Source organism: Tropicimonas sp. (genome assembly GCF_047971885.1).
In the GTDB taxonomy this organism is placed as follows: Bacteria; Pseudomonadota; Alphaproteobacteria; order Rhodobacterales; family Rhodobacteraceae; genus Tropicimonas.
On the sequence record NZ_JBKEAE010000204.1, the window covers coordinates 1 to 46,548 of the forward strand.

The window sequence follows — 46,548 nt, forward strand, 5'->3', positions numbered from 1 at the left end:
CGGCCTGCGCGGCGAGGTGGACAACCCCGAAAGCCTGCGCCGCCGCTTCGCCTTCGATCTCTATTACATCGAGAACTGGTCGCTCTGGCTCGACCTGCTCATCCTGCTCAGAACCCCGCTCTGCCTGCTCGATACACGACGGGCCTATTGACTGCCGGCGCCCGACCGGCACCCGTTCACCTCAGCTTCCGGCAGCGAAATCGCCCAGCCAGGCATAGCTCCCCTCGGTCTCGGGGGTAATGTGCCTGACGTGATTCAGAAAAAGCCCGGCGTTGCGCCGCAGTTCGGTATCGACCCCGCCGACTGCCCGCGTGCCGGCGGCCGCGCCCAGAAGCTCCACGGTCGCGCTGTCCGGAACAAAGACCGCGGCGCGCGCAAGGATGCTCTGGTAATAGGCGCGGCTTTGGTCCAGCCGCCGCAGGATGGTCGCCCGGGATGCCTCGATCGCGGCGAAATCCTCTCGCGATTGCGCCAGAACCGGCATTGCTGCCGGATTGTCCGCGACAATCGCCTCGACCTCCGAAAGTGCCTCCCGGGCGATTACCATTGCCCGCTCGACGCTGCGCAACGCAACAATATCGGTACGTATCCGCTGCGCCGTCGCCGCGCCGAGGATCATCGCGGTTCTGGTAGCGTCGGCATAGAGCGTATCGATACTCGCAATCTCTCCGGGCGGCAATTCCGCCCCGTAACGGCTCAGAGCGGCGGTAAGCACGGCGTGATCGGGCAACTCACCGGGCATTTCATCGGGTACCACGCCGCGCGACAGCAAGCCCAGCATCGTCAATGCCGCTGCCACGCCATCGCGATCGGCCGACGCCAGCAGCACCTCGCCCGCGGTGGAATCCGGTGTCGATCCGGCCGCCAGTCGCCCGATGCGCTCCCGCGCGATGCCGGCAAAAACCCCGTCGGGGAAATCCCGCAGATAGGTTTCGAAATCGGCCGAACGCGCGCTTTCGGCAATCTGCCGCCAGCGGCGCACCTCTTCTTCCACCGCATCCCGCGGAGAGTCGGCCGGCGGATCGGCCGACAGGACGAATTCCCCCAGCAGAGCCTCTTCCACCCACGGCACCTGCAAGCCGGCGGTTTCCAGAACGACTTTCTGCCGCACGCGCCCGAACATGAGGCGCACGTCCAGTCCCGGCGTATCGATATTGTCGAGCAGCGCCCGGGTGAAAACGCTGTTCTCGCCCGCCCCGTCCAGCGCGACATTTCCGGGATCGGTCGCATAGGCGATCAGCAACCCTGCCCCGCCGCGCGCACGCACCAGCCCGGGCGCCGCAGCGCCGCTTTCGGCAAACGGCGTATTCCGGCAGGCGTCGATAACGATGACCGACGCCTCCGCCCCTGCCCGTTCAAGCGCCTGACGCACCTCGGTCATCGTCAGCGCCCGCTCCAGCGACGGGCCGGCGCCTTTCGCATCGAAATCGACGCCAAGGAAGAAATTGTCGCCCGACATCTGCACCCCGTGTCCGGCGTAGAAGAACAGGGCAATCCCGGCCCCCCGCGACCGGGCGGCGAATCCGTTCAATGCCGTCCGCATCTCGCTCAGGCTGCCGTCGAGCGTTTCGCTCACCTCGAAACCCTCTGCCCGCAGCGCCGCACCCAGTGCCCGCGCATCGTTACGCGGATTTTTCAGGCGAAGCTCGGGCTGCCGGTACGCCGAGTTGCCGATCAGCAGCGCAACCCGTCCCTCGGCATGCGCAATGGAAGGGAGCAGCAGGAAACAGAACACAAGGATATTCAGCCAGGGCATCAAATTCCTCTTAACGGACCCTGCCGCCCTCCGGGGCGCGACAGGCGCTGGACTGATCAGGGCCGTATGATCGCCATGCTACCCCGCGCGACCGGCCGATTGCAATTGACCCTAGGTCATTTCGACGCCATCCTGACAATCGGACGGACCGTCAGCCAATCGCCGATCCTGCCGGAATTGCTTGTTAATGCTGGGATGAAGGATGGAACCATGATTATCCGCCGCACTCGCCGGGCGCTCTCGATCGTATGTCTTTCCGCCGCGCTTGCCGCGTGCTCCACATCGGGCGGCCAGGTCACCCGCGCGAACTCCGGCGATGCCGAAAAGGACCTGCGCCGCATGTCGGCTGCCTTGCAGCGAACGGTGATCGAAGGCGCGCTGGCCGGCGCCGTCGTCGGGCCGGGCTTTTACTATCGTCGTACGGTCCGGCCCGCCAATGTCGCCGCCGCCGCCGCAACCGGTGCCACGCTCGGCGCGGCGGCCGGCTATTATGTCGGATGGGTGCAGCAGGAATACGCCACCGAGGAGGATCGTCTCGAACGCCTGAAGACCGATCTCGACAGGAACTCGGCCGAAATTCAGGGAACGATCAACGTGATGCGCGAGGTTCTGGCGCAACAGGATCGGGAACTCGCGGCGATCCGTGCCAGGGCCGCTTCCGGCGCGGCGGATTCGGGGGCCGTCGCCGCCGAGGTGGCCGAGGCGCAGGCAAATCTGGGCGAAATGCAAAAGGCGATCGACGGGGCCAGTCGGCGTCAGGAGGAGTTCGGCGCCGCGCGCGGGCTGGTGCCTGCCGGCGGCGGCTCGGCTATCGACCCCGAACTCAGGCAGCTTTCGAACCAGATCGCCGCGATGCGGTCCATCGCCACGGATCTGGCGGAGAACCTGTGATGCGCCCGTCCGGCGCGGTATCGCTGTTGGTCGCTGCCCTGTTCGGCGGCTGCGTCGACAGTTCCGACCCGGCGGCCGGGGGCTTTTATAACGGTATAGCCGGCATCGCGGGGGGCGGTTACGAGCGGCGCGAAGCCGAACGCGAAAGCGCCGTGGCCGAGGCGCAGGCGCGCAACCAGGCGCTGAGCGCCGAACAGCGCGCGCTGGCTGCACGAATCTCGGCAACGCAGGGCGAAGTCGCCCAGGCACGATTCACCCTGCTGCGGCAACGGGATTCGGCCCCCAATCTGGATGCGCGCACCAGGGCCCGGGTCAATGCGGTGCTGGCGGCAGAACCGCGCGGCGGAACCGACGCGGCGCGTCTGGCCGATTTGCAACGCATCCTGCGCGAGACCCGCGCGCTTTCCGCCGATCTCGCGCAACTGGCATCATGAGACGCCAGTTGCGGCAACTCAGGCTGGCGTCGCGCCGATCAGCCCATCTGATAGCCGGGGGTCGAAGCGGATATTTCTTCCTCCTCGGCACTCATCGTCGGCGGAAAGACCTCGAATAGCGGGGTCGAAAGATAGCGTTCGCCGGTGTCGGGCAGCATGGCGAGGATCACCGTGCCGGGTTCGGCCGCCCTGGCCTGCGCCAGCGCGGCAGCAAAGGTGGCCCCGGCGGAAATGCCGGTCAGGATCCCCTCCTTTGCCGCCAGTTCACGCGCCCAGATCATCCCGTCGGTTCCGGAAACGTCGACAAGCGCGTCATAATATCCGCCGTCTATCGCTTCCTGAAGCACCAGCGGAATGAAGTTCGGCGTCCAGCCCTGGATCGGATGCGGCACGAACGCCGGATGGCCGGTGGCCGGGCCGCCGTCGGCGGCGCGATCCTGCGGCACGCCCGAGGCGACAAGCGCGGCATTCGCCGGCTCGCAAAGCACGATCTTCAGATCGGGCCGCTCCTTGCGCAGCACCCTGCCCAGCCCCGATGCCGTTCCGCCGGTGCCGTACCCGGTAACGATCATGTCGAGCCGCCGCCCGTCGAAATCGGCAAGGATCTCGCGCGCCGTGGTGTTCGCGTGAATCCGCGCGTTCGCCTCGGTCTCGAACTGCCCTGCCCAGAACCAGCCATGGGTATCGGCCAGTTCGCGCGCCTTCATGTACATGCCGTGCCCGCCCTGCGCCTTTGGCGTCAGGACAACCCTGGCCCCCAGCATCCGCATGAGCTGCCGCCGCTCGACCGAAAAGGTCTCGGCCATGGTGACGACCAGCGGATAACCCTTGGCGGCGCAAACCATGGCCAGGCCGATGCCGGTGTTGCCCGAGGTCGCCTCGATCACTGTCTGACCCGGTTTCAGCGCGCCGCTGCGTTCGGCTTCCTCGACGATCGAGATCGCCAGCCTGTCCTTGACCGACCCGCCCGGGTTCATCGCCTCGAATTTGACGTAGATCTCGACCCCGTCGGGGGCGAGCCGATTGATACGGATAACCGGCGTGTTGCCGATCGTGTCGACGACGCTGTCGTAGGTACGGCCGCGACCGCTGGTCGTGCGGCTGGGGCTGTCGGGCGTGTTCATGGATATCCTCTCCGTTCCATTCCCAAAAGGTTGCGCAGGGCGGCAAACTGTACCGGCGCTCGCAGAGCATGCCACGACGACGATAGCAGCAGAAACCCCGGCGGTGAACATTCATGCAACGAAACCGCAGCCCTGCACCGGGCGAAAGGCGGGATTGCGTCAGCATATCTGTCCTTTCTGCACAGCAGAACCTAGCCTGTACGCATGGGAGGAACCGACTCGCCAGCGAACGAGGTTCCTTATGGCAACGCAGACAACCCAATTCGAACCGCCCTCGGGGGCGATTCAGCCGTGGTCCGGCCACATCTTCAGCATCCTTGGCAAGGCTCTCATCGAGGCCATCGAACGCCTGTCGCGCGCCGATCAGGTCAGACGGCTCGACGCCAAATCGGATGACGAGTTAGCCGAAATGGGGATCTCCCGCGACAAGATCGTTCAACACGTCTTCCGCGACCGCCTGTACCTCTGACCCTCCGGCACGATACCTGCCGCCCGCTGCGCATGTGCGGCGGGCGGTCAGGGTGCGTACCGCAGGTTATTTCCCGCCAATATAAGCGGCAAAAGCTTCGGCATGATCGGGATGCCAGCGCGACAGGGCGGGCCGGTTCTCGATGATATCGCCGATGGCCCATACCATGCGCTTTTCATCCAGTTCGCGCGGCACATCGTTGTCGGGACAAAGAATGTAGAAATCGCCGGCGGCGAGCCGTTCCATCATGAAATCCGCCGTCTGCGCCGGCGTCCAGGCGCCCGCCGGCTTTTCCTTCCGGTCCCCGGCCGTAAGGCCGGTGAAGACAAACCCCGGTATCAGCAGATGGGCCGAGATCCGACACCCTTCGATATTGCGCAACTCGTGCGCAAGCGCCTCGGTATAGGCCTTGAGACCCGCCTTGGACACGTTATAGGCCGGATCGCCGGGAGGCGTGGTGATCCCCTGTTTGGAGCCGGTGTTGATGACCATGCCCGGCCGTTCGCGTGCGATCATGTCCGGTACGAAGGCCCGGACACCGTTGATCGGACCCCAGAGGTTCACCGCAAGGATATCCTGCCAGTTCTTCACCGGTCCGAATATCGAACTGCCCGGCTGGATGCCGGCGTTGTTGACCAGAACGTCCACGCCGCCGAAACGCCGGCGAACCTCGGCCCCGAGCCGCGCCAGCGCCTCGAAATCGGCGACATCGGCGTTGCTGGTCAGCACCTTCGCCGCACCGTCGGCGCGCGCCGCCGACGCCGCATCGGCCAGCCTGTCACCCTCGCGGTCGACGATGACCACGGCCATCCCGCGCGCGGCAAAGGCGCGGACGATCGCCAGCCCGATCCCCGAGGCGCCGCCGGTAACCACGCCGACGGCGCCCGGTCTGAAAATCGCATCTGTCACGAGAGCCTCCTGTGTTTTCATACGGCAGCGGATTGTAACGGCGCCGCCCCATCCTGACGAGTGCCCGCCGTCAGGCGCCCAGCAGCGAGGCGACCGCGCGGGCGATCACCCGCTCCTCGTCAGTCCGGACCACCAGCACCTGAACCGGCCCGGTTCCGATGATCTCGGCATTGCTGCGGTTCGCATCCTCGTCGATGGAAATGCCGAGGAAACCCATGTCGCGGCACACCTGCCGGCGGATCTGCCACGCGTTCTCGCCAATCCCGCCGGTAAAGACCAGCGCGTCGATCCCGCCGTTTGCAACGGCAAGCGACCCGATCTCGGCTTTCACACGGGCGATGAAATACTCCACCGCCTCGGCCGCCTCGGCCGTTTGCGCCGCGTCGGTTTCGAGCAGCGTACGCATGTCGTTGCTGATCCCCGACATGCCCAGCAGCCCCGATTTCCTGAACAGCATGTCCGAGATTTCCTGCCGCGACAGCCCCTGCTCCATCAGGTAAAGCACCACCCCCGGATCAAGCTGGCCGCAGCGGGTGCCCATGGGCAGCCCGTCCACCGCCGAAAACCCCAGAGTGCAGGCAATCGACTGCCGCCCCCTGACCGCGCACATCGAGGCACCGTTGCCCAGATGCGCAATCACCAGCCGCGCGCCCTTCAGGTCCGGAAAGGCCTGTTCGACATGGCCGCTGACGTAATCATAGGACAGGCCGTGAAATCCGTAGCGGCGCACCCCTTGCAGATAATATTCGCGCGGCAGGCCATAGGTGTCGTGCACGAAGGGATGGCCGCGATGAAAGCCGGTGTCGAAGCACCCGACCTGAATGGCCAGCGGAAAGGCCTCCATCGCGGCGCGGATCGCGGCGATGTTGTGCGGCTGGTGCAGCGGCGCCAGCGGGCTGAGTTTCTCGAGGTTCCGAAGGATGCCATCGTCGAGCAGGATCGGCGCGGCATATTGCGTTCCGCCGTGCACGACGCGGTGGCCGACACCCGCCACCTTGCGATCGCCAAGAACCGGCTTCAGCGCGCCGAGCACCGCCCGAAGCCCGGCCCTGTGATCGGCCTCGCCCAGCGGTGTCACCGTCCTTTTTCCGTCGTGTCGGAGAATCAGAACCGCCTCGGGGCCGATACCGTCGATCTGGCCGACGGCGATCTCGCGCGGCTCACCCTCGCCTGTCAGATAGACGGAATACTTGATCGAGCTTGACCCGGCATTCAGGGTCAGGATGGCGGACATCGGGCCACTCCTTTGTGCAGATACAACAGCTTCGGCGCCGCGGCAGCCTAGCCGCAGTGCAGCATTGCCAACGGCTTATCGCGCCGGGCTGCCGGCCACAACGCCAGGCGCCGCATATTGCTGCGCTTGTTGGTCGCGCATCGGGCTGCGGGCGGCGCGAATTCGGGCGATTGCGGATTTGTGCACCGGATCGACAGATACTGTGCATCGCCACCCCTTTTGGGCCGGCCGATCTGCCGCTAGAAAGAAACCGGGCGAACAAGAGAGGCACCATGGCGCGACCCGTCGTCGGCATCATCGGCAACCACCACCTGATAAACGACAGCTACCCTTCGCATGCCGGCGGCACGATGAATTCCGAGGCGGTCGCCGAAGTATCCGGCGCACTGCCCCTGCTGATCCCCGCCGATCCGCGGCTTGTCTCGCTGGGCGATCTGCTCGATGTCTGCGACGGCTTCCTGCTGACCGGCGGCCAGCCGAACGTGCACCCCGAGGAATACGGCGAACCCGAGACCGAGGCGCACGGCGCCTTCGACCGCGCGCGCGACGCCATCACCCTGCCGCTGGTGCGGGCGCTGGTCGAGCGCGGCCAGCCGTTTCTTGGCATTTGCCGTGGCTTTCAGGAGGTCAACGTCGCCATGGGCGGCACGCTTTACCCCGAAATCCGCGACCTGCCGGGGAGGATGAACCACCGCATGCCGCCCGAAGGCACGCTTGACGAGAAATTCGCCCTGCGCCATGCAGTCAGCTTTGCCGAGAACGGCCCCTTCCATCGGCTGTTCGGCGCGCAACAGGTGATGACCAACACCCTGCACGGCCAGGGCATCAAGAAACCCGGCCGCCGCATCGTGATCGACGGCACGGCCGGCGACGGCACGCCCGAGGCGATATTCGTCGACGGGGCGCCCGGTTTTACCCTGTCGGTGCAATGGCACCCCGAATACCGCGCCGCGCGCGATCCGGTCTCGCGCCCGCTGTTCGAGGCTTTCGGCAAAGCGGTCGCCGCCTGGGCATCGGGCCGCCGGGCACCATCGCTGCGAACCGCCTGAGCGCGCGGGCCGCCTCAGAGCGACCAGATCAGCGGGATCAGCGCCGAGGCCAGAATGCCGATGGACAGGTTCAGCGGGATGCCGACCTTGAGAAAATCCGAAAAGCGATATCCGCCCGGACCGTAAACCATCATGTTGGTCTGATAGCCGATGGGGGTGGCGAAGCTGGCCGAAGCCGCGATCATGACCGCAATCGCGAATGGCCGGGGATCGTAGCCGAGCGCATGGGCCACTCCGATCGCGATCGGCGTCACCACTACCGCAACCGCGTTGTTCGATACCAGTTCGGTCAGCACCGAGGTCAGCAGATAGATCGCCCAGATGGCAAGGAACGGCGGCAGCGCCGTCAGGACCGGCGTCACCGCGTTGACGATAAGCTGCACCGCCCCCGAGGCATCGAGCGCCGCCCCCACCGCCAGCATCGAGAAGATCAGCGCCAGAAGCCGCCCCTCGACAAACGAAAACGCCTCGTCCGCGTCGATGCAGCGGGTTACCAGCACCAGCGCCACCGACAGAAAGGAGAGCAGCAGGATCGGCGCAACCCCGAAGGCGGCAAGCACCACGATGCCGATCAGCGCCGCAATGGCGATCGGTGCCTTTTCGCGCCGGAAGGCGCGGGCCGACGGGCGCGAGATATCGACCAGCCCCATATCGGCCGCCAGCCGCTGGATGTCTTCGGGCGCCCCTTCCAGCAGCAGCGTGTCGCCGACCCGGACCACCAGATCGTCGAGTTGCCGGCCGATGTTCTGGTTGCGGCGATGCACGGCCAGCGGATAGACACCGTAGCGCCGCCGCAGGCGCAGCGCGCCCAGCGTCTGCCCGACCATCCGCGCCCCGGGCGAGATCAGCACCTCGACCGTTTCGGTCCGCACCGAACTCAGCTTGTCGACCGAGCGCAGGTTCCGGTTCTCCTGAAGGCTCAGAAGCTCGGCCATCCGTGTACGCAGAACCACCCTGTCGCCGGCTTCGAGCACCACCCCCGAAAGATCGCGCCGCAGCGAGGCGTCGCCGCGCAGCACGTCTATCAGCCGAACGCCGTCGCGCCGGAACTGGTCGACCTCAAGCACCGGCTGGCCGATCAGGTTCGATTCCTCGGGGATGGCGAGCTCGGTGAAAAACTTCATTCCGGCCCGGTTCTGCAACAGGTCGGTCATCGAATCGCGCTCGGGCAGCAGGCGGGGGGCGACAAAGCGCAGATAGAGCATGCCCCAGGCGACGACAAAGATCGCCAGCGGCGTGACCTCGAAAATACTGAACGGCGCCAGCCCGTTGGCCCGCGCCACACCATCGACCAGCAGGTTGGTCGAGGTGCCGATCAGGGTCAGCGTGCCGCCGAGGATCGCCGCATAGCTGAGCGGGATCAGCATTTTCGAGGCAGGCTGCCCGATTGTCCGCGCGATCTGCACCACCACCGGGATCATCACCACCACAACCGGCGTGTTCGACACCACCGCCGAGGCCAGCACGACAAAGCCCATCATGGTGCCGATGGCGAGCCTGGGGTTGTGCTCGGCCTGCCGCTGCGCGACCGCGGTAAAGGAATCGAGCGCACCGGTGCGCACCAGCGCCCCCATGACGATGAACATCATCGCAATGGTCCACGGCGCCGGATTGGAAAGAACCCCCAGCGCCGTCTGGTAGGGCAGGATGCCGAGGATCAGCATGACGGCGGTGCCGAGGATGGCCACGACCTCGGCCGGAAAGGTCTCGCGCGCAAAAAGCGCGAACATCGCGCCGACGACGCCAAGCGCCAGAAACGCCTCCCCGGTCGGGCCGAGGTTCAGAAACTCCATCGAATGTCCTGCGTCTGTTGCGGTTCTTCAGAGTAGCGCCTGACGAAAACGGCGCAAGCCTTCGTTCGCGGCGTCACGGGGCCGAAAACTCCAGCCGCCCGCCCTGCCGTATCATCCGCACCCGCGTCGCCGCGCCGGTGCGGTCGTCGGTTTCGACGAACAGTCCCGAAACCGTCGCCTCGCCTGCGGCGGGGGTGAACCGCTCCTTCGGCATGCCGGTGACGAAGCGGCGCATGGGTTCGGTCTTTTCCATCCCGATCACGCTGTTGTAATCGCCGCACATGCCGGCATCGGTCTGATAGGCCGTACCCTTCGGCAATATCTGCGCGTCGGCGGTGGGAATGTGGGTATGGGTGCCGACCACGACGCTGGCGCGGCCGTCGCAGTAATGGCCCATGCCCATCTTCTCGCTCGTCGCCTCGCAATGCATGTCGATCAGGCTGGCCGCAACCATGCCGCCGCGCGGGTGGGCGCGCAGCACGGAATCGACGGCCGAAAACGGATCGGCGAAGGGGCGTTTCATGAAGACCTGCCCCAGCACCTGCGCCACCAGCACCTTGCGCCCGCCGGTCACGGTAAACACCGCCGCGCCCCGGCCCGGCGCCTCGCTGGCATAGTTGAGCGGGCGCAGGATGCGCGGCTCCTGTTCGATGAACTGCAGCATATCGCGCTGATCGAAGGCATGATCGCCCAGGGTCACGCAATCGGCGCCGGCCTCGAGCAGTGCCCTGGCATGCGCCGCCGAAAGACCCATGCCGTTCGAGGCGTTCTCTCCGTTGACCACGATGAAATCGAGCGCCCAGTCGCGGCGCATCTCGGGCAGGCGCGCCGTAACCGCCGCGCGGCCGGCCCGCCCCATCACATCCCCCAGGAACAGAAGCTTCATGCGATTGCCCTAGTCTCCCCGCGTCCGCTCGGCAAGCCCGCATCGCGCCGGGCGGAGCGGCCCGCGCTCCGTCACGATCTCGTCGAGCGGCTGGTCGGTGGGCTCGCGCGGCAGCTCGCCCGCCCGCTGTGCCGCATAGGCGAACCCCACCGCCCGCACAGGCCCCGCCGCACGCAGGCGTTCGAGTGTCCGGTCATAGAACCCGCCGCCATAGCCCAGCCGGCCGAGGGTGTCGTCGAATGCCACCATCGGGACGATCAGCACCTCGGGCCGAAGCTCCGCCCCGTCCTCCGGCACCATCACGCCAAAGGCCCCCGCGACCAGCGCACAGCCGGGGTGCCATTCGCGAAAGGCCAGCGGCAGGCCGGAACCGGCGATCACCGGAACACAGACCCGGTTGTGCCGCCGGAGCGCGCGCATCGCCGGCACCGGGTCGGCCTCGCTGCGGATGGGCAGGTAGCCCGCCACCACCTTGCCGCGCAGATCGGCAAGGTGCGCCGCCAGCGCAGCCGCAGCCTCAGCCCGGGTCCCGAGTTCCGCATTTGCCGCATCCCGCAGCGCCAGCATCCGTTTGCGGGTTGCCGCCTTTTGTTGCGCGACGCTCAAATCAGCACCACCGAAGCCAGCCCGAGAAAGGCGAAGAACCCGACGACATCGGTCACGGTGGTCACGAACGTTCCCGAGGCAAGCGCGGGATCGACACCCATCCTTTCCAGCGTGACCGGCACCAATATGCCCGCAAGCGCGGCCACGGCGAGGTTCACGATCATTGCCAGCGCGATGACAACCCCGATCATAGACGAGCCAAACCAGACCAGCGCGACCAGCCCCATGACCACGGCAAAGACCAGCCCGTTCAGAATGCCCACCACCAGTTCGCGCCCGACGACCCGCCAGACGTTGGACCCCGTCAGGTCCTTGGTGGCGATTGCCCGGACGGCGACGGTCAGCGACTGGGTGCCGGCATTGCCCCCCATCGAGGCGACGATCGGCATCAGGACGGCGAGCGCCACCACCTTTTCGATCACGCCCTCGAACTGCGCGATCACCAGCGATGCCAGAATGGCGGTGGCAAGGTTGACGGCCAGCCACGGCAGGCGGAGCTTGGCGGTCTCGGTCGCCGAGTCGCTCAGGCTCGATTCCTCGGCCACACCGGCCAGCAGCAGGATATCCTCCTCGTGCTCGTCATCCAGAACCGCCATCGCATCGTCGATGGTGATGACACCGACCAGCCGGTCGTCGGCGTCGACCACGGGCACCGAGATCAGGTGGTACTGGTTGAAAAGATAGGCGACCTCGGATTCCTCCAGATCGACCCGCACGGTGCGAAAGGAATGTTCGGTAATATCGCGTAACGGTGTCGACCGGCGCGACGCAAGCAGCTTGCCCAGCGTCACATAGCCGACCGGCGTCATCGTCGGATCGACCAGAATGATGTGATAGAACTGGTCGGGCAGTTCCTTGTCCTCGACACGCAGGAAATCGATCGCCTGCCCCACCGTCCAGTGTTCGGGGGCGGTGACCACCTCGCGCTGCATCAGCCGGCCGGCGGAATACTCCGGATAGCTCAGCGCCCGTTCGACGGCGAGCCGCTCGGCCGCCGGCAGCGCATCGAGCACCGCCTCCTTGCGGTCTTCCTCCAGATCCTCGACCAGATCGACGATATCGTCCGATTCGAGGTCGAGCACCGCCTCGCTCAGCACCGAATCGGGCAATGCGTCGATCACCTCGGCGCGGATCCCCTCGTCGAGTTCAGAAAGAACCTCGCCGTCGATGTCGCGGCCCCAGAAACGGAGCAGCTGCTGGCGTGTCCGGTCGCCTACCTGTTCCAGAACGTCGGCGATATCGGCCGGGTGCAACTGATCGAACAGATGGCCAAGCCGCGCCCCGTCGCCGGCATCGAGCGCCAGCAGGATCTCCTGCATACGCTCGCGCCGCAGGGCATCGCTGTCGTCTTCGCGACTTGCGGCTTCCGGCGTCTCGTCAGCCATTCGATGCCCTCCGGTCTGGTTCGGCGGCAGAATAGGCAACCGGCCGCCCGGCGCAACCGCCGATGGCTGTTGCCGCGAATCTTGCCGCCTCCTAGGCTGGCGGCATGACCGATACAGCGACGCTCATTCTGGGCCAGACCCTCGACATTCACACCAACCCCTTCGAGGTCGCCCCCGAAGACGCAACCGTCTTCCGCCGGCAAGGCGCTATTCTGGTCCGCGACGGCCGGATATCCGGGCACGGCGATGCCGAGACGCTGCGCAACGCCCATCCCGAAGCCCGCATCCAGGATCACGGCAAGTGTCTCATCCTGCCCGGCTTTGTCGATGCCCACGCGCATTACGCCCAGACGGCGATCATCGCCTCATGGGGCAAGCGGCTGATCGACTGGCTGAACGACTACACCTTTCCCGAAGAGATGCGCTTTGGCGATCCCGATTACGCAACGGCGATGGCCGGGCGCTATCTCGACCTGCTGATCGCCCATGGCACGACCTCGGTGGCGAGTTTCTGCACCATCCATCCGGTATCGGTCGACGCGATCTTTGCCGCCGCCGAAACGCGGGGCATGGCCATCGCTGCCGGCAAGACCTGCATGGACCGCAACGCGCCCGACGGTCTGCGCGACGATGCCCGCTCGGCCTATGACCAGAGCAAGGCATTGCTGGCGCACTGGCACGGGCGCCGCCGCGCCACCTATGCGATCACACCGCGGTTTTCGCCCACTTCCTCACCCGAACAACTCGAAGCGCTGGGGGCGCTGTGGGCGGAACATCCCGACTGTCTGATGCAGACCCATCTGAGCGAGCAGACCGAAGAGATTGCCTGGGTTCGCGAGCTTTTCCCCGGCGCGCACGACTATCTGGACACCTACGAGGCGCACGGCCTGCTGCAACCCGGCGCGTTGTTCGGCCATGCGATCTGGCTGACCGACAACGAACGCGCCCGCATTCGCGATCGCGGCGCGGCGCTGATTCACTGTCCGACATCGAACACCTTCATCGGCTCGGGGCTGTTCGATACCGCGCGCGCCATGGGCGAAGGTCAGATCGTCGGGCTGGCCACCGATACCGGGGGCGGATCGTCGTTCTCGATGCTGCGCACCATGGCCACCGCCTATGAGGTCGGGCAGTTGACCGGGCACGCGCTGCACCCGGCACAACTGCTGTGGCTGGCGACTGCCGGCTCGGCCCGCGCCATGCGCATGGAAGACAGGATCGGCGGCCTCGCGCCGGGTTCGGACGCCGATCTCGTGGTGCTCGATCTCGCATCGACACCGGCGATCGCGCAAAGGTACGCGCGCGCGGAGAGCATCTGGGAGAGCGTTTTCCCAACGATCATGATGGGGGATGACCGCGCCATCCGGTCGGTCTATATCGCCGGCCGCCGCTTCGATCCGCGCTGCGGCGAAGACGAACCCGGCCACAGCCGGCCGCTCAACCCGCTGATTGCGGAATCGCTGGGGCTGTGATGCGGATCGCCGCACAGGATGCGCACCCGGGCGCGGAACGGCCGAAGGCCGCCGCGCCAGCGCATGGCCATTCCCGCGGCCAGGCGCCGACGGGGTTCGTACTTCATCGAGACGGCAGTTTCGTTCGCAAAGCCGCCACCCATGGGTGGCAAGCGCATCGAAGGCGTATCCAGTGGAATGTGCCCGATATGCGCCCGGTTCAGGCGCTGTAAAGCAGGGCCAGTGCCTCGTCATGGATCGAGCGGTTTGCCGCCGCGATCACCCGGCCTCCGCCATGTGCCGGGTCCCCGGCCCAGTTGGTCACGATGCCGCCGGCCGCTTCGATCACCGCGATAGGGGCGCAGATGTCATAGGGGTGCAGCCCGGCTTCGATCACCAGATCGATCTGGCCGAGGGCCAGAAGGCCATAGGCATAGCAATCCAGGCCGTAGCGGGTAAGCTGCGCCCGCCTCGACACCCGCTCGAAGGCGGCTCTCTCCTCGGGCGTTCCGATCTCGGGGAATGTCGAGAACAGGATCGCGTCGTCGAGCGCGCGCGGCGCGCGCGTGGCGAGCGGCTGGCTTCCGTGCGGCCCCGAGAAACGCGAAAACCCGCGGCCGCCTTCCCAGCGCTCGCGCGTGTAGGGCTGGTCGATCACCCCGAGAATCGGCCCGTCGGAATCGGCGACCGCAATCAGCACACCCCAGGTCGGTGCGCCGGCCAGAAAGGCCCGGGTGCCGTCGACCGGATCGAGCACCCACGTATAGCCGCTGTTTCCGGCCGAGGCGCCCATCTCCTCGCCAAGTATCGCATCGCCGGGCCGCCGCTCGGCCAGTATCGCGCGCATCGCGCGCTCGGCCGTGCGGTCGGCTTCGGTGACGGGATCGAACCCGGTCTCGTGCTTGTTGTCAGCGGCAAGCCCGGGCGCGCGGAAAAACGGAAGCGTCGCCTTGCGCGCCCCATCAGCAAGCGCCACCGCCGTTGCCCGCAATTCGGCAAATTCGGACGGCGAAACGCGCGTCCCGCTTCGGGGGGCTATGGGCTCGGTCATGGCAGCCTCAGAGGGCAGGGTATCCGGCGGGTTGGCTCACCCTCGCGGTACCCTCCCCCGCCATGTCGGTCAAGCCGCGTCGCTGAGCACGCGCGCCAGTTCGAACAGCCGCCGCCGCTGATTTTCCGGAATGGCATAATAGGACCGGACGAGTTCGAGCGCCTCCTTGTCCGAAAGAAGGTCGCCGACCGATGCAGCTGTAACCGCATCATCGGACAGGCCCTCGAAAAAGAAACCGATCGAAACATCGAGCGCTTCGGCAATATCCCAAAGGCGCGATGCACTGATCCGGTTCATGCCGGTTTCGTATTTTTGAATCTGCTGAAACTTGATACCGACCTTGTCTGCCAGTTGCTGCTGGGTCATACCGATCAGCCAGCGGCGATGGCGGACTCGTTTCCCGACATGTACGTCAACGGGATGGGTCATAGGAACTCCTTGGGCTACGCTTTTGTGCCTTTTGCGGAGCATCGACACGCCGTCCAACAGACATGCGGGGCGGCAAATGCCCCGCTGCGCGTCTTGCTCCCTGGTTAAAAATTTCACTTCATAAAACGCCGTAAACGTTTGTTAACACTCCCCCCCAACGAAAGAAATAAAAATCTAACTCGCCTTTTGGATGTGTTGCCAGATTGAAAAACATGTGATAGCGCCGCGATTCGCAAAACCATGCAGGCCGGCGACGAATTTGCCCGGGCAAATCGCGCCGGACCTTGCGCACCAGAGGGGCAGAACCCAGATGCGCGCCTTCCAGATTCAGGCATTCGACAGGCCGGCCGGATTCTTTGACACCGAGTTGCCGCCACCCGCGGCGGGTGAGGTGCGGATTCGCGTCGCCGCCTGCGGCCTGAACTTCGCCGATCTGCTGATGGCGCGCGGGCAGTATCAGGAACGCCCGCCCCTGCCCGTGACCCTGGGCATGGAAATGGCCGGAACGGTAGCGGCTGTCGGCCCCGGGACAAGCGGCCCGGAACCCGGCAGCCGGGTTGCAGCGTTCAACGGCATGGGCGGCCTGGCGGAAGAGGCGAACGTTGCCGCCGAACGCTGCGTGATCCTGCCGCACGGCATGTCGTTCAGCGAGGGCGCGGCGTTTCAGGTCGCCTACGGCACCTCGCATCTCGCGCTCGATCACCGGGCACGCCTGCAACCGGGCGAGCGGCTGGTGGTGACGGGCGCGGCCGGCGGGGTCGGGCTGGCGGCGGTGGAAATCGGCGCGCTGATGGGCGCCGAGGTTGTGGCCATCGCGCGCGGCGGCGACAAGCTCGACATCGCGGCGCGGGCCGGTGCGACCCATCTGATCGACGCAGAATGCCCGGACATCCGCGAACGCATTCGTGCGCTCGGCGGGGCGGACGTTGTCTATGAAACCATCGGCGGTGACCTGTTCGATACCTGTTTCCGCGCCACCAACCCGGAGGGGCGCATCCTGACCATCGGATTCGCCAGCGGCAGGCTGCCGCAGATCGCGCCCAATCACCTGCTGGTAAAGAACCTGTCGGTGATCGGCCTCTACTGGGGCGGATATCTGAAATTCGCCCCCGGCGTGCTGACGGCATCGCTGCAAACGCTGTTCGCGTGGTACGCCGCCGGCAGGCTGCGCCCGCACATCAGCCACGAGGTGCCATTCGAGCGCACGGCCGAGGCGCTGGATCTGCTCAGGCTGCGGCGATCGGCGGGGAAGGTCGTGGTGACGATGCCGTAAGGGCGTCGTTGCGGTAGGCCTTGCGCACCAGATCGACCAATGCCAGTTCGGCACGCCCCTTTGCCAGATCGGAAACGTAGAGGTTGATCGAATAGCTCGGCAGATCGGGCAGCGCACCGTTGTGGTCGATCTGTTCGAGAAATGGCGGTTCTGTCCCCTCGAGCATTACCGAAACGGCCAGGTCGGCCCGCACGGCCGCCTCGATCGGGCGCTCGGATTCCGATTCGACAGCCATCTCCCAGCCGATGGCGCAGCGATCGAGTGCGCGCAGGCTGGCGGACCGGAAGATGCAATGCGCCCCGGAACCGAAGCGCAGCGGCCGCTGGCGCCAGCAGACCCCGCCGGGCGCCCCGATCCAGCGCAACGGCTTCTCGGAAAGCACCTCGGCGCCGTGGCCATGCCCCTGTTCGGTGGTCAGGATCATTGCGAACTGGCCGCGCGAAAACTGCTCCAGCAACATTTTCGAATAGGACGAGACAAGGTTCACCCTGACCCTGGGGAATGCGGCGTTGAACCGGCGCAGGATGTCGGGGACATGCGGGTAGATGATGTCGTGCGGCACGCCGAGCGTGATTTCGCCGCCGTAATCATGCGCGGTCAGCCGGTCTATGGCCGCATCGTTGATATCGAGCATCCGCCTGGCATAGGTGAGCAGTTGCTCCCCCTCCGGTGTCAACGCCACCCCCCGCCCTGCCCGGTCGAGCAAGGTCACATCGAGCGCTTCCTCCAGCCGTTTGATCTGCATCGAAACCGCCGATTGCGTCAGGTTCATGTAACCGGCTGCGCGTGTCACGCCGCCGCTGTCGGCAACGGCGACGAACGAGCGCAGAGCGGTCAGGTCCAGATTGCGCGGCATACATCACCCATCGTGATATCATTCTTCAAAAACATTCGATTTTAAAATGAATCATATCGCGGCATACTTATCAAGCAGATTGATGAACGGTCGGAGTCCGTTCACATCACGTTAAGGAAACCGAGATGAGCATCCACAGCACACACGCCGCCCCCCTGTTCGGTTCGTGGCACGGTGGCAGGGTTGTAAGTCGTATCAGGAACATGGTTGCCCTGCGCCGCCAGCGGCGCAATCTGGCGGAACTCGACGACCGCGCATTGCGGGACATCGGGGTATCGCGCTACGAGGCCGAGATCGAATCGGCCAGACCCTCGTGGGACGTGCCGCAGCACTGGCGCGCCTGAGGCGTTTCGGCGATACGCCGCACCATTGCACATCGGAAAATGCGTTCGGGCCAGGGGCCCGAGCAGGTGTTTTCCGGGTCGATGAAAAGCCGATTGTTTCGGTTTTCGGCCACCTCCACCGTGCCGGTTTCTCGCCGGAAGTACTTGAATATCTGCGCATGGCTGCCAATATCGACCGGTAAAGGCGTCCGTGCGGGATATGGGCGTTTGTCGGAACGAAACGGAGGTACTAATGGCTGAATACGACACGATCCGGACCGTAGGCGTCTCTGGCGCCCGCGCGGCCCAGATCGATCAGGGTCTTCGCGCCCACATGAACAAGGTCTACGGAACGATGTCCGTGGGCATGCTGATTACCGCGCTCGCCGCCTGGGCGATCGCTGGCCTGTCGACGACGACGGATGCCGCCGGCAACATGATGCTCACCCAGTTCGGCATGGCGATCTACGCCTCACCGCTGAAATGGCTCATCATGTTCTCGCCGCTGGTTTTCGTCTTCGGTCTGTCCGCGGGCATCAACCGGATTTCCGCTGCCGCCGCGCAGGTTGCCTTCTATGCCTTTGCCGCGGTGATGGGGCTTTCGCTCAGTTCGATCTTCCTCGTCTATACGACTACGTCGATCGCGCAGGTCTTCCTGATCACCGCCATCGCCTTCGCCGGTCTGTCGCTTTACGGCTACACGACCAAGAAGGACCTGTCGGCGATGGGCACGTTCCTGATGATGGGCCTGATCGGCCTGATCGTCGCGATGATCGTCAACCTGTTCGTCGCCTCTTCGGCGATGGCCTTCGCCATTTCGGTGATCGGCGTGCTGATCTTTGCCGGTCTCACCGCCTATGACACCCAGCAGATCAAGACCACCTATATCCAGATGGCCGTCACCGGCGATCAGGAGTGGCTGGGCAAGGCCGCCATCATGGGCGCGCTGAGCCTCTATCTGGACTTCATCAACATGTTCATGATGCTGCTCCAGCTTTTCGGCAGCCGCGAGTAACGCGCCGGACACATCGCTTGGGTAACGGGCCGCCTTCGGGCGGCCCTGCCTTTTCGCCCCCCCCGCATCCGTCAGTCCCTGCGCCCTGTCCACACGACATGGCCGCCAATGGTCCGGCTGATCTCCACCTCCGTCAGCCAGCCGCGTATCCGGGCAAGATCGTCCAGCTTGCAGGCGCCACGCAGCGGCGTACCGGGCGGAATCTTGTCCTTCTCGGCGTTGGTCGGTTCGTCGAGCTTCACATAGGGCGCATTGTCGGAAAAATAGGCCATCGCCCCCGGATAGGGGCGCCCGGTTCCGTCCCACCGGCAAAAGACCAGCGTCTCGCCGGGCAGGGCCGTATCCTTCAGCGCCGTCAGGGCCGCGTTGACCTCGGCCAGTTCGGAATCCGGATATAGACCAAGCTGTCCGGCGGGTTTCACCGGCCCGCCGGCGGTCCAGGAAACGCTTCCCACCACAAGCGCAAGCAGCCAGATCCGGCCGAACGACGCCACGACAACGGCCGAGGCAGCCACCAGCAAGGGCAGGAAAACAAGGGAATAGCGGCTGAAGACACCGCCACTGGCAAGGCCCATTGCCAGAACGCAGGCCCCGAACAGCAACGGAAGCGCCACCAGATTCATCCGCCCCAGGCGCCACGGCATCCAGCACAGCGCCGCAATCGCCAGAAGCCGCAGAGCCGGTTCGCCCACGATAACCACATCATAGAGCGCCGCCAGACCCCGCTCCTGCTCAGCCGGCCCAAGCGGAACGAAGCGCTCCAGCATCTGATTTACATAGAGCCTCTTGAGCGCCTCGTTTCCATGCAGGGCCGTCTGAAACAGCGGCCAGGCGAATATTCCCGCCAGCGCGATCCAGCAGGCGCGGCGAAAATGCGGCTCGGCCCTGAGTTGCTGCCAGCTGAAACCGTGCAGATGCCGCGTCCAGTGCAGGAAGGCGACAAGCAGCGCAACCAGCGCCAGCCCGACAGGCGCTTTCTGCAGCGCGCCAAGGGCGATGGCCGCCGCCGTGGCATACCACCACGCGGGGCGGCGAAGCGCGGCGATGGCGAAGGCAAGCGCAAGCGTGGCGAACAGCGTCGCGCCCGTGTCGAGCATCGCCGATTCCGCAAGGGTCCAGAACTGCGCCGAACTTGCGAGCAGGACAACCGACGCGGGTATCGCCCAGGGCAGGTTCGGCGCGATCACCGCCGCAAGCAGCGCCGTCGCGACCAGGCAGCCAAGCGCAAACACCATCGAGGGCAGGCGCAGCGCCGTCTCCAGACCGAGACCGGCCTCGAGCAGGCCGCCCGACATCCAGTATTGCAGCGGCGGTTTCTTGAAGTTCGGCTTGTTATCTGTGTAGATGGTCCACCAATCGCCGACCCGCGCGAAAGAGGTCGAGCGCGCCAGGGTATAATACTCGTCGAACTCGACAAGCGCGCCTTCCGAAATCAGACGGATATGTGCGCCCCAGAAGGTGACGATCAGAATCGCGGCAATCGCGACGGGCAACCACGATTGCCGCCAGTCGAATTGCGGCGTCTGCGGAGGGCGGCGCGCTGTCGGACATGTCTTGGCGCGGGACGACAGCGCAGCCACGGTACCTCCGGGGACATCTGAAAAACCAAACGGGCCTGAAACAGGCCCGTGAAGCAGATCGTTCGTTCTCCCGCCCCGGCCACGGCATTGCCGCAACCACACCCGGGGCCGGACCTGATCGAAGGCCTTACTTGATCTTGCCTTCCTTGTAGTCGACGTGCTTGCGCGCGACGGGGTCGTATTTGCGCACCACCATCTTCTCGGTCATGGTGCGCGCGTTCTTCTTGGTCACGTAGAAGTGGCCGGTGCCGGCCGTGGAATTGAGCCGGATCTTGATCGTGGTCGGTTTCGCCATGGTCGGTCTCCTGTTACGGACGGTCCCGCCCGTGAAATCTGAGGTTCGCCTTTTAAGCCGTGGCGGTGGGCTGTCAAGCCCATTCGCCCCGGCAGCAGGGCCACCCGACGGTTCCGGCGATCAGCCGGCGATCGGCGGCAGCCCCATGCGCGCATGAATCGCATCGCGTTGCGGCTGGGTCAGGCCCAGGGCAGTCGCCAGCCGGCGCAGATAGTCCTTCTCGGCCTCGCTGTCAGCCCTGATCGTGCCGAGCGAGGTCGAATAGACCTGCTCGCGCCATTTGCTTCCGGCATCGAAGGCAAGCCCGTTGATGTCGAGCGGCGCGCGCAACTGCTCTTCGACAAAGGCGCTTTCTTCTTCGTCAAGCTCACCGATCCGCCCGAGGATATGCGCCATCTCGACCTCGTCGATCTCGCCGTCCGCCTTGGCGGCCTGAATCATGGCCCGGATCATCAGCTTGGCCTGCTCCTCGGTCGCGTCCGAGATCGGCGTCTCGCCAACCAGCGCGCCGACCATTTCGGCGGCATGCCCGGTGCCTGCCTCGGCCGCGCCCCGCATCGAGGCCATCAGGCTTCCCAGCCCGGCCGCGCCGGCTTCGGTCGCGCTGGCGGTCGCCTTGCCCCAGCTGTCGAGCAGCGACTTCACCTTGTCCGCACCGCCCGGAATGCCGTACTGGTCGGCGATCTTTCCAAGCTGATCGGCGGCCGGGCCGGTACCTGCCCCCTTCAGCAGGTCCTGAAGCCCGCGCATGCCGCCGACGTCCTTGTATTTCTCGACGCCCTTCGCCGCCGCAAAACCCATTGCGACCGCTGCCAGTGCCTTGACGAAACTCATCTGTTTCTCTCCCGCGTTGCGATGCCCCAGCCTAGCAGCGCAACGCGGGCCGGCAAGGGACAAGTTCGAAGTCGCGCGCGGACGGCCTGTAAGCCGGATTCTGTCCCGGGGCTCGCGCCCCATGGATGACCATTCCTCTGCGCCCGCCGTTACCGGCGGGCTCAAGCTGCCTACCCGACCTGCCTGGGGCTGAAGCGGCCCCGGGGACATGCCCCGCGCAGGTCCTATCTGGCATTGCTCCCGGTGGGGCTTGCCGTGCCGGAGCCGTTGCCGGCCCCGCGGTGGGCCCTTACCCCACCGTTTCACCCTTGCCATGGCGCATGGCCATGGCGGTCTGTTCTCTGTGGCGCTTTCCGTCGGGTTGCCCCGCCCGGGCGTTACCCGGCACCGTCGCTTCAGGGAGTCCGGACTTTCCTCGAAGGTTGCCCCCCGCGGCCATCCGACCATCCGCGCGCGCGGCAGACCTAGTCAGTCGCGCGGGCGCGGTCAATGGGGAAGCGGCTGGCAAGGTCGCGCGCCAGACCCATGTCGGTGGCATCGAGCGGTCCGTCGGCCCAGGGGCGAAACCGACTGCGGAAGGTGGCAAGCATCACATCCGCCGCCACATCGTCCGGATAGCCAAAGGCCGTAAGATCGCGCAGGAAACCCGCTTCGTCCGGCACCGTGCCACCGATATCGGCGCGCGGCCAGCAGGCGAGCCCCCGCAGCGCCAGCCGTGCCCAGTCGAAGCGCGGCCCAGGGTCGGACTTGCGGGCGGGCGCCATGTCGGAATGGCCGATCACACCCTCGGGCGGGATGCGCCAGCGGGCCATCAGCGGCGGCAGCAACCCCTCGAGCGCCGCCATCAGCGGCTCCGGAAAGGGGCTGGCACCATCGTTGTCCAGTTCGATCCCGATCGAGCGGCTGTTCACATCGTCGTGCCCTGCCCATGCACCGCTGCCCGCGTGCCAGGCGCGCCGGTCGTCGTCGACAAGCTGCCAGCAGGCGCCGTCGCGCCCGATCAGGTAGTGGCTGGAAACCTCGGCCGCCGGATCGCACAGGCGGTCGAGCGCCGATTGCGCATCCGGCATGGCGGTATAGTGCAGGACGACAAGCACCGGCACCGCACCGCCCCGACGTTCGCCGAAGTTGGGCGAGCGGCGCCGGACGATTTCCATCGCCGGCTCAGTTGCCAACCAGCGGCATCGCCCCGTCTTCGATCAGCGGGCCCGGCGGCGCCTGCATGAGCGAACCCGCACCGGCCGCATCGCCATCGGTGAACTCGGACGGGGTTTCATCCATCATGTCGCGGGCATCGGCCTGCGAGATCGCCGCGCGCCGGGCCTCGGCCGATGCCTCGGCGGCCGCGCCCGGCACGCCTTCAGCCGCCGCTTCGGCAACCTCCGCCGGTTCGCTTGCGGTGTTTTCGCTGCATGCGACCAGCGCCAGCGGCAGGACAAGGCACGCCAGCAGCCTGCTGCGCCCCCCGTGCGGTGCGAACCCGGTCACCACCAGACCCCCGGCCTGGCGTCAAAGCCCGCCGCGCTTTCGAGCGATTGTGCGATGTTCAGCAAGGCTCCCTCCTCCCATGGTCTTCCGATCAGTTGCAGCCCGAGCGGCAAACCCTGCGCGTCGAGCCCGGCGGGCACCGAGATACCCGGCAATCCCGCAAGGTTCACAGTAACCGTGAACACGTCGTTAAGATACATCTGAACCGGATCGGCATCGGCCATTTCACCAAGACCGAATGCCGCAGAGGGCGTTGCCGGGGTAAGGATCGCGTCGACACCGGCGGCAAATGCCTCGTCGAAGTCGCGCTTGATCAGCGCGCGGACCTTGCGGGCGCGGTTGTAGTAGGCGTCGTAGAATCCGGCCGAGAGCACGTATGTGCCGATCATGATGCGGCGCTGCACCTCGGGGCCGAAACCTTCGGCACGGGTCTTTTCGTACATCTCGGTGATGCCATCGCCCTGCGCCAGCCCCGCCCGCAGACCGAAACGCACCCCGTCATAACGGGCGAGGTTCGACGACGCCTCGGCCGGGGCGATCACGTAATAGGTCGGCAGCGCGTACCGGGTGTGCGGCAGCGAGATATCGGCGATCTTGGCACCGGCGTCGCGCAGCATTTCGGCACCGTCGGCCCACAGCTTTTCGATCTCGGCGGGCATGCCGTCCATGCGGTATTCGCGCGGGATACCGATGGTCCTGCCACGAATGTCGCCGGTGATGGCGGCTTCGAAATCGGGTACGGGGATATCGGCGCAGGTCGAATCCCTCGGATCGTGCCCGGCCATCGCGCCCAGCATGATCGCCGCATCGCGCACCGTCTTGGTCATCGGCCCGGCCTGATCGAGCGACGAGGCGAAGGCGACGATACCCCAGCGCGACACCCGGCCATAGGTGGGCTTGAGCCCGGTAATGCCGGTAAAGGCGGCTGGCTGACGGATCGAGCCGCCGGTATCGGTGCCCGTTGCCGCGAGGCAGAGATCGGCCGCAACCGCCGCCGCCGAACCGCCCGAGGATCCGCCCGGCGTCAGCGCGGTATCGTCGTTGCCGCGCCGCCACGGGTTGACGGCATTGCCGTAACACGAGGTCTCGTTCGAGCTTCCCATGGCGAATTCATCCATGTTGAGCTTGCCCAGCATGATCGCACCGGCCTGCCACAGCCTTGTCGTGACGGTCGATTCATATTCGGGCCTGAACCCTTCGAGGATATGCGAGGCCGCCTGGCTCGGCACACCCTGGGTGCAGAAAAGGTCCTTGATGCCGAGCGGGATGCCGCACATCGGGTTCTCTGCTCCGCCCTGAATGCGCGCATCGGCGGCGGCGGCCTGATCGAGCGCGATTTCGGGCGTCTTGTGAACGAACGACCCCAGCGCATCGGCCCCGTCTATCGCGTCGAGACAAGCCCGCGTCAGCTCGGTCGCGGTGAAATCCCCGGCACGCAGCCTGTCGCGCGCCTCGGCAATCGTCAGTCTGGACAGTTCGGACATCACTCGACCACCTTCGGCACGGCAAAGAACCCCTCGCGCGCATCGGGCGCATTTGCCAGGATTTTCTCGGGATAACCGCCATCGGTCACCACATCGGCGCGGCGTCTGAGGCGCATCGGCGTGACCGAGGTCATCGGCTCAACCCCTTCCACGTTCACTTCGGCCAGTTGTTCGATGAAGCCGAGGATGGCGTTGAATTCGCCGGCGAGCGCGGGCAGCGCGTCTTCCTCGACCTTGATGCGCGCGAGCTTGGCGACGCGACGTGCGGTTTCGGTGTCGATCGACATGGGGCCTCCGGTGGACGGGCGGGTGTTGAGCCCGGGTTTAGCCGCGCCTCGCGCCGGTCGCAAGCGCGCGGCTGCCTGCGGCACGCGATTGCCGGATCTGCCGAAACCGGGTGCAGACCACAAGGCGAATGCGCCGGAAGCGTTCGTTCCCGGTTCATGTGCGCTTGCAGTGACACCTCGCCAAACCTAGGCTGCACGCGACTGACCCGGGTCTTTCAATGCTCACAATCCTCGCCAACCGAACCTACCGCCACCTTTTCGCAGCGCAGATCGTCGCACTGCTCGGGACAGGGCTTGCCACCGTCGCGCTGGGGCTGCTGGCCTACGATCTTGCCGGCGCGCAGGCGGCAATGGCGCTGGGAGCGGCGTTCACCATCAAGATGGTGGCCTATGTCACGATCGCGCCGGTCGCCGGGGCGCTGGCGGGGTATCTTCCCCGCCGGGCGATGCTGGTGGCGCTCGATCTCGTCCGGGCGGGCGCGGCGCTCTGCCTGCCCTTCGTCGGCGCGCTCTGGCAGGTCTACCTGCTGATCCTGCTGTTGCAATCGGCCTCGGCCGTCTTCACCCCGACCTTTCAGGCAACCATCCCCGACATCTTGCAGGATGAAGAGGATTACACCCGCGCCCTGTCGCTTTCGCGGCTGGCATACGACATGGAATCGCTGATTTCGCCCATGCTGGCAGCGCTGCTGCTGGCGGTGCTGAGCTTCGACGCGCTGTTTTTCGGAACCTGTGCCGGGTTCCTGGCATCGGCGCTGCTTGTGGTCTCGGTCGTCCTGCCCAGGGCGCCCGCGCCGGTCCGGCGGGGCATCTACCAGAACATGACCCGCGGCATCCGCATTTTCCTCAACACGCCACGCCTGCGCGGGCTGCTGGGGCTGAATCTTGCGGTCGCGGCGGCGGGTGCGATGGTCATCGTCAACACGGTTGTCCTGGTCCGCGCCGGACTGGGGCGCGACGATCACGCGGTCGCACTGGCGCTCGGCGCCTTTGGCGCGGGCTCGATGACGGCGGCCCTGCTCCTGCCCCGGCTGCTGCGGACGGTCCCCGACCGGCGGGCGATGCTTCTTGGCGCCACGCTCATGGGGGCCACGCTGCTTGCACTTGCCGCACTGGTCTCGGCGGGGTCGCTGCGCTGGCCCCTGCTGGTGGCGTCATGGGGTGCGATCGGGCTTGGCTATTCCACCGTGCTGACCCCTTCGGGGCGGCTCCTGCGGCGCTCATCGCACCCCGAGGACAGGCCTGCCGTCTTCGCCGCGCAATTCGCACTCTCGCATGCCTGCTGGTTGCTGACCTATCCGCTGGCCGGATGGCTCCAGACCGGCTTCGGCACGCTTGCCGCGCTCGTCATCCTCGGGGCGCTGGCGCTTGCCGGGGTGGCGGTTGCGGTGCGCCTCTGGCCGGCCCGGCTGCCGCGCGAGTTCGAGCATTCGCACGACGACCTGCCACCCGATCATCCCCACCTTGCCGGCGCGGGGCCGCACCGGCATGTCTATGTGATAGACGATTATCACCGGCACTGGCCGCAGGCCGGATAGCGCGGCCGGCGGCAGATCACTCGAAGGTCAGCCGGATCGATGTCGCCCCTTCGGGAATCGCGCCCGACAGCGCCGTACCACCGGCGGCACCATCGCCATCCACCTGGATCGGCGCCGGGCGGTTGACCATGCGCATGACCAGCGGCACGTGATCGGACACGTCGGCAGCGAAATCGCGCACGCTGCGGTCGAGCCGGATGATCGCCGCATCGTCGCCGCTGATGGGCGAGATCGTCACATCGTCGGAAACGATGATATGGTCGATCAGCGAACGATAGCGCGCACCGACATAGGACAGCGCGTTGTCGTCGGCATCGTCGCTGGTCAGCGTCAGAAGATCGGGGGCATCTGTCAGCGGCGACAGGATATCGGTATTCAGCGTTTCGTTCAGGTCGCCGCCCAGAACGATGGGCAGTTTTTCCGTCTCGCGGATATCGGCGATCACCTCGCGCAGGATCTGCGCGGCCAGCCTGCGCCGCGCCCGGCTTTCGGGGTCGCCGAACGCCTTCAGGTGCAGGCCGATCAGGATGAACTCGACCTCGCGCGCGCTGCCCGGGGTGCCGTCGGTGACCTGTGGCGCCACCTTCACCCGCGCGATCAGCGGCCGGCGCGGGAAGGCGGTGCGCCCGGTTGCGGTGGTCGCGGCCCAGGCATCGCGATGGCGGTTCAGGATACCCTGAGAGATCGTCACCCCGGTGGTGCGGCTGTCGTACAGAACCGCCAGATCCTGCCCGCCCGCCACATCGAAATACTTGTAGCTGTAGGCCAGCCCAAGCCGCTGAAGGGCGGCAACCAGCCGGTCCATCGCATCGCGCGCGACCTCGCACAGCCCGATGGCGTCGAGCGACAGGTGCCCCAGCACCTCGGCCACGCGATCCACCCGCTCGTCCGGGGCGGAGCCGTTGAAGTTCTCGATGTTCCAGAACCCAACATCGGCAAAATCGGCCGAGCCGCGGAATTCGGGCAGTTCGACCTCGCGGGTGTCGGAACCGACCACCCCGGCCACATCGAAAAAGCCCAGATGCGGCGAGCAGTCGGGGATTGTTCCGAGCAGTTCGCCGATCCCGACCGAACCGGTGGATTCGCGCGTCTGCCGTCCGATCAGGTGCGAGACGATGGCGGCAATCCGCACACCCTCGTTCGTCGTCACGCCGGCGCTGGTCCAGCCGGCGTGGTGCAGCGCCACCAGATCCCATGTGTTGTTGAAGACCGGCGATCCGGACGAGCCCGGTTCGGTATCGGTGCTGTAATGGATCACCACATCCTTGACGCGCATCACATCGTTGTTGTGCAGCGCCACCTCTTTCGGGCGGCCGCGCGGGTGCTGGACGATATTGACCTTTTCACCCCGGGTCACGGTCGAGGGGCTGCGCAGAAGCGGGATCGGCGCGACATCGGCCGGAACACCGCTGCTGTCACAGGCGACAATGGTGAAATCGAGCGTCTCGTCGGTGACGAAGAACCGCTTGGGCTGAAGCGCGACCCTGACCCCCGTCTCGTCGTGTTCGAGCCCGAATTCAGCCACCGATTCGGCGGCTTCAGCCTCGCTTGCAAGAACGTGATTGTTGGTCATGACAAAATCGCGCGTCGCGACCAGAAAGCCCGAGCCGTAGCTGGTGGGCGTGCTGATGCGGCAGACCGCGTCGGCGCGTTTCGCACCGTCGCGCAGGAAACCGGCGGGCAGGAAATCGGCTCCGCCCGAGATTTTCTCGAAATGCTGCGCGATCTCGGCCTCGATATGGCGGCGCTCGTCCTCGTCCTCGGTCGGCTCGATGGGTTCGGCAAGCAGTTCGCGGGCGCGGTGATCGACCAGTTCGCGGAAGGATAGCGGATCGAGGTCTTTCGCACCGGCGATGCGCTTGTCGTAGCCGGGCGAAAGCGGCGCGGGTTTCGCCCGTTCGGCCTCGACACGGCCGGCGACCGATTCGATCAGCGCATGGAAGCGGTTGGCGACCGCGGCATAGCCTTTCTTGTCGGGGTGCAGTTCATCGTGCCAGTCGTTCTTGCCAACCGCCCCGCGGCAATTGACCCGGAAGACCCGCCCGGGAAACTCCTGCGCCAGATCGGCCAGCGCCTGATTGAAGCGGTCGATCATCTCGGCGATGATCCCGGCCTGCAACATCCTGTCGGTTATCCCCTTGGCCGCCAGCGGCTTGCCCAGCCAGCGTCCGTTGTCGGGCAGTGCATAGTCGTAGCCATGGCAGATGATCCTGAGATCCGGAAACTCCTGCGTCAGGTCGCGGAATATCCTGCGATAATCGGCGATGACGTCGCGGATGCTCGCATCGAAATTCGCGTTCGGGTATTCGCTGGCGGGGCGCCCCGCGCGGTAGGTCTTGACCGCCAGCTTCAACCGCCCGTCGCCCAGCAGGTCGTTGCCGCCGCCGCTGATCAGGAACACGTCGGGCCGGTGCTGGCGGATCGCATCGCGCATCTCGTCCTGCAGCACCATGTCGGCGACCAGATCGCCGGCGGCGCCCAGGCTGTAGACGGCATAGGCCTCCATCAGCCAGTCGATGGTATCCTTCAGGATGAAGGGATACTGAAACCACGAATCCCCTTCCGAGACGATCCTGATCCCCTGATATCCGCCCGCGATCTTGCTGCGATAGCGCCGGTGGCGGCGCGCCCGGTCGGCACGGTTGAGAAAGGCGATGGCGACATCGGCCTCGAGCCCGCCGTCATCGACCAGATCGGTATTGACCTCGAGCGCGGGGGCGAAATTGGAACTGCCCTGCTTCGGATCGGGCTCGCGCAGGTAGACCGCGATCTCCTCGTCGCTGTATTTCTCCGGATCGCGCAACATCTCGTTGAGCTTCGAAAGCGTGATCTTATCCGGCGTTTCGGGGGCAGGCCTGCTGGGCGACATTGTTTGCACCTTCCGGGAAATGCTGAGAACCGACACCATTGTTTACGCATCGTAAACTGAGTAGCCAATCTAAGGCGATCAGGCAACAAACTTGCGTGAATACAGCGTGAAGCTTTGCTGATTTGCCTGCCCATGTGGTCGGCAGCGGGGCTGACCGTTCGAAATTTCCGGCGGTATCGACCTTGTCGACCTTCCTGCCCCACCCGCAGACGTTCCCCGCCCTCCGTTGCGCATATGCTCAGGGTCACAAGTGCCTGATGCCATCTTCCGGAAAGCGAATACGGGTCCCGCTGGCATCACTGCGCCATTCCCTGCGGCCGCATCATGTGGCGCCGGTACACCTCGATCATCCAGCCCAGCATGGTCGCGTTCAGGATATGCCACATGAAATGCGAGCCGAGCGGAAACGACGCGCAGACCGCCATGTCGACCGACCTGAACGTCAGCGAGACGACCAGCAGCGCACAGCCGGCCGCCAGCCCGCGCGCGGTTTCGGGCGCACGGCGGCGCAACCCGAAAGCATGCAGCGCGATCAGGAGCGGCACCGGCCAGTATTCGGCCGAGACATCGAAGAACGGCATGCCCTGAAACAGCGGAACGGTCAGGGCGGCAAAGGGAACGAACCCTGCGGTCAACAGCAGGGCCCACGGCGTCGACAGGCCCCAGTAGTCGCGACAGGCGGCAAAGATATAGAGCAGGATGAAAACGGCGATCGGGATCACATCGGCCAGGCTGGCCCAGACGGTTGCATGGGTGTGAAACAGCCACGAGCCGATGCCGATGACAAAAAGGTCCAGGCACATCAGTTTTGCCAGCACCAGCCCGGTGTCCCGCACCCGGCGCCACATGATCCAGGCGGCAATCAGGAAGGCGGCGTTGGTCAGCGCGTTCACCGGCTCGGACCAGTAGGTAAAGTCCGTCCGCTCGCAATAGCCGTCGATGTGGCGTTGCAACCCTTCCATTTTGTTCCTCCGAAGGTAGGCTCGGGATCGAATCGACCATAGCGTATCGGGGGAAGAAACACATGAAGATCACATGGCTTGGCCATTCGGGCTTTCGGATCGAAATCGCCGATCAGGTACTGCTGGTCGATCCCTGGCTGACCGGAAACCCGGTGTTCCCGCAGAGCCGCCGCGACGAGGCCATTGCCGGCGCCACCCGCATCCTGCTGACCCACGGCCATGGCGACCACGGCAGCGATGCGGTGGCCATCGCACGCGATCTTGGCATTCCCGTCTGCTGCAATCACGAGCTTTCGATCATTCTCGGCGGCGAAGGGATCGAGACCGTCGGCTTTGGCAAGGGCGGCACGATCACGCTGGGCAAGGTACGGGTGACGATGGTGCACGCCGTTCATTCATCCAGTATCGATTTCCGCGATGGCAGCCCGGAATATGCCGGCGGCGAGGCCGGCCTCATGATCGACGCCGAGGGCCATACGATCTATGTCTCGGGCGATACCGACGTGATGGCCGACATGGGACTGTTCGCCGAGCTTCACGCGCCCGATATCGGCATCCTGTGCTGCGGCGGCCATTACACGATGGATTGCGCGCGCGCCGCTTACGCGGCCAAGAAGTTCTTCGATTTCAGGGTAGTCATCCCCTGTCACTACAGGACCTTCCCGGTGCTCGCGCAGTCGGCCCAGCCGCTGATCGACGCATTGCCCGGCGTGTCGGTCAGAACGCCCGACGTGCTCGAAACCATCGTGATCTGAACGGGCGCCCCGCGGATCGCGCCAGTGGCGCCGCGCGGGTCACTCGATCAGGCCAAGCTCCCGGAAGGCCCTTTCCGCGCCGGGGTGGAGCGGCGCGGAATATCCCTCGCTCACCATGCCGTCTGCCCGCAGGGTCCAGAAGGCCGGGTGGAGGTCGCGGAATTCGTCCAGATTTCCCAGTACCGACAGCGCGGTCCGGTGGACCACCGCCTCGGGCGTATCGGCACGGGTGACCAGGGTCGCAACCGTGCCGAAGGTTTCCACATCCCTGTCATTGCCGGCATAGAGACCGCCCGGAATAACCGCGTGGCGGAAATAGGGGTTTTCAGCGACGAGCCGGTCGACCGGTTCGCCCGTCACCTCGACCAGCCGCACCGCGCAATCGCCGGCGGCATCCTTGATCGCGGCGGCGGGGTGCCCCACGGTATAAACCATGGCGTCGATCCGGTTGTCGCACAGTTCTTGCGACATTTCCGAACCGGTGAACTCGGTCGCCTCCAGCAGGTCGTCCGTCCCGATGCCAAAGGCGTCCATGACAAGCTCCATCGTCGCGCGCTGGCCGCTGCCGGGATTGCCGATGTTGACCCGCTTGCCGACGATATCGCCGAAGCCCCCGATCCCGCTGCCTTCGCGCACGACCAGCGTGAAGGGTTCGGGGTGAATGGCAAAGACCGTCCGCAGGTCCGCAACCGGATCGCCGGCGAAGGCACCGCGCCCGTTCAGCGCATCGTACTGAAGATCGGACTGCACGACGCCGAAATCCAGATCACCCGAACGGAGCGCCGCGATATTCTCGACCGAGCCGCCGGTGGATTCGACAAAACAGCGAATCCCGTGCTCCTTGCGGCCGACGTTCACCAGCCGGCATATCGCGCCACCCGCCGGATAATAGACGCCGGTGACATCGCCGGTACCGACCGACACGATTTCCTCGGCCATGGCGGCTCCGCCCATGCCAAGCGCGATGGCCGCAACCAGCCCTGCGGCGAATCCCTGCTTCACCTCCTGCCCCCTCTGCTTTCGGCCCACGGCCCGCTGTGCCGGAAGACTGGCCCATGTGGCCAAAAGCCGTCAAGCGCCCGCCGGTGAAATCCCCTTTCCGGCCGCCGCGCACCGCACTGCGGAAGCCTGCCATCGCCGTTGCATCGGGCAATCCGTTTGCCTTTCCCGGAGAAACCCATACAAATCCTTGGGAGTACCGGGAGACGGGCCGGTGCGGCGGCGGCCGCGTCCGGAGAGGGGTAGGTTCACGTGACGGAGCAGTCCGACATCACCTTGGCGCTGATCGCCGCGCTGCCATTCATCGGGGCGCTTTTTCCGGGGCTGATGATCCGGGTCGGACGGAACGCCTGCGCCCTTTCGGCCGGATGGGCGACCCTTTCGGCGCTGATCCTGCTGGTCATCCACTCCACCGCCGTCTGGCGCGGCGAGGTCGTTACCTTTCACCTGCCGTGGGTGCCGTCGCTGGGGCTCAACGTCAGCTTCATGCTCGACGGGCTGGGGTTGCTGTTCGCGGCGATGATTCTCGGGATCGGGTTGCTGATCATCCTCTACGCGCGCTTCTATCTGTCGCGCGAGGACCCGATGGGTCAGTTCTATGTCTATCTGATGCTGTTTCAGGGCGCGATGCTGGGGATCGTCCTGTCGGACAACATCCTGATGATGGCGATCTTCTGGGAACTGACATCGCTCAGTTCCTTCCTGCTGATCGGTTACTGGCGCCAGACCGCCGCCGGCCGGCAGGGCGCGCGCATGGCGCTGGCGGTTACCGGCATGGGCGGGCTGGCGCTGATCGGCGGGCTGCTGCTGCTGGGCAAGATGGCCGGCAGTTACGAGTTGAACGAGATCCTCGACCGGCGCGAACAGATCGTCGCCTCGCCCTATTTTACCCCCGCGCTGTTGCTGATCCTGCTCGGCGCCTTTACCAAGTCGGCGCAGTTTCCGTTTCACTTCTGGCTGCCGCACGCCATGGCCGCGCCGACGCCGGTTTCGGCCTATCTGCATTCGGCGACGATGGTCAAGGCCGGCCTGTTCCTGATGGCGCGCCTGTGGCCTGTCTTTGCCGGAACCGACATGTGGTTCTATATCGTCGGGACGACCGGCCTGATCACCATGGTGGTGGCGGCCAAGATCGCCATCTTCAAGGACGACCTGAAGGCGCTGCTCGCCTATTCGACGGTCAGCCACCTCGGCCTCATCACCATGCTGCTGGGCTTCGGCACGACGGCGGCGGCCACGGCGGCGGTCTTTCACATCATGAACCACTCGATCTTCAAGGCGGCGCTGTTCATGACGGCGGGCATTGTCGATCACGAGGCGCATACCCGCTCGATCCGCCGGCTGGGCGGACTGCGCCACCTGATGCCGATCACCGCGACCTTCGCCATTGTCACCGCGCTGTCGATGGCCGGCATTCCCTTCCTCAACGGTTTCCTGTCCAAGGAAATGATGCTGGAGAACGCCGCCCATACCTCGTGGATGGGCAACCCGTGGATTATCGGCCTGCTCGCCACGGTGGGGGCGATGTTCTCGGCCACCTATTCCTTCCGCTATATCGCGCAGGTCTTCCTCGGCCCGGTTCGCCACGACTATCCGGCCAAGCCGCACGATCCGCCCTTCGGCATGTGGGCGGCGCCGGGGCTGCTGGCGGCGATGGCGGTGGTGATCGGCATCTTCCCGCAGGCCACCGTCGGCAGTTTCGTGAACCTGATCGCCGATGCCACGACCCGGCAGCATTTGCACCTGCACGAGTTGAAGATATGGCACGGCTTCACGCCCGCCCTGGGGATGAGCGCCGTCGCGATCCTCGGCGGTCTGGCCCTGCTGACACAATTCGCCCCGCTGAGCAGGCTTTGGGAGGAAACACCCAAACCCGACGCCAAGCGGATGTTCGACCACCTGGTGAACTGGCTGCACCGTGCCAGCGGCGAGTTGTCGAACAACCTGCACGATTACCGGCTGACAAAATACGTCGCCGTCTTTTCCGTGGCGACCATCGCCGCCGGCCTCTATGCCTGGATGCACGGCACCCATGCGCCGGGGCTGCGCCCGATGCTGGAGCCCGGCGTGATCGACTATATCGGCGCGATTCTGGTTTGCGCCTCGACCATTGCCATCGTCACCTACCATCGCTCGCGCCTGCTGGTGCTGGTGCTGATCGGGATCAACGGCCTGGTGGTCTCGATCATCTTCGTCCGGCTTTCGGCACCCGATCTTGCCATGACCCAGGTTACGGTCGAGGTGGTGACCCTGATCCTGATGCTGCTGGCGCTGTTCTTCCTGCCCAAGCACACGCCGCGCGAATCGAACTGGAGCCGCCGGGGCCGCGACATGGCGATTTCGGCGGCGGCAGGTATCGCGGTGGCGGCGCTGTCAATGGCGCTGATGACCCGCGATTTCGAAACCATCTCGGGCTATTACATCGAAAACGCCAAGCCGGGCGGCGGCGGCACCAACGTCGTCAACGTGATCCTGGTGGATTTCCGCGGTTACGATACCTTTGGCGAGATCATCGTGCTCGGCATCGCGGCGCTGCTGATCTTCGCGCTCGGCAAGGCGCTGATGGAGGGCAAGGCCTCGCGCAAGCTCGCCAACTGGGTGCATGACACGCGCTATTCCAAGGATCGCCACCCGCTGATGATGGTGGTCTCGACCCGCGTCATGATGCCGATCTCGCTGATGGTCGGGATCTACATCTTCCTGCGCGGCCACAACATGCCCGGCGGCGGATTCATTGCCGGCCTTGTGGTCGCCATCGCGCTGCTGATGCAATACATGGCCTCGGGCTTTGCCTGGGCCTCCGAGCGGATTCAGATCCCCTATCACGCTTTCATCGGCTGGGGGGTGCTGATCGCCGCCATCACCGGCATCGGCGCCTGGTTCAACGGCCTGCCCTTCCTGACCAGCGCCTATGGCTATGTCCATATCGAACCGATCGAGGAGTTCGAGCTTGCCACCGCGATGTCCTTCGATCTCGGCGTGTTCCTGACGGTGGTGGGCGCGGTCATGCTGACGCTGTTCTCGCTCAGCCGGCTTGCCCGCCGGACCGGCGAATCGGTGAACGTCTCGCCAATGGATTACGACCCGTCGATGGTCTACATGCCCGAGCCGGAGGAGAAGTAGGATGGAAATCCTCCTCGCCCTGCTGATCGGGCTGCAAACGGCCTGCGGGCTCTACCTCGTCATGCGGCGGCGCACCTTCTCGGTCATCATCGGAACCGCGCTGCTGACCTATGCGGTGAACCTGTTCCTGTTCGCCAGCGGGCGGATCGCCATCGACCTGCCGCCGATCTATTCGAAATACGCCGAAGCCTATACCGACCCCCTGCCCCAGGCGCTGGTTCTGACCGCCATCGTCATCTCGTTCGGCATGACGGCGGTGGTGGTGCTGATCGCGCTTGGCGCCTTCCTCGAAACCGATACCGATCACGTCGACCTGCGCCGTTCACCCCAGGACATCGACCTCGACCCCGACGAAATCCCGTGGGAGCAGGATCAGAAGGAACCCGGGCTTGAAAAACCCAGGGGGGACTTCGGATGAACCACTGGATAATCATGCCCGTCGTCATGCCCGCCATCGTAGCGGCGATCATGGCCATGGCCATGCGCTACGACCTTGTGCTTCAGCGGGTCTTCTCGATCGCGACCGTCGCGGCACTGATCGCTATCTCGACAGGCCTGTTCGTCTCGACCCTCGATGGATCGGTCCAGATCTACGAACTGGGTGACTGGCTCCCGCCCTTCGGCATCGTTCTGGTGCTCGACCGCCTGTCGGCGATGATGCTGCTGCTGACATCGCTGCTGGCCACCGCCGTCGTGCTCTATTGCGCCGGCAGCGGCTGGGACGGGCGCGGCTGGCATTTCCACGCGCTGTTTTCCTTTCAGCTCATGGGGGTGAACGGCGCCTTCCTGACCGGCGACGCCTTCAACCTCTTCGTCTTCTTCGAGGTGCTGCTGATCGCCTCCTACGGGCTGACGATCCATGGCGGCGGCGGCATGCGGTTGCGCACCGGGCTGCAATACGTGGTGATGAACCTCGTCGGCTCCACGCTCTTCCTCTTTTCGATGGGCACGCTCTATGCGGTGACGGGCACGCTCAACATGGCGCACATGGCGCTGCGCGTGCGCGAGGTCGCCCCGGGCGATCAGGCGCTGCTGCTGGTCGGCGCGATGCTGCTGCTGATCGTCTTCGGCATCAAGGCGGCGGCCTTTCCGATGCAGTTCTGGCTTCCCGGCACCTACCGCAACGCGCCGGCGCCGGTGGCGGCCTTCTTCGCCATCATGACCAAGGTCGGCGCCTATGCGATCCTGCGGATGTTCACCCTGGTCTTCACCCCCGAGGCGCCGGCAATCGGTTCGATCTTTACCGATCTGCTACTGCCGGCCGGGATCATCACGCTGATCGTCGGCGCGACCGGCGTGCTTGGGGCATCGCAACTGCTGCGGCTCGCCTCGTTCTCGGTGCTGGCCTCGATGGGAACGCTGCTGATCGCGATTTCGCTGTTCACCACACCGGGAACGACCGCCGCGCTCTATTATCTGGTGCATTCCACCTTTGCCGCGGCGGCGCTCTTTCTGGTGCTCGATCTGGTACGCGACGCGCAGGGACCGACTGGGCGCGCACCCGGGGGCTTCGTCGCGGCGCTCTACTTCGCCGCCGCCATCGCGGTGGCCGGAATGCCACCGCTTTCAGGCTTCATCGGCAAGCTGCTGATCCTCGACGCCAGCCTCGACCGACCGTCGACGGCACTGATCTGGGCGACGATCCTGATCACCTCGCTCATGCTGATAATCGGCTTCTCGCAACGCGGCAGCCGCTATTTCTGGAAACCGCTCGACCCCACTTTCGCCAATCCGCGCAACCTCGACCTTGACGGCACCCCCATCCCGGCCCACCCGCTGCGGCCGATGGCGCTGGTGGCGGCCTGCATACCGCTGGCGTTCCTGGTGGTGCTTACCATTGCCGCCGGCCCGATACGGGGCGTGCTGTCAGACACCGCGACCCAGCTCCGCGATACCGGCATCTATATCGAGGCGGTCCTCGGGCCGCAGTCGGAGGAGGGCTGAGCCATGCTGAAGCGCATCCTCAACCGGGTCTTTCCCCACCCGCAACTCACCGCCTTCCTGCTGGTCATCTGGCTGCTGCTGGTCAACACGGTAACAGTGGGCAACGTGGTGCTGGGCACGGTGCTGGGCATCGCCATTCCCGGCATCACCCAGCCCTTCTGGCCCAACCGGCCGCGCATCGACCACCCGTTCAAGGCGCTGATCTATATCGTCATCGTGCTGTGGGACATCTGCGTCGCCAACGTGGTGGTCGCGGGGATCATCCTGTTCAAATCCAACCGGAACACGCACAGCCACTGGATCGTCGTGCCGCTCGACGTGCGCTCGCCCGAGGCGATCACCATCCTCGCCGGGACCATCACCATGACCCCGGGCACGGTGACCGCCATGCTGTCGGCCGATGCCCGGTACCTGCTGGTCCATTGCCTGCACACCGACGATCCGGACGGCGTGCGCGACGAGATCAAGCAGCGCTACGAACGCCGCCTGAAGGAGATTTTCGAATGATCGGATATGCTCTCTACTTCGCGATCGGGTGTTTCTCGCTCGGGCTTCTGCTCAACATCTGGAGGATACGCTTCGCCCCCGGGGTGGTCGACCGTATCCTTGCGCTCGACACGATGGTGGTGAACGCCATCGCACTGCTCAATATCTACGGCATCCTGCGCGGCACCCAAATCTACTTCGAGGTCTCGCTGCTGATCGCCATGTTCGGATTCGTGTCCACCGTCGCCTAGTGCCGCTTCATCCTGCGCGGCAACATCATCGAGTGAGGAGCCAATGGAACTCTACGCCGAGATTTTCGTTTCCGCGATGCTGGTGATGGGCGGCGTCTTTGCCCTGCTGGGCAGTTTCGGGCTGGTCAAGCTCGACGATACCATGCGCCGCCTCCATGCACCGACCAAGGCCACCACGCTTGGCGTTGGCGGGGTGCTGCTCGCCTCGATGACCTATTTTGCCGTGTTTCTCGGCCATGTCAGCCTGCACGAGATGCTGATCGCCGCTTTTCTGTTCCTCACCGCGCCGATCACGGCGAATTTCGTTGCCAAGGCGCACATGCACCGCGACGTCAAGGAACGCGACCTGCCGCCCACCGGCGGAAAATACGGCTGGGCAAGCTACGACGAGGTCGAGGACGACGCGCGGCCCATCGACACGAAGTAACGGCGGCACGGTTCATCGCCGGGCTGCCTGCGGCGACGGATATCATACCAACGTCCATGGGAATCAACCGGCGGCAATGCGGACGATGCTGCCGTTCGGACGGGAGCGCAAGCCGCGCCAGCGCATGGCCGTGGACAGGCGCTCCTGACGGTAGAACGACGCGCTTTATGCCAGCCACATCCGCCCGAAATATGAACGTTGTACGGTCGTCACCAACGCGCCTGGCCGCGGGAACGGCCAGGCGCTGGCGCGGCGGCCTGCGGCCTTGTTCCGCGCCCGGGTGTCTTGCTCTGCCAGAACAGGAAGGGCTCAGTGCGGTCCTTCGGAGGCAACATGACCGTTCTTCGAGGCCGAAGGTATCAGTCGAAAAGCTCGTGGCAAAGTTCGAGCGCCTCGACCAGTCGGTCGACCTCGTCGTGCGTGTTGTAAAGCCCGAACGAGGCGCGGCAGGTGGCCGTCAGACCAAGAAAATCCATCAGCGGCCCGGCGCAGTGATGCCCCGCCCTGACCGCTACCCCCTTCTTGTCGAGCACTGTGGAAATATCGTGCGCATGCGCCGCGCCCTGCAGCGTGAACGAGAATATCGCCCCCTTACCGGCAGAATTTCCCTGTACGTTCAGCCAGTTGAGGCCCCCGAGGCGCTCGCGCGCATAATCGCGCAGTGTGCGTTCGTGGGCGGCGACATTCTCCATCCCCAGGCCCATCAGATACTCGAGCGCGACGCCAAGTCCGATCTGCTGGACGATGGCGGGGGTACCGGCCTCGAATTTCATCGGCGGATCGGCATAGCTCACCGCGTCCTTGTGGACCTCGCGGATCATGTCGCCGCCACCCATGAAGGGGCGCATCTCGGCCATACGCTCGCGCCGGATATGGATCGCCCCCGACCCGGAGGGGCCATAGAGCTTGTGCCCGGTGATGGCGTAGAAATCGGCGCCGATATCGTCAAGGTTCACCGGCATGTGCACCGCCCCCTGGCTGCCGTCGACCAGAACCGGCACGCCGCGCGCATGCGCCCCCGCGACGATGCTCTTCACATCAACCAGCGTGCCCAGAACGTTGGACATATGCGTCACCGCGACCAGTTTCGTTCTGGAACCGATGGCATCGAGCACCGCCTGCGGGTCGAGATCGCCATTCACATCGGCATCGACCCATTTCAGCACCACGCCCTGCCGTTCGCGCAGAAAATGCCAGGGCACGATATTGGCGTGATGCTCCATCACCGACAGCACGATCTCGTCGCCCGGCGCGAAGCGCGGCATCGCCCAGGAATAGGCGACAAGGTTGATCCCCTCGGTGCTGCCCGAGGTCATGACGATCTCGCGTTCGTCGGCAACGCCGAGAAAGCGGGCGACGATCCCGCGCACCGCCTCGTATTTTTCGGTCGCGAGGTTCGACAGGAAATGCAGGCCGCGATGGACGTTGGCATATTCCGCGCCATAGGCGCGGGTCACCGCGTCGATCACCACCTGTGGCTTCTGTGCCGAGGCGCCGTTGTCGAGATAGACCAGCGGCGTGCCGTTTACCTCGCGCGAGAGGATGGGGAAATCCCGCCGGATAGCTGCCACGTCATACATCGGGGACCCCCACATAGCCGATTCCAAGGATGCCGAGCAATATCGACAGGATAAAGATCATGCCGACCAGCGTGGCGAGAATCCCGGCGAACACCATTCCGGGTCGGGTGAATCCGTGCAGTTCGCAGATGAAGATCGTCAGCAGGTAGAAGAACGCGACAACCCCGGCAAGGCCCAGCAGGGTCGACAGAAGCGGCGCAATCACCAGTGCCACACCCTGCAGCACCTGCAGGCACACCATCAGGAACTGCAACCATGTCACCAGCGCCAGCGCCCCGGCGAACTGCCCCTGCCCGCCAAAGGCGCGCCCGATCCCGTAGACGGCCGCCACCATGACGACAAGCAGCACCCCCTGCACCAGCGCCAGCAGGAACGGGCTGAAGAAGAACACCGGCAGCAGGCTCACCGAATCGGGGGTCAGCCCGCCGACGAGCATCGTCGCGACCTGCCCGGTCAGGACGCTGAGAACCACAACCAGCGCCAGCGCCTCCCACAGCGCCGCCAAAGGCAGGTGCGCGGCAAGGATGCGGCGCGCCGCGACGCGCGGGTCGCGCAGCGTTTCAAGGACAAGTTCGCGGATCGGGCTACGGGTCAAAGTCATCGGTTCGCTCTCAACTCGGCAACGGTCTTTCGGCCTCGACAAGCGATAGGGTCCAAAGCACAAGGAACACAACCGGTATCAGGACCCCGGGCCCCGGATGCTGCGGACTGCCGCCGATGACCTGCGCGATCATGCCGTTGAGCAGAAACAGCGGCGAAACCGCCAGCACCGTCCAGAACAGCGCCAGCCGCGCGCCCAGAAAGCTGCCCCTGCCACCGAACAGGCGCGCCACCAGATGCCCCAGTGCCGCCAGCAGATAGAAGACCGGCGGCGCGATGAACATCCAGGCGAAAAACGTGTTGGCCAGCCGCATCTGCACCGGCGCCCCTGCGGGCCACGGATCGCCGCCCTTCAGCGCAAAGGGGATCGCGCTGACGAAGATGACCAGACAGCCGCCCAGCAGGCAGGCGAGCGCGCGCGCGTCGGGCCGGTCGCCCGCCCCGACCGAGGCGAGCAGATCGCGCATCACCCTGCGCGGCGCAACATAGGTGCGCAGGATCTCGCGGGTCAGCGACACCGGGCGCCCCCCTAGCCCCGCCGCCGCGCCAGCCAGCCTTCGAGCCGCGCCAGCACATCGGCGGCGATCGCCGCATCCTCGATCTCGTCGAGCGCCTCGGCGACGAAGGCGATCACCATCAGGTCGGTCGCCTCGGCCATCGGAACGCCGCGCGAGCGCAGGTAGAACAACCCCTCCTCGTCGATGGCGCCCGAGGTCGAGCCGTGCGAACAGGCCACATCATCGGCATAGATCTCCAGCTCCGGCTTGGCGTAGAACTGGCTGTCGTCGTCCAGCAGCAGCGACTGGCTGATCTGGTAACCGTCGGTCTTCTGAGCGCCGGGCCTGACCAGAATCTTGCCCTGAAACACGCCAATGGCACCGTTGCGCAGCACCTTCTTGAACACCTGCCGGCTTTCGCAATTCCCGGCATCGTGGGTGACAAAGACCGTGTCGTCGTGATGGAACGGGCCGTAGCCGCCATCGCCAAGCGCCGCACCGGCCACATGGGCCACCGCATCGTCGCCGGCGAACTCGACCACCGCCTCGTTGCGGGTCAGCGCGCCGTTGACGGTCAGCGTGAACGATTTGAAGGTGCTCTGGCACCCCAGACGGGCGAAGATGTGGGTCGCGGCGCGGCGCTCGTGCGCCCGGCCCTGCGTGCGCACATGGTGGAAGGCGGCGCCATCGGCGACCTCCACTTCCAGCACCTTGTTCAGGCGCGATCCCGCCGGACCGTTCTCCAGCAGGGTCAGATCTCCGCCGGCCTCGACACGAACCACCGTGTGCAGCACGACATCGGTGTCGGGCGTATGCTGAAGATAGGTGAAGTTGACCGGCTTCGCCGCCCTGCCGGTGACGCGGATCACCATGCCCTGCGCGGCGGTCGCGGTATTCAGCGCCGCAAGCGGCCGTTCGACCGGCGACTGGCCGCGCGCTTCCAGAACGCCGTAAATCTCGCGCGCCCAGTGGATATCGGCCGCGCCGGCGCTGGCCAGTTGCTCGATCTCGATCCCGGCAAGGTCGAGCGGGTCGGAAAGCTCGGGCGCGAAGATGCCGTCGACAAAGACGATGTTCAGCCGGTCGATATCGCCGAAAACCGCTGATTCATAGGGCTCGAACACCGCCGCGCGCGGCGTTTCCGCCTGAACCAGCGTCTCGGGCCGGGTGTATTTCCAGTATTCGTCACGGGCATTGGGCAGGCCCATCTCCCGGACACGCTCAAGCGCGCTTTCGCGCGCCGCGCCGATCCACGCGCCGCCCGCCGGCAGCGTTATCCCCGACAACCGTGTCTGGGCGGCTTCAAGCTTCTGCTCCCTCGGCGCCGCCATCTCAGGCACCCTCCGGCAGCAGATGCGCATAGCCTTCGTGCTCGACCTCCAGCGCCAGTTCGGGTCCGCCGGTCTTGATGATCCGCCCGTCGGCCATGATGTGCACTACATCCGGCTGGATATGGTCGAGCAGCCGCTGGTAGTGGGTGATGACCAGAAAGGCGCGGTTTGCATCGCGCAGCGCGTTCACCCCGTCGGCGACCAGCTTCATCGCATCGACATCCAGCCCGGAATCGGTCTCGTCGAGAATGCACATCCGCGGTTCGAGCAGCGCCATCTGAAGGATCTCGTTGCGTTTCTTCTCGCCGCCGGAAAAACCGACATTGACCGGGCGTTTCAGCATGTCGGCATCGATTTTCAGTTCCTTCGCCCGGGCGCGCACCAGCTTGAGGAAATCGCTGCTGCTGATCTCGTCCTGGCCGCGCGCCTTGCGCTGCGCGTTGAGCGCCGTGCGCAGGAAGGTCATGTTGCCCACGCCGGGAATCTCGACCGGATACTGGAAGGCAAGAAACAGCCCCGCCGCCGCGCGCTCCTCGGGTTCCATCTCCAGCAGGTCGCGACCTTCCAGTGTGGCGCTGCCCTCGGTCACGTCGTAGCCGTCGCGCCCGGACAGGACGTAGGAAAGGGTGGATTTTCCCGAACCGTTCGGCCCCATGATCGCATGGACGCTTCCCGCCTCGACCGTCAGATCGACCCCCTTGAGGATCTGCTTGTCCTCTTCTTCAAGTTTTACGTGCAGGTTGTTGATTTCAAGCATGTTCATCGCATTTCTTCCTGCGCCGGAAATCGGCGCGTGTTTCCGTTTCCGGTGGTTTTCAGCCAAGCCGTACAGCAGTGCCCGAAGCCGAAACCATCAGCATGTTGTTGACCACCTCGTAATCGAGATCGACGCCGACCACCGCATTCGCGCCCAGTGCCGCAGCGCGTTCCTCAAGCTCGCGCAGCGCCGTGCTGCGCGCTTCGGCGAGGCTGTGTTCATATGCGCCCGACCGTCCGCCAATGATGTCGGTAATGCCGGCGAAAATATCGCGAAAGACATTCGCGCCGAGTATCGCCTCGCCGACAACGATGCCGAGGTATTCGCTGATCCGACGGCCTTCGATACCCGGGGTGGTGGTCACGATCATGTCTCTTCTCCCGTCCTCACATCCTGCGCCGCTCTGCAAGCCGGACGATGAGCGCCGCCGCGAACCGCCCCGCCATCGCGCCGAGTACTATCCCGATCAGCGGATTGCCCATCCGCGTGCCATAGGTCACGTACAACACGCCGACCGCCGCGCCGAGCACCGTCAGCCCGTAGGGAAGGAAGGTGCGCATCCCTTCCGCGAAACGCCCGTTTTCCGCCATCAGACCGCTCCTCAGCCCACCGAGCCTTCGAGCGAGATCGCCACCAGTTGCTGCGCCTCCAGCGCGAACTCCATCGGCAGCGCCTGAAGCACCTCACGGCAGAAGCCATTGACCACCAGCGCCACGGCCTCCTCCTCGTCCATGCCGCGCGAGCGGCAATAGAAAAGCTGATCGTCATCGACCTTCGATGTCGTCGCCTCGTGCTCGGCGCGGGCCGTGTTGTTCTTGATCTCGATATAGGGCACGGTGTGTGCCCCGCAATCGCCGCCGATCAGCAGGCTGTCGCACTGGGTATAGTTGCGCGCATCCCGGGCGCGCGGGTGCATCGAGACCAGCCCGCGATAGACGTTCTGCGACTTACCGGCGCTTATCCCCTTGGAAACGATGCGGCTTTTCGTATCCCGCCCGAGATGGATCATCTTGGTGCCGGTATCGGCCTGCTGGTAATTGTTGGTGATGGCGATGGAATAGAACTCGCCCTGGCTTTCGGCGCCGCGCAGCACGCAGGACGGGTATTTCCACGTGATGGCGGAGCCGGTTTCCACCTGCGTCCACATCACCTTGGAGCGGTCGCCCCGGCAATCGGCGCGCTTGGTGACGAAGTTGTAGATGCCGCCCCGGCCTTCCTCGTCGCCGGGAAACCAGTTCTGGACGGTCGAATATTTCACCTCGGCGTCTTCCAGCGCCACGATCTCGACCACCGCGGCATGAAGCTGCGCGGTGTCGCGTTTGGGCGCGGTGCATCCCTCCAGATAGCTCACATAGGCGCCCTTGTCGGCGATGATCAGCGTGCGTTCGAACTGGCCGGTGTTTTCGGCATTGATGCGGAAATAGGTCGAAAGCTCCATCGGACAACGCACACCCGGCGGCACATAGACGAAGGAGCCGTCCGAAAACACAGCAGAATTCAGCGTGGCGAAGAAATTGTCCGTGCTCGGCACCACCGTGCCGAGATATCTGCGCACCAGGTCGGGATGTTCGCGAATCGCCTCCGAGATCGGGCAGAAGATCACTCCGGCCTTGGCGAGTTCCGCCTTGAAGGTCGTCCCGACGGAGACCGAATCGAACACCGCGTCAACGGCGACCTTGCGGCCCTCCTGTGGCGTCGCGCCGGCATTCTCCACCCCGGCGAGGATCTCCTGTTCCTTGAGCGGAATACCCAGCTTGGCATAGGTCTCCAGGAGCTTGGGATCGACCTCGTCCAGCGATTTGGGCTTTTCCTTCATCGAGGCGGGGCGGGCATAATAATACTGGTCCTGATAGTCGATCGCCGGGATCTTCAGCATCGCCCAGTCCGGCATCTCCATCTTCTGCCAGCGGCGGAAGGCGTCGAGGCGCCACTCCAGCATCCATTCTGGCTCGCCGTTGCGCTCCGAGATCAGGCGCACGATATCCTCGTTGAGGCCTTTGGGGGCGCGATCCTCCTCGATCTCGGTTTCCCAGCCGTATTTGTAGGCGCCCATGTTGCGCACGGTCTCGACCGTTTCGCGATCGACACCTTCGCGAACCTCAAGCTCATCGTTGGCCACGTCTGTCATGTTACGGTCCATTCCGTCGTTTCCCGTTCAGGGGTCTGCCCGATTCCCGCCGGTCAGGCCACCCTTGCCCTGTGCTTGCGGTACTGCGCCATCCACGTATCGGCGAAGCGCAGCACATCGTCTTCCATTGTCCCCGGCCCGATGGAGACCCGGATCGCGCAACCCGCGGCCACTTCGTCAAACCCCATCGCACGCAATACCCGGCTGGACTTCACCTTGCCGGAGGAACAGGCCGAACCCGCCGAGACGGCATATCCCGCAAGGTCCATCTGCATCACCTGGGTTTCGCCCCTCCACCCCGGCACGGCAATGCACGAGGTGTTGGGGAGTCGCCTGGCCGATTTCCCGACAAAAATAATATCTTTTCCAGCAGACGCCAGTGCTTTTTCTAGAATGTTTCTAAATTCTTCAACCCGTTCCCACGCACCATCGGCAAGATCGCGCGCTGCGGCCTGCGCCGCGGCGGCGAATCCGGCAATGCCGACAAGGTTTTCCGTCCCCGCGCGCCGCCCCATTTCCTGCCCGCCGCCACGGATTCGCGCCTTTACGTCCAGTCCGCGTTTCAGCACGAGCGCGCCGATTCCCTTCGGTCCGCCGATCTTGTGGGCAGAAATCAGCGCCATCTCGCAACCCGACCAGTTGAAGCTGACCGGGATTTTGCCGAATCCCTGTGTCATGTCGCTGACAGCCAGCCCTTCGGGAAGGGTCTGGACAACACCGGTTTCCGAATTGGCCAGTTGCAGGGTTGCGCCGGCGGGGTCGGGAACGGCCACCAGCCCCTCGGGCGAAGCGGGCAGGCTTGGCCCGGTCCAGCTTCCAACCGCATCGTGCTCGATACCGGCACCGGCCAGTTCGCGCCCGGCCAGCGCAAGTGCCGCCGCCTCGGTTGCCCCCGAGGTAAAGACCACATCGGCCCCGTCCGCACCGAAGGCCGAGGCGACCTGCGCCCGCGACCGCTCCAGCAGACCCCTGGCCGCGCGGCCCTCGGCATGCACCGACGACGGGTTGCCGACCAGATCCATCGCCGCCAGCATCGCCGCGCGCGCCTCGGGGCGAAGCGGGGCTGTCGCGTTCCAGTCCAGATAGACCCGGTTCCGTGTCATTTCGCGCGTCGCTTTCGTCTCGGTGTTTGCCGGGCCGGCGCTTTGCGGTCACGCGCCTTCGGGCCTCCGGCTCAGTCCGTGTCGTCTTCCATATGCAGGATCGACGGTACCGCCGGACAGGGGGCCAGATCGTTCTGCACCACGTCCGACAGCCGCGTCTGGTGCAGGAACACGTAGACATGGGCCGAAAGCCCCTCCCACAGCCGGTTGCCGAGCGATTGCGCCCGGCTCCCCGAAACGCCGCCCTTGGCGCCGGCGCCGGTGTGCAGGGCATTCACCGTCTCGTCCACCGCCGC

47 protein-coding genes, 1 other RNA gene and 1 pseudogene are annotated in these 46,548 nt (G+C 65.3%); 17 read left to right on the forward strand and 32 right to left on the reverse strand.

The window, feature by feature from the left end:
• The first annotated feature begins 16 nt into the window (after window positions 1-16).
• Entirely contained in the window at window positions 17-151 is a 135-nt protein-coding gene (locus tag ACK5IR_RS16865; RefSeq protein ID WP_416930652.1) for a sugar transferase, read from the forward strand.
• A gap of 30 nt (window positions 152-181) precedes the next feature.
• Here ACK5IR_RS16865 and ACK5IR_RS16870 read toward each other — a convergent pair whose 3' ends face one another.
• Window positions 182-1,756, reverse strand: coding sequence for a caspase family protein (locus ACK5IR_RS16870; RefSeq protein ID WP_416930572.1), 1,575 nt, complete (start codon window positions 1,754-1,756; stop codon window positions 182-184).
• Between the two features lie 210 nt (window positions 1,757-1,966).
• On the opposite strand from ACK5IR_RS16870, the gene ACK5IR_RS16875 reads away from it, so the two are divergent.
• Both ACK5IR_RS16875 and ACK5IR_RS16880 read left to right on the forward strand, forming a co-directional pair.
• Window positions 1,967-2,647, forward strand: a complete 681-nt coding sequence (locus ACK5IR_RS16875) for a hypothetical protein (protein ID WP_416930574.1) — start codon at window positions 1,967-1,969, stop codon at window positions 2,645-2,647.
• Window positions 2,647-3,081: a hypothetical protein gene (locus ACK5IR_RS16880; RefSeq protein ID WP_416930575.1), complete on the forward strand. Its 435-nt coding sequence runs from the start codon at window positions 2,647-2,649 to the stop codon at window positions 3,079-3,081. The genes ACK5IR_RS16875 and ACK5IR_RS16880 overlap by 1 nt, the downstream gene beginning before the upstream one ends.
• Window positions 3,082-3,119: 38 nt before the next feature.
• Here ACK5IR_RS16880 and cysK read toward each other — a convergent pair whose 3' ends face one another.
• On the reverse strand, window positions 3,120-4,205 hold the full coding sequence (gene cysK / locus ACK5IR_RS16885; protein WP_416930577.1) for a cysteine synthase A: 1,086 nt from the start codon (window positions 4,203-4,205) through the stop codon (window positions 3,120-3,122).
• A gap of 241 nt (window positions 4,206-4,446) precedes the next feature.
• Between cysK and ACK5IR_RS16890 the strand changes: the two genes are divergently transcribed.
• Window positions 4,447-4,674, forward strand: coding sequence for a hypothetical protein (locus ACK5IR_RS16890; protein WP_416930579.1), 228 nt, complete (start codon window positions 4,447-4,449; stop codon window positions 4,672-4,674).
• A 66-nt stretch (window positions 4,675-4,740) separates the two neighbouring features.
• On the opposite strand, the gene ACK5IR_RS16895 is transcribed toward ACK5IR_RS16890, so the two are convergent.
• Together ACK5IR_RS16895 and ACK5IR_RS16900 are read right to left on the reverse strand one after the other, a co-directional pair.
• Window positions 4,741-5,583, reverse strand: a complete 843-nt coding sequence (locus ACK5IR_RS16895) for an SDR family NAD(P)-dependent oxidoreductase (protein WP_416930581.1) — start codon at window positions 5,581-5,583, stop codon at window positions 4,741-4,743.
• A 70-nt stretch (window positions 5,584-5,653) separates the two neighbouring features.
• Complete coding sequence (locus tag ACK5IR_RS16900) at window positions 5,654-6,817, reverse strand: acetate/propionate family kinase (protein ID WP_416930582.1); 1,164 nt, start codon at window positions 6,815-6,817, stop codon at window positions 5,654-5,656.
• 272 nt (window positions 6,818-7,089) lie between these two features.
• Here ACK5IR_RS16900 and ACK5IR_RS16905 point away from each other — a divergent pair, with 272 nt between their 5' ends.
• Window positions 7,090-7,866: a gamma-glutamyl-gamma-aminobutyrate hydrolase family protein gene (locus ACK5IR_RS16905; RefSeq protein WP_416930584.1), complete on the forward strand. Its 777-nt coding sequence runs from the start codon at window positions 7,090-7,092 to the stop codon at window positions 7,864-7,866.
• 14 nt (window positions 7,867-7,880) lie between these two features.
• On the opposite strand, the gene ACK5IR_RS16910 is transcribed toward ACK5IR_RS16905, so the two are convergent.
• The 4 genes from ACK5IR_RS16910 to mgtE all read right to left on the reverse strand — a co-directional run bounded on the left by ACK5IR_RS16910 (window position 7,881) and on the right by mgtE (window position 12,536).
• Window positions 7,881-9,659 (reverse strand): SLC13 family permease, encoded by a 1,779-nt coding sequence (locus ACK5IR_RS16910; RefSeq protein WP_416930586.1) that lies wholly within the window; start codon window positions 9,657-9,659, stop codon window positions 7,881-7,883.
• Window positions 9,660-9,732: 73 nt separating this feature from the next.
• Complete coding sequence (locus ACK5IR_RS16915; RefSeq protein ID WP_416930588.1) at window positions 9,733-10,545, reverse strand: TIGR00282 family metallophosphoesterase; 813 nt, start codon at window positions 10,543-10,545, stop codon at window positions 9,733-9,735.
• Between the two features lie 9 nt (window positions 10,546-10,554).
• Window positions 10,555-11,151: a 5-formyltetrahydrofolate cyclo-ligase gene (locus ACK5IR_RS16920; RefSeq protein WP_416930590.1), complete on the reverse strand. Its 597-nt coding sequence runs from the start codon at window positions 11,149-11,151 to the stop codon at window positions 10,555-10,557.
• Complete coding sequence (mgtE, locus tag ACK5IR_RS16925; protein WP_416930593.1) at window positions 11,148-12,536, reverse strand: magnesium transporter; 1,389 nt, start codon at window positions 12,534-12,536, stop codon at window positions 11,148-11,150. The genes ACK5IR_RS16920 and mgtE overlap by 4 nt, the downstream gene beginning before the upstream one ends.
• A gap of 104 nt (window positions 12,537-12,640) precedes the next feature.
• Here mgtE and guaD point away from each other — a divergent pair, with 104 nt between their 5' ends.
• Complete coding sequence (gene guaD, locus ACK5IR_RS16930; RefSeq protein WP_416930595.1) at window positions 12,641-14,008, forward strand: guanine deaminase; 1,368 nt, start codon at window positions 12,641-12,643, stop codon at window positions 14,006-14,008.
• 199 nt (window positions 14,009-14,207) lie between these two features.
• On the opposite strand, the gene hisN is transcribed toward guaD, so the two are convergent.
• Both hisN and ACK5IR_RS16940 read right to left on the reverse strand, forming a co-directional pair.
• A complete protein-coding gene (hisN, locus tag ACK5IR_RS16935; RefSeq protein WP_416930597.1) occupies window positions 14,208-15,038 on the reverse strand; it encodes a histidinol-phosphatase in 831 nt (276 codons plus the stop codon).
• Window positions 15,039-15,107: 69 nt separating this feature from the next.
• Window positions 15,108-15,467, reverse strand: a complete 360-nt coding sequence (locus tag ACK5IR_RS16940; RefSeq protein WP_416930654.1) for a helix-turn-helix domain-containing protein — start codon at window positions 15,465-15,467, stop codon at window positions 15,108-15,110.
• A 310-nt stretch (window positions 15,468-15,777) separates the two neighbouring features.
• Between ACK5IR_RS16940 and ACK5IR_RS16945 the strand changes: the two genes are divergently transcribed.
• Window positions 15,778-16,740, forward strand: coding sequence for an NADPH:quinone oxidoreductase family protein (locus ACK5IR_RS16945; protein ID WP_416930599.1), 963 nt, complete (start codon window positions 15,778-15,780; stop codon window positions 16,738-16,740).
• Here ACK5IR_RS16945 and ACK5IR_RS16950 read toward each other — a convergent pair.
• Complete coding sequence (locus tag ACK5IR_RS16950) at window positions 16,694-17,596, reverse strand: LysR family transcriptional regulator (protein ID WP_416930601.1); 903 nt, start codon at window positions 17,594-17,596, stop codon at window positions 16,694-16,696. The two genes, ACK5IR_RS16945 and ACK5IR_RS16950, sit on opposite strands and share 47 nt — an antisense overlap.
• Window positions 17,597-17,721: 125 nt before the next feature.
• Here ACK5IR_RS16950 and ACK5IR_RS16955 point away from each other — a divergent pair, with 125 nt between their 5' ends.
• The gene (locus ACK5IR_RS16955; protein ID WP_416930603.1) at window positions 17,722-17,940 is read left to right on the forward strand and encodes a DUF1127 domain-containing protein; all 219 of its coding nucleotides are present in this window, start codon (window positions 17,722-17,724) and stop codon (window positions 17,938-17,940) included.
• Between the two features lie 232 nt (window positions 17,941-18,172).
• Window positions 18,173-18,934 carry a Bax inhibitor-1 family protein gene (locus ACK5IR_RS16960; RefSeq protein WP_416930605.1) on the forward strand — a complete coding sequence of 254 codons (762 nt, stop codon included), beginning with the start codon at window positions 18,173-18,175 and terminating at the stop codon, window positions 18,932-18,934.
• 71 nt (window positions 18,935-19,005) lie between these two features.
• On the opposite strand, the gene ACK5IR_RS16965 is transcribed toward ACK5IR_RS16960, so the two are convergent.
• The 8 genes from ACK5IR_RS16965 to gatC form a co-directional block, all read right to left on the reverse strand.
• On the reverse strand, window positions 19,006-20,514 hold the full coding sequence (locus ACK5IR_RS16965) for an ArnT family glycosyltransferase (RefSeq protein WP_416930607.1): 1,509 nt from the start codon (window positions 20,512-20,514) through the stop codon (window positions 19,006-19,008).
• 127 nt (window positions 20,515-20,641) lie between these two features.
• Window positions 20,642-20,809: a 50S ribosomal protein L33 gene (rpmG, locus tag ACK5IR_RS16970; RefSeq protein WP_068113852.1), complete on the reverse strand. Its 168-nt coding sequence runs from the start codon at window positions 20,807-20,809 to the stop codon at window positions 20,642-20,644.
• Between the two features lie 120 nt (window positions 20,810-20,929).
• Window positions 20,930-21,643 carry a DUF533 domain-containing protein gene (locus ACK5IR_RS16975; RefSeq protein ID WP_416930609.1) on the reverse strand — a complete coding sequence of 238 codons (714 nt, stop codon included), beginning with the start codon at window positions 21,641-21,643 and terminating at the stop codon, window positions 20,930-20,932.
• Window positions 21,644-21,716: 73 nt separating this feature from the next.
• Window positions 21,717-22,094: RNase P RNA component class A (rnpB, locus tag ACK5IR_RS16980), an RNA gene on the reverse strand.
• A gap of 13 nt (window positions 22,095-22,107) precedes the next feature.
• Window positions 22,108-22,800 carry an N-acetylmuramoyl-L-alanine amidase gene (locus tag ACK5IR_RS16985; protein WP_416930611.1) on the reverse strand — a complete coding sequence of 231 codons (693 nt, stop codon included), beginning with the start codon at window positions 22,798-22,800 and terminating at the stop codon, window positions 22,108-22,110.
• Window positions 22,801-22,807: 7 nt separating this feature from the next.
• Window positions 22,808-23,131 carry a hypothetical protein gene (locus ACK5IR_RS16990; protein ID WP_416930613.1) on the reverse strand — a complete coding sequence of 108 codons (324 nt, stop codon included), beginning with the start codon at window positions 23,129-23,131 and terminating at the stop codon, window positions 22,808-22,810.
• Window positions 23,128-24,615: an Asp-tRNA(Asn)/Glu-tRNA(Gln) amidotransferase subunit GatA gene (gatA, locus tag ACK5IR_RS16995; RefSeq protein ID WP_416930615.1), complete on the reverse strand. Its 1,488-nt coding sequence runs from the start codon at window positions 24,613-24,615 to the stop codon at window positions 23,128-23,130. Before gatA ends, ACK5IR_RS16990 begins: the two co-directional genes overlap by 4 nt.
• Window positions 24,615-24,902, reverse strand: coding sequence for an Asp-tRNA(Asn)/Glu-tRNA(Gln) amidotransferase subunit GatC (gene gatC, locus ACK5IR_RS17000; RefSeq protein WP_416930617.1), 288 nt, complete (start codon window positions 24,900-24,902; stop codon window positions 24,615-24,617). Before gatC ends, gatA begins: the two co-directional genes overlap by 1 nt.
• Window positions 24,903-25,120: 218 nt before the next feature.
• Between gatC and ACK5IR_RS17005 the strand changes: the two genes are divergently transcribed.
• Window positions 25,121-26,440 carry an MFS transporter gene (locus ACK5IR_RS17005; RefSeq protein ID WP_416930619.1) on the forward strand — a complete coding sequence of 440 codons (1,320 nt, stop codon included), beginning with the start codon at window positions 25,121-25,123 and terminating at the stop codon, window positions 26,438-26,440.
• A gap of 16 nt (window positions 26,441-26,456) precedes the next feature.
• Here ACK5IR_RS17005 and ACK5IR_RS17010 read toward each other — a convergent pair whose 3' ends face one another.
• A complete protein-coding gene (locus ACK5IR_RS17010; RefSeq protein WP_416930621.1) occupies window positions 26,457-29,309 on the reverse strand; it encodes a trypsin-like peptidase domain-containing protein in 2,853 nt (950 codons plus the stop codon).
• A 296-nt stretch (window positions 29,310-29,605) separates the two neighbouring features.
• Window positions 29,606-30,271: a ceramidase domain-containing protein gene (locus ACK5IR_RS17015; protein ID WP_416930623.1), complete on the reverse strand. Its 666-nt coding sequence runs from the start codon at window positions 30,269-30,271 to the stop codon at window positions 29,606-29,608.
• 62 nt (window positions 30,272-30,333) lie between these two features.
• On the opposite strand from ACK5IR_RS17015, the gene ACK5IR_RS17020 reads away from it, so the two are divergent.
• Window positions 30,334-31,026, forward strand: a complete 693-nt coding sequence (locus tag ACK5IR_RS17020) for a metal-dependent hydrolase (RefSeq protein WP_416930624.1) — start codon at window positions 30,334-30,336, stop codon at window positions 31,024-31,026.
• Between the two features lie 39 nt (window positions 31,027-31,065).
• Here ACK5IR_RS17020 and ACK5IR_RS17025 read toward each other — a convergent pair whose 3' ends face one another.
• Entirely contained in the window at window positions 31,066-32,028 is a 963-nt protein-coding gene (locus ACK5IR_RS17025) for a TAXI family TRAP transporter solute-binding subunit (RefSeq protein ID WP_416930626.1), read from the reverse strand.
• Window positions 32,029-32,295: 267 nt separating this feature from the next.
• Here ACK5IR_RS17025 and ACK5IR_RS17030 point away from each other — a divergent pair, with 267 nt between their 5' ends.
• From ACK5IR_RS17030 to ACK5IR_RS17055, 6 genes are read left to right on the forward strand one after another with little or no spacing between them, the layout of a single operon-like run.
• The gene (locus ACK5IR_RS17030; protein WP_416930656.1) at window positions 32,296-35,148 is read left to right on the forward strand and encodes a monovalent cation/H+ antiporter subunit A; all 2,853 of its coding nucleotides are present in this window, start codon (window positions 32,296-32,298) and stop codon (window positions 35,146-35,148) included.
• Between the two features lies 1 nt (window position 35,149).
• Window positions 35,150-35,566: a Na+/H+ antiporter subunit C gene (locus ACK5IR_RS17035; protein WP_416930628.1), complete on the forward strand. Its 417-nt coding sequence runs from the start codon at window positions 35,150-35,152 to the stop codon at window positions 35,564-35,566.
• On the forward strand, window positions 35,563-37,092 hold the full coding sequence (locus ACK5IR_RS17040) for a monovalent cation/H+ antiporter subunit D (RefSeq protein ID WP_416930630.1): 1,530 nt from the start codon (window positions 35,563-35,565) through the stop codon (window positions 37,090-37,092). The genes ACK5IR_RS17035 and ACK5IR_RS17040 overlap by 4 nt, the downstream gene beginning before the upstream one ends.
• Window positions 37,093-37,107: 15 nt before the next feature.
• Window positions 37,108-37,599 (forward strand): Na+/H+ antiporter subunit E, encoded by a 492-nt coding sequence (locus tag ACK5IR_RS17045; RefSeq protein WP_416930658.1) that lies wholly within the window; start codon window positions 37,108-37,110, stop codon window positions 37,597-37,599.
• Window positions 37,596-37,829 carry a monovalent cation/H+ antiporter complex subunit F gene (locus tag ACK5IR_RS17050; RefSeq protein WP_416930632.1) on the forward strand — a complete coding sequence of 78 codons (234 nt, stop codon included), beginning with the start codon at window positions 37,596-37,598 and terminating at the stop codon, window positions 37,827-37,829. Before ACK5IR_RS17045 ends, ACK5IR_RS17050 begins: the two co-directional genes overlap by 4 nt.
• Before the next feature lie 43 nt (window positions 37,830-37,872).
• Complete coding sequence (locus ACK5IR_RS17055; protein WP_416930634.1) at window positions 37,873-38,256, forward strand: Na+/H+ antiporter subunit G; 384 nt, start codon at window positions 37,873-37,875, stop codon at window positions 38,254-38,256.
• Between the two features lie 359 nt (window positions 38,257-38,615).
• On the opposite strand, the gene ACK5IR_RS17060 is transcribed toward ACK5IR_RS17055, so the two are convergent.
• From ACK5IR_RS17060 to ACK5IR_RS17105, 10 genes and pseudogenes are all read right to left on the reverse strand, one after another.
• Window positions 38,616-39,836 (reverse strand): cysteine desulfurase, encoded by a 1,221-nt coding sequence (locus ACK5IR_RS17060; protein ID WP_416930636.1) that lies wholly within the window; start codon window positions 39,834-39,836, stop codon window positions 38,616-38,618.
• Window positions 39,829-40,437: a YIP1 family protein gene (locus ACK5IR_RS17065; RefSeq protein ID WP_416930638.1), complete on the reverse strand. Its 609-nt coding sequence runs from the start codon at window positions 40,435-40,437 to the stop codon at window positions 39,829-39,831. The genes ACK5IR_RS17060 and ACK5IR_RS17065 overlap by 8 nt, the downstream gene beginning before the upstream one ends.
• A gap of 10 nt (window positions 40,438-40,447) precedes the next feature.
• Window positions 40,448-40,954 carry a YIP1 family protein gene (locus tag ACK5IR_RS17070; RefSeq protein WP_416930640.1) on the reverse strand — a complete coding sequence of 169 codons (507 nt, stop codon included), beginning with the start codon at window positions 40,952-40,954 and terminating at the stop codon, window positions 40,448-40,450.
• 11 nt (window positions 40,955-40,965) lie between these two features.
• Complete coding sequence (locus ACK5IR_RS17075; protein ID WP_416930642.1) at window positions 40,966-42,264, reverse strand: SufB/SufD family protein; 1,299 nt, start codon at window positions 42,262-42,264, stop codon at window positions 40,966-40,968.
• 1 nt (window position 42,265) lies between these two features.
• A complete protein-coding gene (gene sufC / locus ACK5IR_RS17080; RefSeq protein ID WP_416930660.1) occupies window positions 42,266-43,021 on the reverse strand; it encodes a Fe-S cluster assembly ATPase SufC in 756 nt (251 codons plus the stop codon).
• A 58-nt stretch (window positions 43,022-43,079) separates the two neighbouring features.
• On the reverse strand, window positions 43,080-43,391 hold the full coding sequence (locus tag ACK5IR_RS17085; RefSeq protein ID WP_416930644.1) for a heavy metal-binding domain-containing protein: 312 nt from the start codon (window positions 43,389-43,391) through the stop codon (window positions 43,080-43,082).
• A gap of 16 nt (window positions 43,392-43,407) precedes the next feature.
• Entirely contained in the window at window positions 43,408-43,611 is a 204-nt protein-coding gene (locus tag ACK5IR_RS17090; RefSeq protein WP_416930646.1) for a hypothetical protein, read from the reverse strand.
• Between the two features lie 11 nt (window positions 43,612-43,622).
• On the reverse strand, window positions 43,623-45,161 hold the full coding sequence (gene sufB, locus ACK5IR_RS17095; protein ID WP_416930648.1) for a Fe-S cluster assembly protein SufB: 1,539 nt from the start codon (window positions 45,159-45,161) through the stop codon (window positions 43,623-43,625).
• 41 nt (window positions 45,162-45,202) lie between these two features.
• Window positions 45,203-46,252 (reverse strand): cysteine desulfurase family protein, encoded by a 1,050-nt coding sequence (locus ACK5IR_RS17100; RefSeq protein WP_416930650.1) that lies wholly within the window; start codon window positions 46,250-46,252, stop codon window positions 45,203-45,205.
• Between the two features lie 71 nt (window positions 46,253-46,323).
• Window positions 46,324-46,548: pseudogene (locus ACK5IR_RS17105) on the reverse strand (Rrf2 family transcriptional regulator); the annotation flags it as partial.

Excerpts from the sequence above, each read along its gene's own strand:
- ACK5IR_RS16960 (WP_416930605.1), top strand. The coding sequence starts at position 18,173 with ATGGCTGAATACGACACGATCCGGACCGTAGGCGTCTCTGGCGCCCGC.
- ACK5IR_RS16890 (WP_416930579.1), top strand. The coding sequence starts at position 4,447 with ATGGCAACGCAGACAACCCAATTCGAACCGCCCTCGGGGGCGATTCAG.
- ACK5IR_RS16905 (WP_416930584.1), top strand. The coding sequence starts at position 7,090 with ATGGCGCGACCCGTCGTCGGCATCATCGGCAACCACCACCTGATAAAC.
- ACK5IR_RS16950 (WP_416930601.1), bottom strand. The coding sequence starts at position 17,596 with ATGCCGCGCAATCTGGACCTGACCGCTCTGCGCTCGTTCGTCGCCGTT.
- ACK5IR_RS17065 (WP_416930638.1), bottom strand. The coding sequence starts at position 40,437 with ATGACTTTGACCCGTAGCCCGATCCGCGAACTTGTCCTTGAAACGCTG.
- ACK5IR_RS17075 (WP_416930642.1), bottom strand. The coding sequence starts at position 42,264 with ATGGCGGCGCCGAGGGAGCAGAAGCTTGAAGCCGCCCAGACACGGTTG.
- ACK5IR_RS17060 (WP_416930636.1), bottom strand. The coding sequence starts at position 39,836 with ATGTATGACGTGGCAGCTATCCGGCGGGATTTCCCCATCCTCTCGCGC.
- ACK5IR_RS17015 (WP_416930623.1), bottom strand. The coding sequence starts at position 30,271 with ATGGAAGGGTTGCAACGCCACATCGACGGCTATTGCGAGCGGACGGAC.
- ACK5IR_RS16910 (WP_416930586.1), bottom strand. The coding sequence starts at position 9,659 with ATGGAGTTTCTGAACCTCGGCCCGACCGGGGAGGCGTTTCTGGCGCTT.
- ACK5IR_RS16945 (WP_416930599.1), top strand. The coding sequence starts at position 15,778 with ATGCGCGCCTTCCAGATTCAGGCATTCGACAGGCCGGCCGGATTCTTT.
- guaD (WP_416930595.1), top strand. The coding sequence starts at position 12,641 with ATGACCGATACAGCGACGCTCATTCTGGGCCAGACCCTCGACATTCAC.
- ACK5IR_RS17055 (WP_416930634.1), top strand. The coding sequence starts at position 37,873 with ATGGAACTCTACGCCGAGATTTTCGTTTCCGCGATGCTGGTGATGGGC.
- ACK5IR_RS16915 (WP_416930588.1), bottom strand. The coding sequence starts at position 10,545 with ATGAAGCTTCTGTTCCTGGGGGATGTGATGGGGCGGGCCGGCCGCGCG.
- ACK5IR_RS17040 (WP_416930630.1), top strand. The coding sequence starts at position 35,563 with ATGAACCACTGGATAATCATGCCCGTCGTCATGCCCGCCATCGTAGCG.
- ACK5IR_RS16870 (WP_416930572.1), bottom strand. The coding sequence starts at position 1,756 with ATGCCCTGGCTGAATATCCTTGTGTTCTGTTTCCTGCTGCTCCCTTCC.
- ACK5IR_RS17035 (WP_416930628.1), top strand. The coding sequence starts at position 35,150 with ATGGAAATCCTCCTCGCCCTGCTGATCGGGCTGCAAACGGCCTGCGGG.
- rpmG (WP_068113852.1), bottom strand. The coding sequence starts at position 20,809 with ATGGCGAAACCGACCACGATCAAGATCCGGCTCAATTCCACGGCCGGC.
- sufB (WP_416930648.1), bottom strand. The coding sequence starts at position 45,161 with ATGGACCGTAACATGACAGACGTGGCCAACGATGAGCTTGAGGTTCGC.
- sufC (WP_416930660.1), bottom strand. The coding sequence starts at position 43,021 with ATGCTTGAAATCAACAACCTGCACGTAAAACTTGAAGAAGAGGACAAG.
- ACK5IR_RS17100 (WP_416930650.1), bottom strand. The coding sequence starts at position 46,252 with ATGACACGGAACCGGGTCTATCTGGACTGGAACGCGACAGCCCCGCTT.
- ACK5IR_RS17090 (WP_416930646.1), bottom strand. The coding sequence starts at position 43,611 with ATGGCGGAAAACGGGCGTTTCGCGGAAGGGATGCGCACCTTCCTTCCC.
- gatC (WP_416930617.1), bottom strand. The coding sequence starts at position 24,902 with ATGTCGATCGACACCGAAACCGCACGTCGCGTCGCCAAGCTCGCGCGC.
- ACK5IR_RS16955 (WP_416930603.1), top strand. The coding sequence starts at position 17,722 with ATGAGCATCCACAGCACACACGCCGCCCCCCTGTTCGGTTCGTGGCAC.
- ACK5IR_RS16900 (WP_416930582.1), bottom strand. The coding sequence starts at position 6,817 with ATGTCCGCCATCCTGACCCTGAATGCCGGGTCAAGCTCGATCAAGTAT.
- cysK (WP_416930577.1), bottom strand. The coding sequence starts at position 4,205 with ATGAACACGCCCGACAGCCCCAGCCGCACGACCAGCGGTCGCGGCCGT.
- ACK5IR_RS17010 (WP_416930621.1), bottom strand. The coding sequence starts at position 29,309 with ATGTCGCCCAGCAGGCCTGCCCCCGAAACGCCGGATAAGATCACGCTT.
- gatA (WP_416930615.1), bottom strand. The coding sequence starts at position 24,615 with ATGTCCGAACTGTCCAGACTGACGATTGCCGAGGCGCGCGACAGGCTG.
- mgtE (WP_416930593.1), bottom strand. The coding sequence starts at position 12,536 with ATGGCTGACGAGACGCCGGAAGCCGCAAGTCGCGAAGACGACAGCGAT.
- hisN (WP_416930597.1), bottom strand. The coding sequence starts at position 15,038 with ATGACCGAGCCCATAGCCCCCCGAAGCGGGACGCGCGTTTCGCCGTCC.
- ACK5IR_RS16940 (WP_416930654.1), bottom strand. The coding sequence starts at position 15,467 with ATGACCCATCCCGTTGACGTACATGTCGGGAAACGAGTCCGCCATCGC.
- ACK5IR_RS16880 (WP_416930575.1), top strand. The coding sequence starts at position 2,647 with ATGCGCCCGTCCGGCGCGGTATCGCTGTTGGTCGCTGCCCTGTTCGGC.
- ACK5IR_RS16875 (WP_416930574.1), top strand. The coding sequence starts at position 1,967 with ATGATTATCCGCCGCACTCGCCGGGCGCTCTCGATCGTATGTCTTTCC.
- ACK5IR_RS17085 (WP_416930644.1), bottom strand. The coding sequence starts at position 43,391 with ATGATCGTGACCACCACCCCGGGTATCGAAGGCCGTCGGATCAGCGAA.
- ACK5IR_RS17020 (WP_416930624.1), top strand. The coding sequence starts at position 30,334 with ATGAAGATCACATGGCTTGGCCATTCGGGCTTTCGGATCGAAATCGCC.
- ACK5IR_RS16975 (WP_416930609.1), bottom strand. The coding sequence starts at position 21,643 with ATGAGTTTCGTCAAGGCACTGGCAGCGGTCGCAATGGGTTTTGCGGCG.
- ACK5IR_RS17005 (WP_416930619.1), top strand. The coding sequence starts at position 25,121 with ATGCTCACAATCCTCGCCAACCGAACCTACCGCCACCTTTTCGCAGCG.
- ACK5IR_RS17050 (WP_416930632.1), top strand. The coding sequence starts at position 37,596 with ATGATCGGATATGCTCTCTACTTCGCGATCGGGTGTTTCTCGCTCGGG.
- ACK5IR_RS16985 (WP_416930611.1), bottom strand. The coding sequence starts at position 22,800 with ATGGAAATCGTCCGGCGCCGCTCGCCCAACTTCGGCGAACGTCGGGGC.